The 53709-nt window shown below is 63.4% G+C and carries 52 protein-coding genes (1 of these 52 cut by a window edge); 24 read left to right on the top strand and 28 right to left on the bottom strand.

All coding sequences use genetic code 11. From position 1 onward, the window contains the following. From rsmD to CAF92_RS21425, 4 genes are all read left to right on the top strand, one after another. A partial coding sequence (gene rsmD / locus CAF92_RS21440; protein WP_085601877.1) for a 16S rRNA (guanine(966)-N(2))-methyltransferase RsmD occupies positions 1 to 588 on the top strand: 588 nt, incomplete at its 5' end. A gap of 94 nt (positions 589 to 682) precedes the next feature. Then, positions 683 to 1984 (top strand): pitrilysin family protein, encoded by a 1302-nt coding sequence (locus tag CAF92_RS21435; protein WP_085601876.1) that lies wholly within the window; start codon positions 683 to 685, stop codon positions 1982 to 1984. Beyond that, complete coding sequence (locus CAF92_RS21430) at positions 1977 to 3350, top strand: M16 family metallopeptidase (RefSeq protein WP_371916250.1); 1374 nt, start codon at positions 1977 to 1979, stop codon at positions 3348 to 3350. Before CAF92_RS21435 ends, CAF92_RS21430 begins: the two co-directional genes overlap by 8 nt. A gap of 60 nt (positions 3351 to 3410) precedes the next feature. Next, positions 3411 to 4403 (top strand): hydrolase, encoded by a 993-nt coding sequence (locus CAF92_RS21425; protein ID WP_085601875.1) that lies wholly within the window; start codon positions 3411 to 3413, stop codon positions 4401 to 4403. A gap of 45 nt (positions 4404 to 4448) precedes the next feature. Here CAF92_RS21425 and CAF92_RS21420 read toward each other — a convergent pair whose 3' ends face one another. Further along, on the bottom strand, positions 4449 to 5303 hold the full coding sequence (locus CAF92_RS21420; RefSeq protein ID WP_085601874.1) for a sulfurtransferase: 855 nt from the start codon (positions 5301 to 5303) through the stop codon (positions 4449 to 4451). A 47-nt stretch (positions 5304 to 5350) separates the two neighbouring features. Continuing rightward, positions 5351 to 6016, bottom strand: a complete 666-nt coding sequence (locus tag CAF92_RS21415) for a TetR/AcrR family transcriptional regulator (protein ID WP_085601873.1) — start codon at positions 6014 to 6016, stop codon at positions 5351 to 5353. 151 nt (positions 6017 to 6167) lie between these two features. Here CAF92_RS21415 and CAF92_RS21410 point away from each other — a divergent pair, with 151 nt between their 5' ends. The 5 genes from CAF92_RS21410 (at position 6168) to CAF92_RS21390 (ending at position 10665) form a co-directional block, all read left to right on the top strand. Continuing rightward, the gene (locus CAF92_RS21410) at positions 6168 to 7598 is read left to right on the top strand and encodes a coniferyl aldehyde dehydrogenase (RefSeq protein ID WP_085601872.1); all 1431 of its coding nucleotides are present in this window, start codon (positions 6168 to 6170) and stop codon (positions 7596 to 7598) included. 10 nt (positions 7599 to 7608) lie between these two features. Continuing rightward, positions 7609 to 8094: a twin-arginine translocation pathway signal protein gene (locus CAF92_RS21405; protein WP_085601871.1), complete on the top strand. Its 486-nt coding sequence runs from the start codon at positions 7609 to 7611 to the stop codon at positions 8092 to 8094. A 20-nt stretch (positions 8095 to 8114) separates the two neighbouring features. Continuing rightward, on the top strand, positions 8115 to 9713 hold the full coding sequence (locus tag CAF92_RS21400) for a GMC family oxidoreductase (RefSeq protein ID WP_085601870.1): 1599 nt from the start codon (positions 8115 to 8117) through the stop codon (positions 9711 to 9713). A gap of 112 nt (positions 9714 to 9825) precedes the next feature. Next, positions 9826 to 10305, top strand: coding sequence for a pantetheine-phosphate adenylyltransferase (gene coaD, locus CAF92_RS21395; protein ID WP_085601869.1), 480 nt, complete (start codon positions 9826 to 9828; stop codon positions 10303 to 10305). Between the two features lie 108 nt (positions 10306 to 10413). Continuing rightward, positions 10414 to 10665, top strand: coding sequence for a YfhL family 4Fe-4S dicluster ferredoxin (locus tag CAF92_RS21390; RefSeq protein ID WP_013974644.1), 252 nt, complete (start codon positions 10414 to 10416; stop codon positions 10663 to 10665). Positions 10666 to 10776: 111 nt separating this feature from the next. Here CAF92_RS21390 and mutM read toward each other — a convergent pair whose 3' ends face one another. Together mutM and CAF92_RS21380 are read right to left on the bottom strand one after the other, a co-directional pair. Then, positions 10777 to 11589: a bifunctional DNA-formamidopyrimidine glycosylase/DNA-(apurinic or apyrimidinic site) lyase gene (gene mutM / locus CAF92_RS21385; protein ID WP_085601868.1), complete on the bottom strand. Its 813-nt coding sequence runs from the start codon at positions 11587 to 11589 to the stop codon at positions 10777 to 10779. A gap of 3 nt (positions 11590 to 11592) precedes the next feature. Then, entirely contained in the window at positions 11593 to 12411 is an 819-nt protein-coding gene (locus CAF92_RS21380) for an HDOD domain-containing protein (protein WP_178081817.1), read from the bottom strand. Between the two features lie 191 nt (positions 12412 to 12602). Between CAF92_RS21380 and CAF92_RS21375 the strand changes: the two genes are divergently transcribed. The 4 genes from CAF92_RS21375 (at position 12603) to ilvD (ending at position 17892) form a co-directional block, all read left to right on the top strand. Further along, positions 12603 to 13142 carry a type 1 glutamine amidotransferase domain-containing protein gene (locus CAF92_RS21375; RefSeq protein WP_046613564.1) on the top strand — a complete coding sequence of 180 codons (540 nt, stop codon included), beginning with the start codon at positions 12603 to 12605 and terminating at the stop codon, positions 13140 to 13142. An 88-nt stretch (positions 13143 to 13230) separates the two neighbouring features. Continuing rightward, positions 13231 to 14427, top strand: coding sequence for a class I SAM-dependent rRNA methyltransferase (locus CAF92_RS21370; RefSeq protein WP_085601866.1), 1197 nt, complete (start codon positions 13231 to 13233; stop codon positions 14425 to 14427). A 236-nt stretch (positions 14428 to 14663) separates the two neighbouring features. Further along, the gene (locus tag CAF92_RS21365) at positions 14664 to 15728 is read left to right on the top strand and encodes a hypothetical protein (protein WP_085601865.1); all 1065 of its coding nucleotides are present in this window, start codon (positions 14664 to 14666) and stop codon (positions 15726 to 15728) included. Between the two features lie 322 nt (positions 15729 to 16050). Next, positions 16051 to 17892 carry a dihydroxy-acid dehydratase gene (gene ilvD, locus CAF92_RS21360; protein WP_085601864.1) on the top strand — a complete coding sequence of 614 codons (1842 nt, stop codon included), beginning with the start codon at positions 16051 to 16053 and terminating at the stop codon, positions 17890 to 17892. Positions 17893 to 18010: 118 nt separating this feature from the next. Here the strand turns inward: ilvD and CAF92_RS21355 are convergent, their stop codons facing one another. Next, entirely contained in the window at positions 18011 to 19066 is a 1056-nt protein-coding gene (locus CAF92_RS21355; RefSeq protein WP_085601863.1) for a phosphorylcholine phosphatase, read from the bottom strand. A gap of 244 nt (positions 19067 to 19310) precedes the next feature. Here CAF92_RS21355 and CAF92_RS21350 point away from each other — a divergent pair, with 244 nt between their 5' ends. After that, complete coding sequence (locus CAF92_RS21350; protein ID WP_085601862.1) at positions 19311 to 20702, top strand: L-cystine transporter; 1392 nt, start codon at positions 19311 to 19313, stop codon at positions 20700 to 20702. 35 nt (positions 20703 to 20737) lie between these two features. Here the strand turns inward: CAF92_RS21350 and CAF92_RS21345 are convergent, their stop codons facing one another. Further along, the gene (locus CAF92_RS21345; RefSeq protein WP_085601861.1) at positions 20738 to 21253 is read right to left on the bottom strand and encodes a dihydrofolate reductase; all 516 of its coding nucleotides are present in this window, start codon (positions 21251 to 21253) and stop codon (positions 20738 to 20740) included. Positions 21254 to 21307: 54 nt separating this feature from the next. Here CAF92_RS21345 and CAF92_RS21340 point away from each other — a divergent pair, with 54 nt between their 5' ends. Then, on the top strand, positions 21308 to 22699 hold the full coding sequence (locus CAF92_RS21340) for a DUF2868 domain-containing protein (RefSeq protein WP_085601860.1): 1392 nt from the start codon (positions 21308 to 21310) through the stop codon (positions 22697 to 22699). Beyond that, the gene (locus CAF92_RS21335; protein ID WP_085601859.1) at positions 22692 to 24056 is read left to right on the top strand and encodes a GTPase/DUF3482 domain-containing protein; all 1365 of its coding nucleotides are present in this window, start codon (positions 22692 to 22694) and stop codon (positions 24054 to 24056) included. Before CAF92_RS21340 ends, CAF92_RS21335 begins: the two co-directional genes overlap by 8 nt. A gap of 125 nt (positions 24057 to 24181) precedes the next feature. On the opposite strand, the gene CAF92_RS21330 is transcribed toward CAF92_RS21335, so the two are convergent. The 6 genes from CAF92_RS21330 to CAF92_RS21305 all read right to left on the bottom strand — a co-directional run bounded on the left by CAF92_RS21330 (position 24182) and on the right by CAF92_RS21305 (position 32016). After that, on the bottom strand, positions 24182 to 24730 hold the full coding sequence (locus CAF92_RS21330) for a phosphonate degradation HD-domain oxygenase (RefSeq protein WP_085601858.1): 549 nt from the start codon (positions 24728 to 24730) through the stop codon (positions 24182 to 24184). A 133-nt stretch (positions 24731 to 24863) separates the two neighbouring features. Then, complete coding sequence (locus CAF92_RS21325) at positions 24864 to 25889, bottom strand: putative 2-aminoethylphosphonate ABC transporter substrate-binding protein (protein ID WP_085601857.1); 1026 nt, start codon at positions 25887 to 25889, stop codon at positions 24864 to 24866. 17 nt (positions 25890 to 25906) lie between these two features. Beyond that, on the bottom strand, positions 25907 to 27631 hold the full coding sequence (locus CAF92_RS21320) for a putative 2-aminoethylphosphonate ABC transporter permease subunit (RefSeq protein WP_085601856.1): 1725 nt from the start codon (positions 27629 to 27631) through the stop codon (positions 25907 to 25909). Position 27632: 1 nt separating this feature from the next. After that, positions 27633 to 28691 (bottom strand): putative 2-aminoethylphosphonate ABC transporter ATP-binding protein, encoded by a 1059-nt coding sequence (locus tag CAF92_RS21315; protein WP_085601855.1) that lies wholly within the window; start codon positions 28689 to 28691, stop codon positions 27633 to 27635. A 229-nt stretch (positions 28692 to 28920) separates the two neighbouring features. Further along, complete coding sequence (locus tag CAF92_RS21310; protein WP_046613576.1) at positions 28921 to 29793, bottom strand: LysR family transcriptional regulator; 873 nt, start codon at positions 29791 to 29793, stop codon at positions 28921 to 28923. Between the two features lie 9 nt (positions 29794 to 29802). Then, positions 29803 to 32016, bottom strand: coding sequence for a heavy metal translocating P-type ATPase (locus tag CAF92_RS21305; RefSeq protein ID WP_085601854.1), 2214 nt, complete (start codon positions 32014 to 32016; stop codon positions 29803 to 29805). A gap of 84 nt (positions 32017 to 32100) precedes the next feature. Here CAF92_RS21305 and cadR point away from each other — a divergent pair, with 84 nt between their 5' ends. Then, the gene (gene cadR / locus CAF92_RS21300; protein WP_046613578.1) at positions 32101 to 32544 is read left to right on the top strand and encodes a cadmium resistance transcriptional regulator CadR; all 444 of its coding nucleotides are present in this window, start codon (positions 32101 to 32103) and stop codon (positions 32542 to 32544) included. Positions 32545 to 32674: 130 nt separating this feature from the next. Here the strand turns inward: cadR and CAF92_RS21295 are convergent, their stop codons facing one another. Genes CAF92_RS21295 through CAF92_RS21285 form a run of 3 tightly spaced genes read right to left on the bottom strand, consistent with a single transcriptional unit; the run spans position 32675 to position 35303 of the window. After that, entirely contained in the window at positions 32675 to 33646 is a 972-nt protein-coding gene (locus CAF92_RS21295) for a thymidylate synthase (RefSeq protein WP_013974664.1), read from the bottom strand. Positions 33647 to 33697: 51 nt separating this feature from the next. Beyond that, on the bottom strand, positions 33698 to 34504 hold the full coding sequence (gene lgt / locus CAF92_RS21290) for a prolipoprotein diacylglyceryl transferase (protein WP_013974665.1): 807 nt from the start codon (positions 34502 to 34504) through the stop codon (positions 33698 to 33700). A gap of 16 nt (positions 34505 to 34520) precedes the next feature. Then, on the bottom strand, positions 34521 to 35303 hold the full coding sequence (locus CAF92_RS21285; protein WP_046613580.1) for a sulfite exporter TauE/SafE family protein: 783 nt from the start codon (positions 35301 to 35303) through the stop codon (positions 34521 to 34523). Between the two features lie 129 nt (positions 35304 to 35432). On the opposite strand from CAF92_RS21285, the gene CAF92_RS21280 reads away from it, so the two are divergent. Further along, positions 35433 to 36179: an NRDE family protein gene (locus CAF92_RS21280; RefSeq protein ID WP_085601853.1), complete on the top strand. Its 747-nt coding sequence runs from the start codon at positions 35433 to 35435 to the stop codon at positions 36177 to 36179. 134 nt (positions 36180 to 36313) lie between these two features. Here the strand turns inward: CAF92_RS21280 and ptsP are convergent, their stop codons facing one another. Both ptsP and CAF92_RS21270 read right to left on the bottom strand, forming a co-directional pair. Beyond that, positions 36314 to 38593: a phosphoenolpyruvate--protein phosphotransferase gene (ptsP, locus tag CAF92_RS21275; RefSeq protein WP_023660917.1), complete on the bottom strand. Its 2280-nt coding sequence runs from the start codon at positions 38591 to 38593 to the stop codon at positions 36314 to 36316. Between the two features lie 22 nt (positions 38594 to 38615). Beyond that, a complete protein-coding gene (locus CAF92_RS21270; protein ID WP_003249017.1) occupies positions 38616 to 39095 on the bottom strand; it encodes an RNA pyrophosphohydrolase in 480 nt (159 codons plus the stop codon). Between the two features lie 141 nt (positions 39096 to 39236). Here CAF92_RS21270 and CAF92_RS21265 point away from each other — a divergent pair, with 141 nt between their 5' ends. Next, on the top strand, positions 39237 to 39893 hold the full coding sequence (locus tag CAF92_RS21265; RefSeq protein ID WP_085601879.1) for an HAD family phosphatase: 657 nt from the start codon (positions 39237 to 39239) through the stop codon (positions 39891 to 39893). Positions 39894 to 40023: 130 nt separating this feature from the next. Here CAF92_RS21265 and CAF92_RS21260 read toward each other — a convergent pair whose 3' ends face one another. Then, on the bottom strand, positions 40024 to 40449 hold the full coding sequence (locus CAF92_RS21260) for a DUF2269 domain-containing protein (protein ID WP_085601852.1): 426 nt from the start codon (positions 40447 to 40449) through the stop codon (positions 40024 to 40026). A gap of 126 nt (positions 40450 to 40575) precedes the next feature. Next, positions 40576 to 42090 carry a threonine ammonia-lyase, biosynthetic gene (gene ilvA, locus CAF92_RS21255; protein WP_046613583.1) on the bottom strand — a complete coding sequence of 505 codons (1515 nt, stop codon included), beginning with the start codon at positions 42088 to 42090 and terminating at the stop codon, positions 40576 to 40578. A 134-nt stretch (positions 42091 to 42224) separates the two neighbouring features. On the opposite strand from ilvA, the gene rpiA reads away from it, so the two are divergent. After that, positions 42225 to 42899 (top strand): ribose-5-phosphate isomerase RpiA, encoded by a 675-nt coding sequence (gene rpiA, locus CAF92_RS21250; protein ID WP_013974672.1) that lies wholly within the window; start codon positions 42225 to 42227, stop codon positions 42897 to 42899. An 88-nt stretch (positions 42900 to 42987) separates the two neighbouring features. Here rpiA and CAF92_RS21245 read toward each other — a convergent pair whose 3' ends face one another. From CAF92_RS21245 to CAF92_RS21230, 4 genes are all read right to left on the bottom strand, one after another. Continuing rightward, a complete protein-coding gene (locus CAF92_RS21245) occupies positions 42988 to 43890 on the bottom strand; it encodes an SdiA-regulated domain-containing protein (RefSeq protein ID WP_085601851.1) in 903 nt (300 codons plus the stop codon). Between the two features lie 90 nt (positions 43891 to 43980). Continuing rightward, positions 43981 to 44901 carry an SdiA-regulated domain-containing protein gene (locus CAF92_RS21240; RefSeq protein ID WP_085601850.1) on the bottom strand — a complete coding sequence of 307 codons (921 nt, stop codon included), beginning with the start codon at positions 44899 to 44901 and terminating at the stop codon, positions 43981 to 43983. A 120-nt stretch (positions 44902 to 45021) separates the two neighbouring features. Beyond that, the gene (locus CAF92_RS21235; RefSeq protein ID WP_085601849.1) at positions 45022 to 45687 is read right to left on the bottom strand and encodes a fumarylacetoacetate hydrolase family protein; all 666 of its coding nucleotides are present in this window, start codon (positions 45685 to 45687) and stop codon (positions 45022 to 45024) included. 25 nt (positions 45688 to 45712) lie between these two features. After that, a complete protein-coding gene (locus tag CAF92_RS21230; protein WP_085601848.1) occupies positions 45713 to 47110 on the bottom strand; it encodes an FAD-binding oxidoreductase in 1398 nt (465 codons plus the stop codon). Positions 47111 to 47280: 170 nt separating this feature from the next. On the opposite strand from CAF92_RS21230, the gene serA reads away from it, so the two are divergent. Continuing rightward, the gene (serA, locus tag CAF92_RS21225; RefSeq protein WP_046613587.1) at positions 47281 to 48510 is read left to right on the top strand and encodes a phosphoglycerate dehydrogenase; all 1230 of its coding nucleotides are present in this window, start codon (positions 47281 to 47283) and stop codon (positions 48508 to 48510) included. 105 nt (positions 48511 to 48615) lie between these two features. Here the strand turns inward: serA and CAF92_RS21220 are convergent, their stop codons facing one another. Further along, a complete protein-coding gene (locus CAF92_RS21220) occupies positions 48616 to 49092 on the bottom strand; it encodes a DUF4399 domain-containing protein (RefSeq protein ID WP_085601847.1) in 477 nt (158 codons plus the stop codon). Positions 49093 to 49315: 223 nt separating this feature from the next. On the opposite strand from CAF92_RS21220, the gene CAF92_RS21215 reads away from it, so the two are divergent. After that, positions 49316 to 49804: an ABC transporter substrate-binding protein gene (locus tag CAF92_RS21215; RefSeq protein WP_085601846.1), complete on the top strand. Its 489-nt coding sequence runs from the start codon at positions 49316 to 49318 to the stop codon at positions 49802 to 49804. A gap of 122 nt (positions 49805 to 49926) precedes the next feature. Here CAF92_RS21215 and CAF92_RS21210 read toward each other — a convergent pair whose 3' ends face one another. Next, positions 49927 to 50430: a DUF523 domain-containing protein gene (locus CAF92_RS21210; protein WP_085601845.1), complete on the bottom strand. Its 504-nt coding sequence runs from the start codon at positions 50428 to 50430 to the stop codon at positions 49927 to 49929. Continuing rightward, a complete protein-coding gene (locus CAF92_RS21205) occupies positions 50417 to 51049 on the bottom strand; it encodes a 2OG-Fe(II) oxygenase (protein WP_046613729.1) in 633 nt (210 codons plus the stop codon). The genes CAF92_RS21210 and CAF92_RS21205 overlap by 14 nt, the downstream gene beginning before the upstream one ends. Positions 51050 to 51162: 113 nt before the next feature. On the opposite strand from CAF92_RS21205, the gene CAF92_RS21200 reads away from it, so the two are divergent. After that, positions 51163 to 51915: a DUF2059 domain-containing protein gene (locus tag CAF92_RS21200; RefSeq protein WP_046613591.1), complete on the top strand. Its 753-nt coding sequence runs from the start codon at positions 51163 to 51165 to the stop codon at positions 51913 to 51915. On the opposite strand, the gene CAF92_RS21195 is transcribed toward CAF92_RS21200, so the two are convergent. Further along, entirely contained in the window at positions 51916 to 52842 is a 927-nt protein-coding gene (locus tag CAF92_RS21195) for an alpha/beta hydrolase (protein ID WP_085601844.1), read from the bottom strand. Positions 52843 to 53053: 211 nt separating this feature from the next. On the opposite strand from CAF92_RS21195, the gene CAF92_RS21190 reads away from it, so the two are divergent. Further along, the gene (locus CAF92_RS21190; RefSeq protein WP_085601843.1) at positions 53054 to 53623 is read left to right on the top strand and encodes a DUF6436 domain-containing protein; all 570 of its coding nucleotides are present in this window, start codon (positions 53054 to 53056) and stop codon (positions 53621 to 53623) included. Here CAF92_RS21190 and CAF92_RS21185 read toward each other — a convergent pair. Then, positions 53602 to 53709: the 3' end of a sugar O-acetyltransferase gene (locus CAF92_RS21185; RefSeq protein ID WP_046613594.1), read on the bottom strand. 459 nt of this gene lie beyond the right edge of the window; 108 of the gene's 567 nt are visible here — the last part of the coding sequence; its start codon lies beyond the right edge, outside the window — the gene reads right to left on this strand; it ends in the stop codon at positions 53602 to 53604. The two genes, CAF92_RS21190 and CAF92_RS21185, sit on opposite strands and share 22 nt — an antisense overlap.

Here is a 53709-nt window from a genome sequence, read left to right as displayed (position 1 = left end):
CCTCCCGCCCGCCCGCAACCGGGCCAAAGCAAGGGCCAGGGCCACCTGCGCATCATCGCCGGCGAATGGCGCAGCCGCCGTCTGGCGGTGCCGGACGGCGAAGGCCTGCGGCCAACGCCCGACCGCGTGCGCGAAACCCTGTTCAACTGGCTGGCGCCCTATATCGAGGGCGCCCGCGTGCTGGACGCCTTTACCGGTAGCGGCGCCCTGGTGCTCGAAGCCCTGTCCCGCGGGGCCGAGGACGCCGTCGCGCTGGACAGCAACCCGGCGGCCATCGCCAACCTGAAGAACAACCTCGAGATCCTGCGCTGCCCGCGCGGGCAAATCCTGCAGACCGACGCCCTGCGCTATCTGCAAGGCCCGGCCAAGCACCAGTTCGACGTGGTATTCCTCGACCCGCCGTTCCACCAGAACCTGCTGGCCGAAACCTGCAACCTGCTGGAACAGAACCAGTGGCTGCGCGAACAGGCGTGGATCTATACCGAAAGCGAGGCGGCACCATCGGCTTTGCAGTTGCCGGGCAACTGGCGCCTGCATCGCGAGAAGAAGACCGGCCAGGTGCATTACGCACTTTGGCAACGGGGTTGACCCTGTAACCCTGGGCTGCCGTATTTAGTTACCACAAACCTGCCACCTTCATGGCTGAAGCTGCTCCTCCGATTCCTGCAGGAGCACTTCAACCATGACCAACCACCACGCCCCACCCGCGCCGGCAGGCTCGGTACACACCTTTACCCTCGCCAACGGCCTGCGCGTCTACCTGCGTGAAGACAACCGCGCACCGCTGGTCAGCGTACAGCTTTGGTACCACGTAGGCTCCAGCTACGAGCCCGAAGGCCACACCGGGCTGTCCCATGCCCTGGAGCATCTGCTGTTCGAAGGCAGCAGCAAACTGGCTCCTGGCCAGTATTCCGCCCTCATGAGCCACTTGGGCGGTGACCCGAATGCCTATACCTACGCCGATGCAACGGTCTTTCCGCTGACATTGCCTCGCAACCGCCTGGAGATTGCACTGGAGGCCATGGCCGACGTCATGGCCAGTGCCACCCTGAGCGACGTGCCTTTTGCCCGTGAGTTGGCTGTCGTCATGGCCGAGCGACGCGAGGATATCGACAACAGCCCCTTGGCACTGGCACTTGAACATCACCAGTTGCTGGCCTATGGCGACAGCGGCTATGGCCCTCCAGTGACCGGGCACAAGGCCGACCTCGGCCATATGACCCCGGCGGCGGCGCGCACTTGGTACCAGACCTGGTACCACCCCAACAATGCCACGCTCGCCGTGGCCGGTGACATCGCGCTGGCCCAGCTACAAAAGCTGGTGACACGGCACTTTGCAGCGATCCCCGCCAACCGCCTGCCAACATGGCAAATACCAACAATGCCCTCAGGGCAGGTTCGGCGCAGCCAGACCCTGCGCTGGCATGGCCTATACACCGGCGTGGTCGTCAGCTTCAACCTTCCCAGCCAATGCACTGCGCGCTCGAGTTCACAAGCCTACGCGCTGCGCCTACTGCCGGAGATCCTTGCTGAAGGCCACGCCAGTACGCTACAGCGCCTGTTGGTGGTAGACGCTCCGCTACTGCAAGGCCTGAGAGCGACCTATGAGCCTTGGCAGCGCGGTGACAGCCTGCTGACCCTCTACGCGTTCTGCAGCCCACAAGTTACACCGGAGGCTGCCGCAGAAAGGTTGATGCTGGAAATCGAAGCGTTCCGCCAGTCGGCCCCCTCCAAGGAAGACCTTGAACGCGCCAAGGCTCGCCTGCTGGCCAGGCAGCTGTTCGAAAGGGACGACATCGGCAAACAGGCAGAGGCCATCGGCAAACAGGCCGCCTGCGGCCTGGACCCTGTTGCCCTGGACGATGAGCGGCAAGCCATCGAAGCCGTGACAGCCGAGCAGGTAGGTCTGGTTGCGTTGGAGTTCCTGACTGAAGCCCGTGCGGCCATCACCTTCATGCACCACAAGGAGAGCACCGATGAATGACATGATCGAGCGCACGCCGCAGCAGGCTGCTGCCAACGGAAACTACAGTGGCTTGGTCTCGGCCCGGGGTGTTGACCTGGACCAGCTCGAACCCCTTCGGACACAGGTGCAGACGTGGACCACGAAGGCAGGCACAGGCGTGAAGTTCGTCGAAACCCGCGGGTTGCCTATCGTCGATGTGGTTTTACGGTTCAAGGCCGGCACGACCCAGGACTTCTTGCAACCCGGCCTGGCAGCTTTGACGCTGTACATGCTTGACGAGGGCAGCCGGCGCTATACCGGTGCCCAGCAGGCGGAGCGCATGGAGCGCCTGGGCGCGATCATGGAAAAGCAGATACGCCTGGAGCACGCAACACTGAGCCTGCGCAGCTTGAGCACGAAAACGATACTCGAGCCGGCCTTGGAAGTGTTTACCGACCTCGTGGCACAGCCTGCTTTCCCCGCGCCGGCACTGGAGAAGATCAAGCGTCAGCTCGTGCAGCACAACGCTTCACGTGAACGGCGCCCCAGCCTCCGGGCGCGCAGCGAGGCGTTTCGACATTTGTTCAAAGGCCATCCCTATGGCAACCCGCTGGGCAGCACCATCCAAGGTGTGGACGCCGTCAGCCCTGGGGACTTGCGGGCATTCCACCAACGCGCCTACAGCGCCAGCAACCTGGAAATGGTGCTTGTCGGAGACCTGGCTCTGAGCGAGGCCCAAGCCATCGCGCAACAGATCAGCCAGACGTTGCCGCAAGGCTGGTCCGCCGTCGACCTGCCAGCCGTCCCGGCAGCGACACCCACAACCATCAACGTCGAACAGCCCGGGGCCAGCAGTGCTGTGCTGGTGGCACTGCCTATGAACGTCCCCGCCAATGACCCGGAATTCCAAGCCTTGGTCTTGGCCAGTGAAGTGCTGGGTTCAGGCCTCGAATCGCGTCTGATGGTGGAACTGCGCCAACGTCGCGGGCTGACCTACGGCATCTACAGCCATGCCTCGCCGTTGAGTTCCGGTGGGTTGTTCACCATCGAGTGGGAGGTCGCGCCACGCTACGTGCAAGCCACGCAAGAACTGGTAACAGCCGTGCTGCGCGATTTCATCGAGCACGGGCCAACCCAGGCCGAACTAAAGTTGGCACGCAAACAGCTGGCTGGGCAGTTGCTGCGTGGCATCGCGCAGAACAACAGCCTCGCAGCATTGCTTACGGAGATCACCCGGCAACACCAACCAGAGGACCATCTGAACGGCTACATCGAACGCATCGAAAGGCTGAGCCCGGCGGATATTCGTGCGGTAATGCAACGCCGGCTTGACCTGAACTACAAGGTGTTGGTCAGTGTCGGCCCACGTGTCGTCCAGCAGCAACTGCCAGCCACCGACCAATAGCGCAGGTACAGTGGCGCTGTTTCATGGCACTCTAGGCAGGCACATCACGAGTTGCCCAGCATGCCCAGCACCAGCGCCACATTCCGCCCGGCCATCGGCCTGTCCAACCCCCACCTGCAAACCCTGTGGGGGCCACTGTGGCGCAAGCTGCCTGAATTGCAGCGCAACCGCGAGCGGCTTTGGCTGGCCGATGGCGACTTCATCGACCTGGACTGGCTCGGCCCGCACCAACCCCACGCGCCATTGGTGATGGTGCTGCACGGCTTGACCGGCTCGTCCCACTCGCCCTACGTCAAAGGCTTGCAGCAAGCGCTGCAAGGCCGCGGCTGGGCCAGCGTGGCGGTGAACTGGCGCGGTTGCTCGGGCGAGCCCAACCTGCTGCCACGCAGCTACCATTCCGGCGCCAGCGAAGACCTGGCCGAAATCGTCAGCCACCTGCGCGCCCAGCGCCCGTTGGCGCCGTTGTATGCGGTGGGTTATTCGCTGGGGGGCAATGTGCTACTGAAATACCTGGGCGAAAGCGGTGTCGCCAGCCAGTTGCAGGCTGCGGTGGCGGTGTCGGTGCCGTTTCGCCTGGACCACTGCGCCGACCGCATCGGCCAAGGCTTTTCAAAGGTGTACCAGGCGCATTTCATGCGCGAGATGCTGGCTTATGTGCAGCTCAAACAGCGGCACTTCCATGACAAGGGCCAGCATGAACGGCTGGCGACGCTGCAACGGCTGGGGCCGCTGGGCGGCCTGCGCACGTTCTGGGATTTTGACGGCAAGGTCACCGCACCACTGAACGGTTTTCGTGATGCGCACGACTACTACCGCCGCTCATCGAGCCATTTCTTCCTCGGCCAGAACCGCACGCCGACGCTGATCATCCACTCCAGCGATGACCCTTTCGTCTCCGGCCACAGCCTGCCCGCGCCCCGCGAACTGGCACCGCAGACCCGCTTCGAACTGCACAGTCGCGGCGGCCATGTGGGCTTTGTCGATGGCAGCCTGCGCAACCCGGGGTATTACCTGGAGCGGCGGATTCCACAGTGGTTGGTGGAGGGCCAGTAGGAACTGCGGTTTTCATTGGCAGTACCGGCCTCATCGCCGGCATGCTTACTCGCCAGTAGCTATGCCATGCTGCGGATCGTTGATCCACTCGCTCCACGACCCGGCATACAGCTTGCCCAGCGGATACCCGGCCAACGCCAGGGCAAACAGGTTATGACACGCCGTCACCCCTGACCCACAATACGCCACCAACTGCTCCGGCGCCCGCCCGGCCAGCATTTCGGCAAAGCGCTGTTTTAGCTGGTCCGGCGGCAGAAAACGCCCATCAGCCCCCAGGTTGTCGGTGAACGCCGCGCACTGCGCCCCGGGAATATGCCCCGCCACCGGGTCGATCGGCTCCACTTCACCACGGAAACGCGGCAAGGCACGCGCATCGATCAAGGTCAGGTCTGCGTTTCCCAAGCGCTTGCCCAGGTGCTCGGCATCGATCAGCAGCTTGCCGTCCGGCTCACCGTTGAAGGTGCCTTCCCGCTTGAGCGGCGGGTCCAGGCTGAGCGGCAGGTGCGCCGCATGCCAGGCCTTCAGGCCACCGTCAAGGATCGCCACGCCGCTGCGCTTGCCCAGCCAGGCCAGCAGCCACCAGGCTCGGGCGGCAAAAGCGCCAGGGCCGTCGTCGTACAGCACCACCTCGCTGTCATCGTCCAGGCCCCACTCACGCAGGCGCTCGACCAACCGGCGCGCATCCGGCAATGGGTGACGCCCGGTGCGTCCCTTGCTCACAGGCCCGCTGAGGTCACGCTCCAGGTCGGCAAAATGCGCCCCGGCAATATGCCCCTGGGCATAGCTGCGTTGGCCATAGTCCACATCCTCGAGGGCAAAGCGGCAGTCGAGGATCACCAACTTGGGCGAGCCCAGACGCTCGGCCAACTGCTGCGGGGTGATCAATTGCGCAAGGGGCATGACAATCTCCTGATCGATAGCACTATCGATAGCACTGAGGCCCTGGGTTAGTGCTCCAGGGCCTGGTTGAACGGTACATGGAATTCCTGGCACAGGGCGTCCACGGCATTGCGGGCGTTTTCGGTGACGAAGCCGAGCTCCAGCACAAGTACCTGGTAGACGCCGCGCTTGAAGGCTTCTTCACCCAGGTGCGCGGAATGCTCACGCGTGGTGCTGAGAAAACGTACCCAGGACGTCAACACGATCCAGGCATTGATGGTCAGCGATTCGATCTGCGCCGGTGCCATGGCCAGGATGCCTGCCTCGACAAAGCCGCGGTAGATCGCCTGGCCCTGGCGCAGGCAGCGCTCGGAAAAACGCCGATAACGGGCGGCCAGCTCCGGGTCGCTGTCCAGCAGGTGCTCCAGGTCGCGGTGCAGAAAACGGTAGTTCCACATCGCCGCCAGCAGGGCCTTGAGGTAGAAGCGCTTGTCCTCCACGGTCGCCGCGCGGCCTTGCGGCGGGCGCAGGAAGCTGTCCACCAGTTCTTCGTACTGGCTGAACAGCAAAGCGATGATCGCCTGCTTGTTGGGGAAGTGGTAATACAGGTTGCCGGGCGAAATTTCCATGTGCGCGGCAATGTGATTGGTACTGACGCTGCGTTCGCCCTGCTGGTTGAACAGCTCGAGGCTGTTCTGCACGATGCGCTCTCGGGTCTTCATGCGCGGGGCCATGCTCAGCTCCCAGTCTGCGGGCCTTCATCAAAGGGTCATCTTACGGCGTATTGGCGGTGAAATGCACCGCTCGACAACGCGGAAAAATTCGCACCATCGTACAAATTAGAGTATAGGCTCTAGTGATTCCCTGCCCGGACTCGAAGCCGCCATGAACTCGCCCAGTGCCTTGCCCCCTGTGCAATCCGACCTCGACCTTGCGGCGACGTTCGCCACCCAGCGCCAGGCCTTTGCCGGCAACCCCTTGCCAGCGGCGGCGCAGCGGCGCCAATGGCTGAAAAGCCTGCGGGAAGCCTTGCTGGCCGGCCAAGCCGAACTGATCGAGGCAATCGGCCAGGACTTTGAGGGGCGCAGCGCCGACGAGACCCTGCTGGCCGAGGTGCTGCCCTCGGTGCAAGGCCTGCGCCACGCCGAAAAGCACCTGCAGCGCTGGATGCGCGCCAGCCGGCGCAAAGTCGGCCTGGCCTTCCAGCCGGCCAGCGCGCAGGTGCACTACCAACCCCTGGGGGTGGTCGGCATCATCGTGCCGTGGAACTACCCGCTGTTCCTTGCCATCGGCCCGCTGACCTGTGCCCTGGCCGCCGGCAACCGGGTCATGCTCAAGCTCAGCGAAGCCACGCCTGCCACTGGTCTGGCGCTCAAGCAACTGCTGGAGCAGGTGTTCCCCACCGATCTGGTCAGCGTGGTACTCGGCGAGGTCGAGGTAGGCCAGGCCTTTGCCCGCCTGCCGTTCGATCACCTGCTGTTCACCGGCGCCACCAGCGTGGGGCGCCAGGTAATGCTGGCTGCGGCGCATAACCTGACCCCCGTCACCCTGGAGCTGGGTGGCAAGTCGCCAGCCATCGTCTCGGCCGACGTACCGCTGGACAGCGCCGCCGAACGCATCGCCTTCGGCAAGACCCTCAACGCCGGCCAGACCTGCGTCGCCCCTGACTACGTGCTGGTGCCACGCGAGCGCCTGGAGTCCTTCAGCGACGCTTACCAGCGTGCCGTACGCCGGCTGTACCCGCGCATTACCGACAACCCCGACTACACCGCCATCATCAACCAGCGCCAGCTGCAGCGCTTGCAGCATCTACTGGACGATGCCCACGCCAAAGGTGCGCAGGTACTCGACCTGTACCCCGGTGAAACCCGCCAGGGTCGGCGCCTGCCACCCCACCTCCTACTGGGGGTGAACGACGGCATGCAGGTGATGCAAGAAGAAATCTTCGGCCCGCTACTGCCGCTGGTGCCCTACGACAGCCTCGAGCAGGCACTGGCATACATCAACCAGCGCCCGCGCCCGCTGGCTCTGTACTACTTCGGCTATGACCGCGCCGCCCAGGAGCAGGTGCTGCGCCACACCCACTCCGGCGGAGTGTGCCTGAACGACACCCTGCTGCACGTGGCCCAGGATGACTTGCCGTTCGGCGGCATCGGCCCCTCAGGCATGGGCCATTACCATGGTCATGACGGCTTCCTGACCTTCAGCAAGGCCAAGGCGGTGCTGGCCAAGCAACGCTTCAACGCTGCCCGCCTGATCTACCCACCTTATGGCAAAGCCTTGCAGCGCTTGCTCTTCAAGCTTTTCATCCGCTGAGGGCCGGCCCATGCACCGCCGCGAACTGCTGCGCTTCAGCCTTGGCGCCAGCGTCTTTCTGGCGGGTACCAGCCTGGTCGGCTGCAGCGCACAGACAGCCGCAACGGGTTACCAGGTACTGCGCGACGACGACCTGCCGCTGCTGCGCGCGCTGATCCCGGTGGTACTGGCCGGCACCCAGGCCGCCGAGACACTAGTGCTGTATAGCCTCGACCACAAGCTGGCGGCGCTGTCACCAGAAATGCTCAAACTCACCCGGCAGTTGTTAGACGTCCTCAACCTACCGCTCACCCGCGGCCCCTTGACCGGTGTCTGGGGCGCCTGGGAGCAAGCCAGCGCCGCGCAGATCACAGCCTTCCTGCAACGTTGGCAGGACAGCTCGCTGAACCTGCTGCGCATGGGCCACGCCTCGCTGCTGCAGTTGCTGCAGATGGCCTGGTACGAACGCCCCGAATCCTGGGCCGCCTGCGGCTACCCAGGGCCACCGAAAATCTGAAAACAACAAGAGCAGCGCCAATGCCTGTACCCGACCCGTTTCGCCAAGGCCTGGAAAGCGGCTGGATCACCCATGACGCCTCGCGCCTGGAGCACGACCTCACGCTGGAGACCGACGTTGCCGTGATCGGCAGCGGTGCCGGTGGCGCTACCAGCGCGCAAATGCTCAGCACTGCCGGCCTCAAGGTGCTGCTGATCGAAGAAGGCCCGCTGAAGACCAGCAGCGATTTCCACCTGCTGGAAAACGAAGCCTATGCCAGCCTGTACCAGGAAGGCCTGGGCCGCATGAGCAAGGACGGTGCCATCACCATCCTGCAGGGCCGCGCCGTGGGCGGCACCACGCTGGTCAACTGGACCTCCAGCTTTCGCACGCCGCCACAGACCCTGGCGCATTGGGCCGCAGTCCACAACGTGAGCGGGCTGGGCGAGGAGCAAATGCGCCCCTGGTTCGAGCGCATCGAGCAGGAACTGGGCATCACCCCCTGGGCCCTGCCACCGAACGCCAACAACGACGTGCTGCGCCGTGGCTGCGAACAGCTGGGTTACCGCTGGGCGGTGATCCCGCGCAACGTGCGCGGCTGCTGGAACCTGGGCTACTGCGGCATGGGTTGCCCGGTGAATGCCAAGCAGTCGATGCTGGTAACGCGTATTCCCGCCACCCTCGAACAGGGCGGCGAGCTGCTGTACCTGGCTCGGGCCGAGCGCTTCGAACACAACGGCGAGCGCGTCCAGGGCCTGTCATGCCAGGCCCTGGATAGCCAGGGCATACATGCCACAGGTCGGCAGGTCCGCGTTCGCGCGCGTCACTACATCCTTGCCGGTGGCGGCATCAACAGCCCGGCCCTGCTGCTGCGTTCCGACGCGCCCGACCCCCATGGCCGCCTGGGCAAGCGTACCTTCCTGCACCTGGTCAACTTCAGTGCAGCACGCTTCAACGACCGTATCGACCCCTACTATGGCGCCCCGCAGTCCATCTACAGCGACCATTTCCAATGGCAAGGCGGCAGCGACGGCCCGGTTGGCTACAAGCTGGAAGTACCACCGCTGCACCCGGCCCTGGCCAGCACCCTGCTGGGCGGGCACGGCCACGAGAATGCCCGGCGCATGGCCGAACTGCCACATACCCACGTGATGCTGGCGCTGCTGCGTGACGGCTTCCACCCACAAAGCCAGGGCGGGGCCGTGGAGCTGCGCGGCGATGGCTCACCGGTGCTCGATTACCCGGTCACCGACTACCTGCGCGACGGCCTGCGCCGCGCCTACCGCAGCATGGCGCAGATCCAGTTCGCCGCCGGCGCCACCCAGGTCACCCCCCTGCACAGCGATGCCAGCGCCGCGTCCAGCCTGGAGCAGGCCTTGGCCATGATCGACAAATTGCGCCTGGAGCCGTTCCGCACGCGCCTGGGCAGTGCTCACGTGATGGGTGGCTGCGCCCTCGGCGACGAGCCGAGCCAGGCGGTATGCGACAGCCTTGGCCGCCATCACCAGCTGGAAAACCTGTCGGTTCACGACGGTTCGCTGTTCCCCACCAGCATCGGCGCCAACCCGCAACTGTCGGTATATGCCATCAGCGCCAGGCTCACCGAAGCGCTGGTAGCCCGCCTGGCACACAGCGCATGACAAGGAACAGGCCCCCTGTCTATAGTGCCATCAGCCGGCCGCATGACTTGGCCGGAGCGCCGTCGCTGCGCTACCATCCGACTCCCCAACGCACTCCAGCCAGGATGACGCGATGAACCGAGTGTTGTACCCGGGTACTTTCGACCCCATTACCAAAGGCCATGGCGATCTGGTCGAGCGCGCCTCGCGGCTATTCGACCACGTTATCATCGCGGTGGCGGCCAGCCCCAAGAAAAACCCGCTGTTCCCGCTGGAACAACGGGTGGAGCTCGCCCGTGAGGTCACCAAGCACCTGCCCAATGTCCAAGTCATCGGCTTCTCCTCGCTGCTGGCGCATTTCGCCAAGGAACAGGGCGCCAACGTCTTCCTGCGTGGTCTGCGTGCGGTGTCCGACTTCGAGTACGAGTTCCAACTGGCGAACATGAACCGGCAACTGGCCCCCGATGTCGAGAGCCTGTTCCTCACGCCTTCGGAGCGCTATTCGTTCATTTCCTCGACCCTGGTCCGGGAAATTGCCGCGCTGGGCGGTGATATCAGCAAGTTCGTCCACCCGGTGGTGGCCGAGGCGCTGACCGAACGCTTCAAGAAATGACCTTTAACGGCTGATCATCGCGCCCGCGTGCACTGCGGGCGCGAATGCGGCACAATTGTGCCCACTGCGTTGAACATGCCCGGGCGCAGAGCCCCGGCCGGAGTCCCCATGTCCCTGATCATCACCGACGATTGCATCAACTGCGACGTCTGCGAACCCGAGTGCCCGAACGAGGCCATCTCTCAAGGCGAAGAGATCTACGTGATCGACCCTAACCTGTGCACCCAGTGCGTGGGCCATTACGACGAGCCGCAATGCCAGCAGGTCTGCCCGGTCGACTGCATCCCGCTGGATGAAGCGCACCCGGAAACCGAAGAAGAGCTTATGGCCAAGTACCGCCGGATTACTGGCAAAGCCTGATATCAGGCTAGCCCTCATCGCCGGCAAGCCAGCCTCCACAGAGAAATCATCGCCCTCGAGGGCTTTGCAGTACATGTGGGAGCTGGCTTGCCGGCGATCGGGCCCCAAGCCTCAGCGCTGGCAGCGCGGGCAATACACACTCGCCCTCTGCCCCAGCTTCACTTCGCGCAACTCCGTGCCGCACACCTTGCACGGCTGCCCGCCCCGCCCGTAAACGAACAATTCCTGCTGGAAGTACCCCGGCTGCCCGTCGCCACCGATGAAGTCGCGCAAGGTCGTGCCGCCCTGCTCGATGGCCGCCGCCAGCACGCGCTTGATCTCGATCGCCAGCTTCAGATAGCGCGTGCGGGAAATCCCGCCCGCTTCTCGACGAGGGTCGATGCCGGCGGCAAACAGCGCCTCGGTGGCGTAGATGTTGCCCACCCCCACCACGACCGCGTTGTCCATGATGAACGGCTTGACCGCCATCGACCGCCCACGGGACAGCTGGAACAGCCGCTCGCCGTCGAACAGGTCGGTCAGCGGTTCCGGCCCAAGGCGCAGCAGCAGTTCGTGGTTTAGCGGGTCCAGGCTCCACAACATCGCGCCAAAGCGGCGCGGGTCGGTGTAGCGCAGCATCAACCCCGACTCCAGCTCGATATCCACATGTTCATGTTTGGCCGCAGGCAAACCCAGCTGGACCAGGCGCAGGTTGCCCGACATGCCCAGGTGACTGATCAGGGTGCCGACCTCGGCATTGATCAACAGATACTTGGCACGCCGCTCGACACTGACGATGCGCTGCCCCGACAGTCGCACATCCAGGTCTTCCGGAATCGGCCAGCGCAGACGCCGATCACGCACCACCACCCGGCTGACGCGCTGGCCTTCCAGATGGGGCGCAATACCGCGCCGGGTGGTTTCTACTTCTGGCAATTCCGGCATGTGTCAGTGCCCACCCATCTCGCGAATGTTCTGCTTGAGGTTTTCGAAGTCGTATTCCGACAAGCCAATGTAATCGAGCACCAGCGGGCCGACCACATTCCATTCGTGGTCCACGACCTGGTTGCCCAGCACCCGGTGCGATGCGCAGATGTGCTCGGCCATCTTCAGCACCGCCAGCAGGTTTTTCAGCTGGTTCTGCGTATTGCGCGAACTCTCGTCGCGGAACACCGCCAGGGCGTTGTGGTGGTTGGCAATGGCCGCGCTGAGGTGCTCGGGCAAGCGCCAGGACTTGGCCGTGAAATAGCCGACCACAGAATGATTGGTGTTGAACGCGAGGTTTTCGGTGTCGACCACGCGGGTTTCCGCGTCGGCCTTGGCATAGGCCTCTTCCAGTACGTCCATGTAGTCCGGGAAGCGCTTGAGCATCAGCGGCACGCCACAGTCATGGAACAGGCCCAAGGTGTAGGCCTCGTCCGCCGCCTGGACGCCGGTGCGCTTGGCCAGGGTCAGGCAGGTCATCGCCACGTCCTGGGCGGTGTCCCAGAAGCGGTTGAGGGTAACGATGGTCTCGTCGGTCATCTCACCCTTGATCGACTGGGCGTTGATCAGGTTGATGATAGAACGGCTGCCCAGCAGGTTCACCGCGCGCTGAATCGAACCGATCTTGTTGGAAAGGCCGAAATGCGGGGAATTGACCAGCTTTAGCAAGGCGCCCGAGAGGCCCGGGTCCTGGGAAATCAGCTTGGCGATGGTTTCCAGGTCCGGGTCAGGCATGTACTGCTCGAACTGCAGGTCCACCATGATCTGCGGTTGCGGCGGGATGGTGATGCCTTGCAAGGCTTGCTGGATTTGTTCGGCGCTGAGTTCTTGGGACATACGTACACACTCGTTTAGGACCGACGATTCTAACCCTCCAGACCGGAAAGGGACCAACCACTGAATCGTTGGGCCGGAACTTTACTTTATCCATCCGGGCCTCTTGCTCATATTCATCAAAGAAAGGAGCAAGGCCCATGAGTGCAGAACTGAACGGCAAGCGAGTGGCTTTCCTGGTCACTGACGGCTTCGAGCAAGTGGAACTGACAGGCCCTCGAGAAGCCCTGGAACAGAGCGGCGCGGTGGTGGACATCCTCAGCGACAAGGAAGGCACCGTACGCGGCTGGAACCACGACCAGCCGGCCGACGCATTCGCCGTTGACGCCACCTTCGAAAGCGCCCACCTGGACCTCTACGATGCCCTGGTCCTGCCCGGCGGCGTGCAAAACTCTGACACGATTCGCTTGATCCCCGCCGCGCAGAAACTGGTGAAAAGCCACGATTCGGCTGGCAAGCCGCTGGCCGTGATCTGCCACGGTGGCTGGTTGCTGGTGTCGTGCGGGTTGGTCAAGGGCAAGAGGCTGACCAGCTACAAGACCCTGCAGGACGACATCCGCAACGCCGGTGGAGACTGGGTAGATGAAGAAGTGGTAGTCGATGGCAACCTGATTACCAGCCGCCAACCCGACGACATTCCGGCGTTCAACCGGCAACTGATCAAGGCATTGGCAGCCTGACTACCGCTCGACGGCATCACATGCTCCTGCGAGGGACGTATGGCCAGGCAGCAGGCTATAATCCCGCTCTTTTTTCCGGAGCGACGTCATGTCCCTGCCCAGCCTACGCCTCAAAGCCAATGCCGACCGCCGCCTGCGCGCCGGCCACCTGTGGGTCTACAGCAATGAAGTCGACGTCAGCGCGACCCCGCTGCAAGGCCTCCAGGCCGGCCAGCAGGCTGTTCTCGAGGCGGCCAACGGCAAGCCGCTGGGTATCGTCGCACTGAGCCCTAACAACCTGATCTGCGCCCGCCTGCTGTCGCGCGACGCCAAATTGCCGCTGGACAAATCGCTGCTGGTGCATCGCCTGAACGTCGCCCTGTCGCTGCGCCAGCGCCTGTTCGACCAACCGTGCTACCGCCTGGTCTATGGTGACTCCGACCTGTTGCCAGGCCTGGTGGTCGACCGCTTCTTCGACATCCTCGTGGTGCAATTGGCTTCGGCAACGATGGAAGCGCACAAGGACGACGTGATTGCAGCCCTGGTACAGGTGCTCAAGCCAAGCGGCATCCTGTTCAAGAACGACTCCTCCGCGCGTGATGCCGAAGGCCTGCAGCGCTATGTCGAGACCGTCTATGGCGAAGTACCGGACTGGGTGCCGCTGGAAGAAAACGGCGTCAAGTTCGAAGCCCCGGTACGCGAAGGCCAGAAGACCGGCTGGTTCTACGACCACCGCATGAACCGTGCACGCCTGGCGCCGTACGTGAAAGGCAAGCGTGTGCTCGACCTGTTCAGCTACATCGGTGGCTGGGGCGTGCAGGCCGGTGCCTTCGGCGCCAGCGAAGTATTCTGCGTCGACGCCTCAGGCTTTGCCCTGGACGGCGTGGAGCGTAACGCCGCGCTGAACGGCATCAGCGAGAAGCTGACCTGCATCGAAGGCGATGTGTTCGAGGCCCTGCGCGAACTGAAGGCCGCCGAAGAGCGCTTCGACGTTATCATTGCCGACCCACCCGCCTTCATCAAGCGCAAGAAAGACCTGAAGAACGGCGAAGCGGCCTACCGCCGCCTGAACGAGCAGGCCATGCGCATGCTTACCAAGGACGGCATCCTGGTCAGCGCCTCGTGCTCGATGCACCTGCCTGAGGACGACCTGCACAACATCCTGCTGACCAGCGCCCGTCACCTGGACCGCAACCTGCAGTTGCTCGAGCGCGGCGGCCAGGGCCCGGACCACCCGGTGCACCCGGCTATCGCCGAAACCCGCTACATCAAGAGCATCACCTGCCGGTTGCTGCCAAATAGCTGACCGATGACAGCCGGGGGCTTCATGCCCCCGCTTCACATCATATCTGCAATACCTGGGCGCAATCCCGAAATACACCAGCCCCCGCCGCATCGGCAATCCAAATGAAGCAACTCTCGCGGGGGCAAGCCTATCATTTTTGCCAGTAGCCACCTTTTAAAAATTCGAGTGTACTCCCGTCGCGCAATTGATGCTTATCACCGTTGATGTTTCCTATATCCATCGATAAAGGTGGCGACATGACTAGCAAGCCATACCCCCGAGCACTGCAAGCTGCGAAAATTGAAGGAGCGACCGCCGAGAACTTCGTTCCACTTGAAGCCCTGCGCAAAGGTATCGACATTGTCATCCCATGGAGTGATGACTTTAGAGCCGGAGGAACTATCAAATTACACCTGTCGGGTGGTGGCTCAGGCACCTTTCACGAATTGGATATTGATAAATTTCCCCCGGAGCAGGATCTGCGTGACTCTTTCCAACCCGAAGAAATAAGAGACCTCTGGGATAGCAAAGTCGAACTTTACTATTTCGATCAGAATTTGAACAGAAGCCCAATTTCCACTTACAGCTTCGCAGCAGAACTCTACCGCCCACGGGTCCCAGGCATCATCGATAACGAAGGATTACCGTGGTCCCAAGCGGCACAGGGTTTCACAATCAACATCCCTGCTTACGAAGGAGCGTCCGCCGGGGAGCTGATCCGCTTATTCCTGATAGGCCAGCACCCCAATTCAAGCTTCATCCTTGAAACCGAGGTTATCGAGACAGGTGAGCAGACAGTTTTCTTCATAAATGAAACAATATCCTCGGCACTAAGCGGAGGCATGGTGTATCTGCATTACCACGTCATCAACACCACCATAGAAAGAAGCAGTCGCCCACTCTCCTTCATGATGGGAAGCCTAGTAGCAGCCCCCATCGCAAAATACGTCTTGTGGGCCGGAGGCGATATGCCTTTCGTCTTAAACCCCATTGACGAACCGAAGGGAAAGTATCCTTTCATCACAAATTTCGGCCTCTCGCTGGAAAGAGATGATGAAGTCTTCTTCCTGGTACTGGACGACAGATCCTGGCAGAATGAAGTCATTGTGCAGAAAATTAGCACTCCCACGCTATCCGCAGACTTCCTGGCATCCAAACCTATTATTGATAACTTTAACAATTCGGTCTTCCTGATCGCGACCTTACTACGTCGCCATGGCAAAGTCCTCGCCTCAAACAGCAACTTGGTGAATTTTCCAGAAGATTCCACTAAACAGCGTCCGGCAGCTGGACCGCAAGCTGCAATTGCTCAACCGCGTTAGCCAGGGTCCAGCTCCCGCGAAGATTACCAAGGCTGACCGGGGCGGCCTGTGGGCGCTATAGGCCCGCAGGCCGATTAAGCCACCACCAGCTACCGCAAACCACCGTCCAGACACATCTCCATTCCCTCGCCGCGCCAGCGGTGTAGAATCGGCCTATTCATCGCCAGTCATCCCCGGCGGGTTTATGAGCTCTGCCCAAGCACGCGGCGATCCCGCGCGGTCTTCGGCCCCATCCGTGCCAGTGGCAACCGGCCTGCGGTACAAAGGACAAGAGAAGCTCACTCCCCTTTTTGTTACCTGATTAAGCCGCCAGGAGTGTTTCATGCCTGATTATCGTTCCAAGACTTCCACCCAAGGCCGCAACATGGCCGGCGCCCGTGCCCTTTGGCGCGCCACCGGGATGAAGGACGAAGATTTCAAGAAACCGATCATCGCCATCGCCAACTCGTTCACCCAGTTCGTCCCGGGCCACGTGCACCTGAAGGACCTGGGCCAGCTGGTCGCCCGCGAAATCGAACGCGCCGGTGGCGTGGCCAAGGAATTCAACACCATCGCGGTCGATGACGGCATCGCCATGGGCCACGACGGCATGCTGTACTCGCTGCCAAGCCGCGAGATCATCGCCGACGCCGTGGAGTACATGGTCAACGCCCACTGCGCCGACGCCATCGTGTGCATCTCCAACTGCGACAAGATCACCCCCGGCATGCTGATGGCCGCCCTGCGCCTGAACATCCCGGTAATCTTCGTCTCTGGTGGCCCGATGGAAGCCGGCAAGACCAAGCTGGCAAGCCACGGCTTGGACCTGGTCGATGCCATGGTCATTGCCGCAGACTCCTCGGCTTCCGACGAAAAAGTCGCCGAATACGAGCGCAGCGCCTGCCCGACCTGCGGTTCGTGCTCCGGCATGTTCACCGCCAACTCGATGAACTGCCTGACCGAAGCCCTGGGCCTGGCCCTGCCGGGCAACGGTTCGACCCTGGCCACCCACGCCGACCGCGAACAGCTGTTCCTCACCGCCGGCCGCACCATCGTCGATCTGTGCAAGCGTTACTACGGCGAGAACGATGAGTCGGTACTGCCGCGCAACATCGCCAACTTCAAGGCGTTCGAGAACGCCATGATGCTCGACATCGCCATGGGCGGCTCGACCAACACCATCCTGCACCTGCTGGCCGCCGCCCAGGAAGCCGAGGTGGCGTTCGACCTGCGCGATATCGACCGCCTGTCGCGCAAGGTGCCGCAGCTGTGCAAGGTTGCGCCGAACATCCAGAAATATCACATGGAAGACGTGCACCGTGCCGGCGGCATTTTCAGCATCCTCGGCTCGCTGGCCCGTGGCGGCCTGCTGCACACCGACCTGCCGACCGTGCACAGCCGCAGCATGGAAGAAGCCATCGCCAAATGGGACATCACCCAGACCGATGACGAAGCTGTGCACACCTTCTTCAAGGCCGGCCCTGCCGGCATCCCGACCCAGACCGCGTTCAGCCAGTCGACCCGCTGGCCGAGCCTGGACCTGGACCGTGCCGAAGGCTGCATCCGCAGTGTCGAGCACGCCTATTCGCAGGAAGGCGGCCTGGCCGTGCTGTACGGCAACATCGCGCTGGACGGCTGCGTGGTGAAAACCGCCGGTGTCGACGAGTCGATCCTGGTGTTCGAAGGCACCGCGAAGATCTTCGAGAGCCAGGACAGCGCCGTACGCGGCATCCTCGCCGACGAAGTGAAGGCCGGCGACATCGTGATCATCCGCTACGAAGGCCCGAAAGGTGGCCCGGGCATGCAGGAAATGCTGTACCCGACCTCGTACCTGAAGTCCAAGGGCCTGGGCAAGGCTTGCGCCCTGCTCACCGACGGCCGCTTCTCGGGCGGCACATCGGGCCTGTCGATCGGCCACGCCTCGCCGGAAGCCGCCGCTGGCGGCGCTATCGGCCTGGTGCGCGACGGCGACAAGGTGCTGATCGACATCCCGAATCGTTCGATCAACCTGCAGGTCAGCGATGAAGAACTGGCTGAGCGCCGTATCGAGCAGGACAAGAAGGGCTGGAAACCGGCTGAAGTACGCCCACGCAAGGTGACCACCGCGCTGAAGGCCTATGCTTTGCTGGCGACCAGTGCCGACAAGGGCGCGGTGCGTAACAAGGCGATGCTGGAAGGGCTGTAAGGCTCTGACGGTATGAATGAAGAACCGGCGCCCTGGGCGCCGGTTTTTTTATGCCTGTGATTAGTGTGCTGCTCGTACTGGCTTGCCGGCGATAGGACCAGTACAGGCGAAACACCAACTACTGAATCTGCTCCGGCGTCACGATCACCCAGTTCTTGTCCGCCGTCACCGGCAGCCCTTCCTTGGCCTGCGCCGCTGCATTCCTGGCAATCATCCCGTTCATCTGGTCCATGTACTTGGCCTTGCGGTTTATCCACAGGTGGATGCCACCTTTGCCCACATCCACCCCATGAAACTGCATGTAGCCGTCGCTGGTCGGCGTATCGCCCCCCACCAGCACCGGTTTCTTCCACTCATCGATATAGGTCAGGATCGCCGCCTGCTTGCCTGCCATCCAGGTGGCCGGGGTCCACAGGTACGGAGTCAGCTCCAGCCCCACGTTGGCCTTGGCATCATAGTGCCCGGCGCTGATCTGCTTGCGCGCCGTGGTCAACTGGCCGCTGGCGCGGTCCTTCAGCAGCAAGCTCACGCCAATCACATTCTGCGGCTTCACGTTGTAGCCGTACTTGGGGTCCGACGCGACCATGCGCACCAGCTCCTCGGAAGCAGCGGAAACCACATAGACCTCGATACCGTTCTCCATCAGCTTGTTGTACAGCTCGGCCTGGCCCTTGAAGACCTTGGGCGGCTGTACCTCGATGGCCTTGACCTGGTCCCCTTCGTAATAAGTGGCCGGGATCGGTTTTCCGGAGGCCATCAGCTCATCCACCTGCACCTTCAGCTCCTGCAGGGTAAAGCCGGAGAACACCTGGGCCACCCACGGGTAGCAGACCATGTCGTCCACTTCGCACAGCCGGTAGTAGTAGCTGAACAGGCTTTCCTTGTGCTCGGCGGTGTCCTTGAACGGCATCAGCTTCAACGAGGGGTCGAGCTTGTCGCGGCTCAGCAGGCCCTTGTTTTCCATGAACGGCAGCAAGGCCTCTTCAAGGTCGTAGCGGTAGCTGGTGTTGTCCATGTCGAAGACAGCGTAGTTACCCTTGTTGGCATTGGCGGCAATCATGCCGTCGAGCTGCCTGGCCGCCTCGGCGGGCCAGTGCTTGAGCTCGGTGGCGAAGGTTTCGATACTGAACAGCAGGGACAGGCCGATGGCGACGGCTCTCGGAGCGAACTTCATGTACGAATCTCCTGAAATGACCCAGAAACGCTAGTGCAACAATCCCCGCCGGCAGCCCTTGATAACGACCTCAACGCAGCTGCAAACGCCGTGTTCATTGCAATCCGCGACACGCCGTTATTCCATAAACGACTATGCACATTCCATTTGGGTATAAATTCGTTTGTTTTCAGCCTGTTAGCATTTCCGTTCGCAATCGCTCACAGAGGCGATGCCAATTCTGCTTTTTTCTGCTGGAGCTTCAATGAACCTGCCACTGTCCCTTAACCTGCTGGCGTTCCTGGCCCTGTTGCTGGGCCTGGCACAAACCCGCCGCACCGACTGGAGCCTGGCCAGAAAAGTATTGCTGGGCCTGGTGCTGGGCGTGGTGTTCGGCCTGATACTGCATACCATCTATGGTGCTGGCCACCCCGTGCTCAAGGCCACCATCGCCTGGCTCGACCTGGTCGGCAACGGCTACGTCGGCCTGTTGCAGATGATCGTCATGCCGCTGATCTTCGCCTCGATCCTCAGTGCCGTGGCGCGCCTGCAAAATGCCTCGTCGCTGGGCCGCATCAGCGTGCTGAGCATTGGTACCCTGCTGCTGACCACCGCCATCGCCGCGTTGATCGGCATCGTCCTGACCAACCTGTTCGGCCTGAGCGCCGAAGGCCTGGTGGCCGGCGCGCAGGAAAGCGCGCGCATGCAGGTTATCCACAGCGACTACGCCGGCAAGGTTGCCGACCTCAACATCCCGCAACTGCTGCTGTCGTTCATCCCCAGCAACCCGGTAGGTGACCTGGCACGGGCCAAGCCGACCTCGATCATCAGCGTGGTTATCTTTGCCGTCTTCCTCGGCCTGGCCGCGCTGCAGCTGATCAAGGACGATGCCGAGAAAGGCGAACGCGCGCTGTCGGCTATCGACACCCTGCAGGCCTGGGTGATGCGCCTGGTGCGGGTGGTGATGAAGCTGACCCCGTATGGCGTGCTTGCACTGATGACCAAGGTGGTGGCCAGCTCGAACATGGAAGACATCCTCAAGCTGGGCAGCTTCGTGGTGGTGTCGTACTTGGGCCTGGCGCTAATGTTCGTGGTGCACGGCGTTATCCTGGCCGCTACCGGCGTGAGCCCGCTGCGCTTCTTCCGCAAGGTGTGGCCGGTGCTGACCTTCGCCTTCACCAGCCGCTCCAGTGCCGCCAGCATTCCGCTTAACATCGAAGCGCAAACCCGCCGCCTGGGCGTACCGCCGTCGATTGCCAGCTTCAGCGCATCGTTCGGTACCACCATTGGCCAGAACGGCTGCGCCGGCCTCTATCCCGCCATGTTGGCGGTGATGGTGGCGCCGGCGGTGGGCATCGATACCTTCGACCCGCTGTGGATCGCCACCCTGGTGGCCATCGTCACCTTGAGTTCGGCAGGTGTTGCCGGCGTAGGTGGCGGTGCGACTTTCGCCGCGCTGATTGTGCTGCCGGCCATGGGCTTGCCGGTGGAGCTGGTGGCGTTGCTGATTTCGGTGGAGCCGCTGATCGACATGGGCCGTACGGCGCTGAATGTGAACGGTTCGATGACCGCAGGGGTGGTGACCAGCCAACTGCTGAAAGAGACCGACAAGGATGTGCTGGCTGGCGATGAACATGCCGAGCTGAGCCATTCCTGACGGATTGCCGGAGCTGCCTTGCAGCCCCGGCAATCTCAAACCTTGTCCCAGACCTCGAAATGATACCCAGGCTTGCCTTCCTCAGCCTGCGCCTCGCTCGACACCAGTTTCCACTGCCCCCGATCAAACTCAGGGAACCAGGCATCCCCCTCCGGCGACAACTCGACCCGCGTCAGGTACATGCGGCTGACCAGCCCTTTCTCCAGCGCCTGCCCATACAGCTGCGCCCCGCCAATCAGCATCAGCTCATCGACACCGGCCTCGCGCGCCCACTGCTCGGCCCGCACCAGCGCCTCTTCCAGCGAGCCAAACACCTCGGCCCCCGCCAGTTCCAGCCCTGCCTGCCGGCTGACGACGATATTCAACCGCCCGGGCAACGGCCTGCCCAGCGAGTCCCAGGTCTTGCGCCCCATGATGATCGGCTTGCCCAGGGTAGTGGCCTTGAAGTACTTGAAGTCCCCCGGCAAATGCCAGGGCATGGAGTTGTCGATGCCGATCACGTGGTTCTCGGCGTGAGCCGCGATCAGGCTGAGGGGGAGTGATGTATTCATGCCAGCGAGGATAGCACCGGGCGTGTGGGTTATGCTTCTGCCCTGACCTGTGCAATGGAAGACCTTGTGACCGCACCGACTTCACTGGACAAGCGCTGGCTCACCGAAGCGGTACGCCTGCGCGAGGAACATGCCGGCCCCCTGGAGGACCAGGAGGCCAACCGCCGCGCCCGCCAGGCAGGCGGTGACCTGGCGGCCCGCATCGAAACCCGTGCCCTGTTCCTGGCCGAACGCGACGGCATCACCACCGCCCTGGGCCGCTGGAAACAGGGCGCACGCCTGGCGCTGCTGGCCTTGCTGGTGCTGGCCTTGCTCAGCGGCGCGGGGTTGGGGCTGGCCGCCCTGGGCGATGGGCAGCGCCCGGTTAATGTGTTCTGGGCACTGGGCAGCCTGCTTGGGTTGAACCTGTTGATGCTGCTGGGCTGGGCCATCGGCTTTGCCCTGAGCGGTGAGCACGGCGCAGGGCTGGGCCGCCTTTGGCTGTGGCTGAGCGAACGCTTTGCCCGTGACGCCAAGGCCGCGCACCTGGCACCAGCGCTGCTGGTGCTGCTGCAACGCCAGCGCCTGAACCGCTGGCTGCTCGGCCTGCTGGTACATGGCCTGTGGCTGCTGGCGATGGTCACCGCGCTGGGCATGCTGCTGGCCTTGCTGGCGACCCGGCGCTATGGTTTTGTCTGGGAGACCACCCTGCTCGCTGCCGACCCGTTCATCCACCTGACCCAAGCCTTGGGCGCGCTGCCTTCATTGCTGGGCTTCATGGTACCCGACGAGGCCATGATTCGCGCCAGCGGCGACAGCCAGCCGGCCCTGGACCTGGCGCGCCAGGCCTGGGCCAGCTGGCTGCTTGGCGTGGTGCTGGTGTACGGCCTGCTGCCGCGCCTGCTGTTGGCCGGGCTGTGCCTGTGGCGCTGGCGTCAAGGCCGCCAACGCCTGGCGCTGGACCTCAGCCTGCCCGGCTACGCGCAGCTGCGTGAAGCGCTGATGCCACGCAGCGAACGCATAGGTGTCCAGGATGCCGCGCCCGAAGCCTTGCCGCAGTTTGCCGCTGGCCAGCTGGAAAGCGGCAGCAGCGGTGCCCTGCTGGTCGGCCTGGAGCTGGACGACCAGCACCCCTGGCCGCCCGCCCTACCGAAAAGCGTAACCAGTGCCGGCGTGCTCGACAGCCGCGAATCGCGCAACCACCTGCTCGAACAGCTCAGCCGCTTCCCGCCGGCACGCCTGGCCATCGCTTGCGACCCGCGCCGTTCGCCCGACCGCGGCAGCCTGGCGCTGCTCGCCGAGCTGGCACGCAATGCGGGTGCCACCCGTGTCTGGCTACTGCAGGCAGCACCGGGCGAGGCCCTGGACGCCCAGCGCCTGGGAGACTGGCACGAAGCCCTCGACCGCCTTGGCCTGGCGCATGCCGATACCTCGCCGCTGACCTGGCTGGAGCATGGCCATGACTGAGCCGCTTAAACTGGCCGTGGTCGGCCACACCAACGTCGGCAAGACCTCGCTGCTGCGCACCCTGACCCGTGACGTCGGCTTTGGCGAAGTGTCCCACCGCCCCAGCACCACCCGCCATGTGGAAGGTGCGCGGCTGTCGGTGGACGGCGAACCCTTGCTCGAGCTGTACGATACCCCGGGCCTGGAAGACGCCATCGCCCTGCTCGACTACCTCGAACGCCTGGAGCGCCCGGGCGAGCGGCTGGACGGCCCGGCCCGCCTCGAGCGCTTTCTGCAAGGCAGCGAGGCACGCCAGCGTTTCGAGCAGGAGGCCAAGGTGCTGCGCCAGCTGCTGGCCAGCAATGCCGGCTTGTATGTGATCGACGCCCGTGAACCGGTGCTGGCCAAATACCGCGACGAACTGGAAGTGCTGGCCAGCTGCGGCAAGCCGCTGCTACCGGTGCTCAACTTCGTCGCCAGCCATCAGCACCGCGAGCCGCAATGGCGTGAAGCCCTTGCCAGGCTTGGGCTTCACGCGTTGGTGCGGTTCGACAGCGTGGCCCCGCCAGAGGATGGCGAGCGCCGGTTGTACGAAAGCCTGGCCCTGCTACTTGAAGACGCCCGCCCGGCCCTGCAGCGGCTGATAGACGACCAGCAGGAACAGCGCCTGGCGCGTCGGCACAGCGGCAAGCGCCTGATTGCCGAGCTGCTGCTGGACTGCGCTGCCTGCCGGCGCAGCGTCGAGGCTGAACCGGCTGCCGAAGCCCGGGCCATCGAGGCATTGCGGCAAGAGGTGCGCCAGCGCGAGCAGCGCTGTGTCGAGGCACTGCTCAAGCTGTATGCCTTCCGCCGCGAGGACGCCCATGCCAGCGACCTGCCGTTGCTGGATGGCCGTTGGGGCGATGACCTGTTCAATCCCGAAACCTTGAAGCTGCTGGGCGTGCGCTTGGGCAGTGGTGTGGCCGCTGGTGCTGCGGCGGGTGCCGGGGTGGACCTGCTGGTCGGCGGCCTGACACTGGGGGCTGCCGCCCTGGCCGGAGCGATTGCCGGCGGCGCGCTGCAGACGGCCCGCAACTATGGGTCGCGGTTGATGGGCAAGCTCAAGGGCAAGCGCGAGCTGACGGTGGACGACACGGTGTTGCGCCTGCTGGCCTTGCGTCAGCAGCAGTTGATGGTAGCGCTGGAAAACCGCGGGCATGCGGCGCAGGACAGCATTCGGCTGGGGGAGCTGGATGAGAAGGCCTGGCGGGAGGGCAAGTTGCCGGAGGCGTTGAGCAAGGCACGGGCGCATCCGCAGTGGTCCACCCTGAACCCAGGGGCGAAGCTGAACCAGGCTGAGCGGCAGGAACAGCTGGAGGCTCTGGTTTCACAGTTTTGATTAAGCAGGTCTGGCCTCTTCGCGGGTAAACCCGCTCCCACAGGTATCTCACATTCCTTGAGATGTGCACTATTCCTGTGGGAGCGGGTTCACCCGCGAAGAGGCCCGCACAGGCAGCCCACATCTCAAAGTAATGCCAAAGCCTTCCGCTTCACCCCATCCAGGTTAATCACCGCCACTCCGACCACCTTGGCCCGCTCATCCCACTCCCTCATCCGCAAGCTCACCTCGAACAGCGGATCCCGCTCGAACACATCCGCCTCATCCTCGCTCATCACGCCCCCCTGATACTCCAGGGTCCGCCGGCTCGCCTCACTCAACCGCTGGTAATACCCAGGCTGGCGCAAAGTCAGGTAGCGCTTGGCCTCCACGTGATACTGCACCAGCCGCGCCATGCGTTCGCCGAAGCCACAGCGGCGTAAGTATTCTGCGCCGATGCGTTCATGGCTGACTACGCCATAGCCGCCCATACTGGCGTCACCGCCGCACAGGTGGCCGATGTCGTGGAAGAACGCCGCCAGCACCACTTCGTCGTCGAAGCCTTCGGCCATGGCCAGTTGCGCGGCCTGGGACATGTGTTCGAGCTGGGTGATGGCTTCGCCGATGTAGTCGTCACTGCCGTGGCGTTCGTACAGCGCGAAGGTGCTGTCGATGATCTGGGCTGGGGTGGGCATCACTGTTTATTCCTGGCTGGATTGCAGCAGTGGCTTCTTCGCGGGCATGCCCGCTCCCACAAGGATCGCACACAGCTGAAGGACTGCGCGGTACCTGTGGGAGCGGGCGCGCCCGCGAAGAGGCCGGTGCAGGTTACTGCTGAGCCACCTTCTCCGACTTGCCGTCATAGCGCTTGCGCCACTCGGCCAGGATCTGGTCACGGTTCTTCGAGGCCCAGGCAAAGTCGTTCTTGATCAGGCGCTGTTCATAGTCCGCCGGCAGTTCGGTCTGCGGCTTGGCAATGCCCGGGGCAGCCAGCACGGCGAAGTTCTCCTTGTACAGCTCCATGGCCGCCGGGCTTGCCGAGAAATCAGCCAGGCGCCTGGCCGCATCCGCTTTTGGCGAACCCTTGATCACCGCAGTCGCCTCGATCTCCCAGCCCAGGCCTTCCTTCGGCAGCACGATGTCCAGCGGCGCGCCCTGGCGCTTGAGCTGCACGGCCGGGTACTCGAACGAGATACCGATCGGGAATTCACCCGCTGCGGCAAGCTTGCACGGCTTGGAACCGGAATGAACGTACTGGCCGATGTTCTGGTGCAGCGCATCCATGTATGCCCAGCCCTGCGGCTCGCCAAAGGTCTGCAACCAGGCACTGACATCCAGGAAGCCGGTGCCGGACGAGGCCGGGTTCGGCATGACGATCTTGCCCTTGTACTCGGGCTTGGTCAGGTCCTGCCAGCTCACCGGCTTGCTCAGGCCCTGCTTCTCGGCCTCGATGGTATTGAAGCAGATGGTAGCGGCCCACACGTCCATACCGACCCAGGCTGGCGGGTTGGCATCATCGCGGTAATTGGCGGCAATCTTGCCCAGGTCCTTCGGTGCGTAGGCTTCGAGCATGCCGTTCTGGTCGAGAATGGCCAGGCTCGATGCGGCCAGGCCCCAAACTGCGTCGGCCTGCGGGCGCTCTTTCTCGGCCAGCAGCTTGGCGGTGATGATGCCGGTAGAGTCGCGTACCCACTTGATTTCGATGTCCGGGTTGGCCTTTTCGAAGGCCTGCTTGTAGCTCTTCAGCTGTTCGGCCTCCAGGGCGGTGTAGACCGTCAGCTGGGTGCCAGCGGCCGAAGCCTGCAGGCTGAACACGGCGGAAACGGCAGCGGCAAGTGCAAGGTGCTTGTACATGGTTAGTTCCTTACAGGTCAGACGGTCGCGGCGCGTTGGCGCCAGGCTTGGGAGCGGCGCAGCAGGCCGCGTGAGGCTGCGGCCAGCAGCAGTGAAGCACCGGCACTGGTCAGCAGGATCAGGGTGGACATGGCGGCGGCACCACCGACATTGCCGGCGTCGTCCATGTTCAGCACGGCGACGGCAGCAAGAATGGTGTCGGGGCTGTACAGGAAGATTGCCGCCGACACGGTGGTCATCGCCGATACGAACAGGTAGCGGATGATGTCCAGCAGCGCCGGCAGGCAGATCGGCACGGTCACCCGCAGGAAGTGCCTGTACAGCGGCGCCTTCAGCGACAGCGCGGCGGCCTCGAACTCGCCGTCGAGCTGACGCAGGGCAGTGGTCGCGGTCATCTGCGCGGTGGTCAGGTAGTGGGCGATGGTGCACACCACCAGCAGCCCCATGCCGCCGTAGAACACATGCAGCGGGTTGCCGTTCAGGTTGAAGAAGAATACATAGCCCAGGCCCAGCACCAGGCCCGGCACGGCCATGGGGATGAAGCTGAGCAGGCGCAGCGCCTGGTTGAGCAGGCGTTGGCCCTGGGTCTTTTCCATCAGGTAGGCGCCGGTGAAGATCACGATGCTGCCGATCAATGCGGTGCCGATGGCCATGGTCACACTGTTGCGGTAGGCCAGCCAGCCGCCACCGGCGGTGTCCTCGAACATGTAGTGACGCAGCGACAACGACAGGTTGTAGGGCCAGAAGGTGACCAGGGACGAGTACACCGCCATACCGATCACCAGCAGCAACGCCGAGCACACCAGCAGCACGATCCCCAGGAAGCAGGCGTCACGGCCCCGCGACGGCTTGGGCTCGAACACCTGTGCACGCCCGCTCATGGCCTCGCCCTGGCGCCGACGCAGCCAGGCATCGACGGTAAAGCTGAACAGCGCCGGCAACAGCAGCACCATGCCGATCAGCGCGCCGCGGCCGAACTGCTGCTGGCCGACCACCGCCTTGTAGGCTTCCAGCGCCAGCACCTGATAATCGCCGCCGACCACGACCGGTACACCGAAGTCGGTGATGGTCAAGGTGAACACCAGGCAGAACGCTGCGAATACTGCCTGGCGCGTGGCCGGCCAGGTGATGCTGGTGAACGCTCGCCAGGGGCCGGCACCCATGCTGGACGCTGCGTCGAACAGGCGTGCATCGGCCAGCGAAAGTGCCGACAGCAGGATCATCAGGGCATGCGGGAAGGTGTAGATGGCCTCGCCCAGCACAATGCCCCAGAAGCCATAGATGTTGTCGCTGAGCAACCCGCGCAGCAGCCCTTGGTTACCGAACAGGTAGACCAGGGCGATGGCCGGCAGCATTGACGGAGCCAGCAGCGGCAGCAGCGAAATCCCCCGCCACAGGCCTTTGCCCGGAATCAGCGTGCGCTGCAGGGCATAGGCGAACAGGTAGGCCAGCGGTACCACGATGGCTGCCACCGTGAAGGCCACCGACAGGCTGTTGCCTAGCAGCCAGTGGAAGTTTTCACTGGCGAACAGTTCGCGGGCCGCCAGCAGGCCGCCACCCTGGCCCGCATCTGCGCTGAAGCCGCGCCAGAAGATCGCCAGCAGCGGCATCAGCACCGCCAGTACCAGAAGGATCAGCAGCAGGCTCTTGCCGCCGACGACGAACAACCGGTCGCCCAGGGCAACGCCAGCACGCGGCGTGGCCTTGGCCTGGCTCAGCGGCAGGGACATTGGCGCGGCCATCTCAGGCAAACACCTGCAGGCTCTGCGGTGGCAGCGCCACCCAGATGTCCTGCGAGCCCAGCCGCGGCATTGCCTCGGGAGCCAGCTCCGCCAGCAGTGCATGGCCAGGCAGCGCCTTGAGTTCGAAGCTCATGCGGCAGCGGTTACCGAGGAAGGTGATTTCACGGACCATGGCCGGGAACAGGTTTTCTTCGTGCATCGCAGGGTTGACCGTGATCGCCTCCGGGCGGCAGAACAGCCGGCCACTGCTGGGGCGGGCCGAACCTGGTGCCAAACGCATGTTCATGCCACCGACCTGGGCATGGCTGTCACTGCTGCGCTGGAACGGCAACCAGTTGCCCTGGCCGACGAACTCGGCAACGAACGGCGTGGCCGGTTGGTCGTAGATTTCCTGCGGGGTGGCGTACTGCTCGACCTGGCCGTTGTTCATCACCGCAATGCGGTCGGCCATCAGCATGGCCTCGTCCTGGTTGTGGGTGACCATCAGTGTGGTGATACCCAGCTGGCGTTGCAGCTGGCGCAGTTCAGTGCACAGGTGCTCGCGCACCCGGGCATCCAACGCCGACATCGGCTCGTCCAGCAGCAGCAACGACGGCGACGGTGCCAGCGCGCGGGCCAGGGCCACACGCTGCTGCTGGCCCCCGGAAAGCTGACCGGGGTATTTCTTCTCGCTGCCGGCCAGGCCCACCAGTTCGAGCATTTCGGCCACTCGCTGGCGGGCCTGCTCGCGGCCACTGCCAGTCAGGCCATAGGCGATGTTGGCTTCGACGGTGAGGTTGGGGAACAGCGCGTAGGACTGGAACAGGATGCCGTAGTCACGGGCCTGAGGTGGCAGCTCGGAGATGTCGCGCTCGCCGATGTATAACGTACCGCGGTCCTGGCGCTCCAGGCCGGCGATGCAGCGCAGCAGCGTGGTCTTGCCGCAGCCAGACGGACCGAGCAGGCACACCAGTTCGCCGGCGGCGATGTCCAGCGAGACATCGTTCAGCGCCGTGAAGGCGCCGAAGCGCTTGTGGATGTTGCGCACTTTCATCTGTGCGCCGGGGGTGGTGTGGTTCATGGCAGGGCCTCATCGAAGAGATGGGGGCCATGCTAGGAAGGCTGTGCGAAGTTTCTGTGGCTTTAGAGCAAAAGCGGATGATAGTGGTATAGGCAGATTTTGTAGTGGCCTTCAAGGGCCCTATCGCCGGCAAGCCAGCTCCCACAGGTACTGCACAGGTCTGAACGACTGTGGGGATAACTGTGGGAGCTGGCTTGCCGGCGATAGGGCCGGTACAGCCACTACATGGCTATGAGAAGTGCGAACCGGCCACTTCCTGCGCCACCCCAAGGAATGCCGCCGGCAACCGCGCCTGGCGCCGCTCCTTCAGGCAATACAGGTACTCATGCATCACCGGCGCGTTCTCCAGCGCCAGCACTCGCAACTCAGGGTTGTGTGGCACCTCGTGCCGGGCAATCACGCTGATGCCGATATTGCGCAGTACCGCCTCACGGATCGACTCGCGGCTGCCAATCTCCAGCAAGGCTCCGGCCTTCACCCCGGCCTCCTGCATCATTTGCTCGGTCAGCTTGCGTGTGGTCGAGCCTTTCTCGCGCATCAGCAGGCAATGACCGGCGACCACGTCAATGGACACCGCCTGGCGGTGTGCCAACGGGTGGTTGCGATGCACCGCCACCACCAACGGGTCAGTCCCCAGCACCCGACGCACCAGCCGCGCGTCCTCCAGCAGTTGCGACGAAGCAGCGATATCCACCCGGTAGTCCTCGAGCATCTCCAGCACCTGCTGCGAGTTGCCGATTTCCACCGCCACTTCCACCTGCGGCAGGCGTTCGCGGTAGATCTTCACCAGGTCGAGAATGTAGTAAGGCGCCGTAGCAGCAATGCGCAAGCTGCCCTGGGCCTGGCCGCTGTTGCGTAGCTCGAACTCGATGTCGGCCTCCTGCTGCAGCAGTGCCTTGACCATCGGAAGCAGGCGCACGCCCTCCTCGCTCAGCACCAGGCGCCGCCCGCCGCGGTAGAACAGCTCCACCGCATACTGGCTCTCCAGGTTGCGAATCTGCGTGGTCACCGTGGGCTGGCTGAGCCCGAGCTTCTTCGCCGCCAGGGTGATGCTGCCCAGGCGGGCCACCATGTAGAAGGCTTTCAGCTCCGAACTCAGCATTCACATCCTCTATTTGCGCAACAGGCGCAAGCCGTTGAACACCACCAGCAGGCTCACGCCCATGTCGGCGAATACCGCCATCCACATGGTGGCCATGCCGGCAAAGGTGATCGCCAGGAATATCGCCTTGATACCCAACGCCAGAACGATGTTCTGCATGAGGATCGCCGCACTTTGGCGCGACAGCCTGACGAAGGCCGGGATTTTCCGCAAGTCGTCATCCATCAGCGCCACATCGGCGGTCTCGATGGCGGTGTCGGTACCGGCCGCCGCCATGGCAAAACCGATCTCGGCGCGGGCCAGCGCCGGGGCGTCGTTGATACCGTCACCGACCATGCCCACCCGATGGCCCTGAGCGTACAGGGTTTCGATGCTCTTGAGCTTGTCGGCAGGCAGCAGGTTGCCTTCGGCACGGTCGATACCCACCACGGTGGCGATGGCCTGGGCGGTATGCGGATTGTCACCGGTCAGCATGACAGTCTTGATGCCCAGCTCGTGCAGCTCGGCGATGGCCTGGCGACTGCTTTCCTTCACCGTGTCGGCCACCGCGAACAGCGCCAACGGGCCGGAGCGGTCGAGCAGCAGCACCACGGTCTTGCCCTGGCGTTCCAGCGCATCCAGCTGTGCCTCCAGCTCGGGCGAGCACAGCCCCAACTCCTCGACCAGACGGTGGTTACCCAAGTGGTAAACCTCACCCGCGATGGTACCGCGCACGCCACGCCCAGCCAGGGCGGCGAAGTCATCGACCTCGCTCAAGGCCAGGCCTTGCTCCTTGCCGAACTGGGCAATGGCGCGTGAAACCGGGTGGTCCGAACGCTCGCCCAGGCTGGCTGCCAGGGCTTGCGAGCGGCCTTCGAACAGCGGCTCCAGTACCTTGGCGTCGGTCTGCACCGGCTTGCCGTGGGTGATGGTGCCGGTCTTGTCCAGGGCCAGGAAGTCCAGCTGGCGCCCGCCTTCCAGGTACACGCCACCCTTGATCAGGATGCCCTTGCGCGCGGCAGCAGCCAGGCCGCTGACGATGGTCACCGGCGTCGAGATCACCAGGGCGCATGGGCAGGCCACCACCAGCAGCACCAGGGCGCGATAGACCCAGTCGAACCAGGCACCGGCCATGAACAGCGGCGGTATCACCGCAACGGCCAGGGCAATAGCGAACACCACCGGGGTGTAGATGCGCGAAAAGCGGTCAACGAATCGCTGGGTAGGCGCCCGCGCGCCTTGCGCTTGCTCGACGGCCTTGATGATCCGCGCCAGGGTCGATTGCCCGGCAGCAGCGGTAACACGGAACTCCAGTGCCCCTGCCTGGTTGATGGTGCCGGCGAACAGTTTGTCGCCCACAGCCTTTTCCACGGGCAGGCTTTCGCCGGTTATCGGTGCCTGATCGACACTGGATTGCCCGCTGGTCACTTCACCGTCCAGGCCAATGCGTTCGCCGGGGCGTACCCGCACCAAGGCCCCGATGGCTACCTCCCGCACCTCCACTTCCCGCCACTGGCCATCGGCCTGGCGCACGGTGGCCATGTCCGGGGTGAGCTGCATCAGGCCACCAATGGCATTGCGCGCCCGGTCCAGCGAGCGGGCTTCGATCAGTTCGGCGACGGTGAACAACACCATCACCATGGCCGCTTCCGGCCACTGGCCGATCAGCACCGCACCAGTCACGGCAATGCTCATCAGCGCGTTTATGTTGAGGTTACGGTTTTTCAGGGCGATCCAGCCCTTCTTGTAGGTCCCCAGGCCACAGCCGAGGATAGCTGCCAGCGCTAGCGCCGCCACCACCCACTCCGGGGCCAGCGCGGCAAAGTGCACGATTTCGGCGGCGACCGCGGCAATACCGGCCAACGCCAGCGGCCACCAGCGGGTCTTTGCCACTTGTGCTGCGCTGGCGGCGCCATCGTCTTCGGCGCCAAGCGGCTCGGCTTTCATGCCCAGGCTGCCGATGGCCTGCTCGATTTCAGCGGTGCCAGCCAGGGTATGGTGCACGCCAAGCACACGGTTGATCAGGTTGAATTCCAGCTGCTCGATACCGGCCAGCTTGCCCAGCTTGTCCTGGATCAGGGTCTGTTCGGTAGGGCAATCCATGGCCTCGATGCGGAAACGGCTGAACTGGGCATGGCTGCTGGCCTTTTCGCTCAGTTGGACCAGAGCTGGCGCAGCAGCGCTGCCACAGCAGCTATGAGCGTGGTGATCGTGCTTGTGTTCGTGGCTGACAGGCTGGTTCATGGGGTCATCCTTAATTTGAGCCTGTTGCCAAGTGAACACCCTGTAGCCACTATAGGGTCAAGCCACTTGCTGGAGAATTTCGTGATGAAGATCGGAGAACTGGCCAAAGCCACCGACTGCGCCGTGGAAACCATCCGCTACTACGAGCGTGAACACCTGCTGCCGGAGCCGGCGCGCAGCGACGGCAACTACCGGCTTTACACCCAGGCCCATGTCGAGCGGCTCACCTTCATCCGCAACTGCCGCACCCTGGACATGACCCTGGATGAGATTCGCAGCCTGCTACGCCTGCGTGACAGCCCCGATGATTCGTGCGGCAGCGTCAATGCGCTGATCGACGAGCATATCGAGCATGTGCAGGCACGGATCGATGGGCTGGTGGCGTTGCAGGAACAGCTGGTGGAGCTGCGGCGGCGCTGCAATGCGCAGGGGGCGGAGTGCGCGATCTTGCAGCAACTGGAGACGAACGGGGCGGTATCGGTGCCGGATACCGAGCATTCGCATGTGGGGCGAAGTCACGGGCATTGAAAGATCCAAGGGCCTAATCGCCGGCAAGCCGGCTCCCACAGGTTTTGCACAGCCCCCACTGGCAGCGCCGTCCTGTGGGAGCTGGCTTGCCGGCGAAAGGGCTGCAGAGCAGCCCCGGAAATCTGAAAGATCACACCGCCATCGGCGCCGTCATCGGCGCATGGTGCTCATACCCTTCCAGCCAGAAGTCGCTCGGCTCGATCTTCTCCAGCCACTCCGGCTCGTACTTGCCCGTCTCGGCAAACGCCGGCACGCGGTCGCTGATCACCAGCTTCGGCGCTTCCAGCGGCTCACGCTTGAGCTGCTCGTTGAGCATGTCCAGGTGGTTCTCATACACATGGGCATCGCCGATGAAGTAGGTGAACCAGCGAGGGGTGTAGCCGGTCAGGCGGCCGAACAGCGACAGCAGCGCTGCGCCTTCGGTGAGGTTGAACGGCGTACCCAGGCCCAGGTCGTTGGAGCGGATGTAGAGGGTCAGGGAAATTTCCCTGGTCTCCACATTCGGGTGGAACTGGTACAGCAGGTGGCACGGCGGCAGGGCCATCTCGTCAAGCTGCGCACAGTTCCAGCCGTGGAACAGGATACGGCGGCTGCCCGGGTCGTTGGCGATGGTGTCCAGGCACTGGCGCACCTGGTCGATGGCTTTGTACAGGATGACGAACGCGACGCCATCCTCCTCGTCCTGGGCGATGCGGCGGAACCCCGCCTTTTCGGCCATTTCGATGGCCGCCGGGTTGCTCAGCGGGATGCGCTTGTAGCCCGGCCACTGGCGCCATTGCACGCCGTAGATCTCGCCCAGGTCGTCATGCCCCTGGCGGAACGGGTTGGCCAGCCACTGGGCGTTCTCGTTGGCGTTCTGGTCCCAGACCTTGCAGCCCAGTTCGCGGAATTCACCGGCGTTCTTCACGCCACGCAGGAAACCAACCATTTCGCCGATCGCCGACTTGAACGCCAGTTTGCGCGTGGTAATGGCCGGGAAGCCCTTCTGCAAGTCGAAACGCAGCATGGCGCCCGGCAGGCTGATGGTGCGGATGCCGGTGCGGTTGCCCTGCAGCGTGCCGTTGTCGATGACGTCGCGGACCAGGTCCAGATACTGTTTCATGGCTTACCTGTAGCAAAAACGGCAGAGGGATCGCCCCTGCCGTGGGATTAATCAGGCGGGTTTCGCCGTAGGCTTGCGATTATAAGCCCACCAGATCAGGCCAAGGCCAGCCAGGATCATCGGTACGCACAGAATCTGACCCATGGTCAGCCAGCCCCAGGCCAGGTAGCCAAGCTGGGCATCCGGTACGCGGACGAATTCGACGATGAAACGGAAGATGCCGTAGAACAGCGCGAACATGCCGGATACTGCCATGGTCGGCCGCGGCTTGCGCGAGAACGCCCAGAGAATCAGGAACAGCGCCACACCTTCTAGTGCGAACTGGTACAGCTGCGATGGGTGACGCGGCAGCTGCGCCGGGTCGCTGAACGGCGGGAAGACCATCGCCCATGGCACGTCGGTGGCCTTGCCCCACAGCTCGGCGTTGATGAAGTTGCCGATGCGCCCGGCACCCAGGCCGATCGGCACCAGCGGAGCGACGAAGTCCATCAGCTCGAAAAACGACTTGTTGTTGCGCTTGCCGAACCACAAGGCCGCCAGCATCACACCGATGAAACCGCCGTGGAACGACATGCCACCCTTCCACACCTCGAAGATGAGCGTCGGATTGGCCAGGTAGGCGTGCAGGTCGTAGAACAGCACGTAGCCCAGGCGACCACCGACGATCACACCCATCGACAGCCAGAACACCAGGTCGGAGAGCTTTTCGCGCGTCCAGGTTGGGTCGAAGCGGTTCAGCCGGCGCGAGGCGAGCAGCCAGGCACCGCCGATACCGACCAGGTACATCAGGCCGTACCAATGGATTTTCAGCGGCCCGATGGCCACGGCCACGGGGTCTATCTGCGGGTAAGGCAGCATGGAACTTCCTCTCGATTCAAATCAAAAAGCTGAGGCCGACACAGAACAGCAGGGCTGCGAACAGGCGTTTCAACAAACGTGGCGACAGCTTGTGCGCCAAGCGCGCGCCGAAGCGGGCGAAAAACATGCTGGTCACGGCAATGCCGACCAACGCCGGCAAATACACGTACCCCAGGCTATGGGCCGGTAGGTGTTCCTCGTGCCAGCCCAGCAGCATGAAACTCAGGGCGCTGGCCAAGGCAATCGGCAGGCCGCAGGCCGAAGAGGTGGCCACTGCCTGCTGCATGGGCAGGCTGCGCCAGGTCAGGAACGGCACGGTCAGCGAACCGCCACCGATGCCGAAAATGGCCGAAGCCCAGCCGATCACCCCTCCTGCACCAACCAGCGCGGGCTTGCCGGGGATGCCACGACTGGCCTTGGGCTTGAGGTCCAGGGCCATCTGCGCGGCGATGACCAGAGCGAACACACCGATGATCTTTTGCAGCAGTGGCCCCTGGATCAGCGAGGCGGTCTTGGCGCCGACACCGGCCCCAAGGAGGATGCCGAGGGTCATCCAGGCGAAGATCGGCCATTGCACCGCGCCCTTGCGATGGTGCTCGAGCACCGCATTGATCGAAGTGAAGACGATGGTTGCCAGCGACGTACCGACAGCCAGGTGGGTGAGCACAGAGGCATCGAAACCCTGCAAGGTGAAGCTGAACACAAGCACCGGCACGATGATGATACCGCCGCCCACGCCGAACAGCCCGGCCAGCACACCGGCGCAGGCGCCCAACAGCAGATAGAGCACGAATTCCATTCGTCTTCCCCGAGAAAACAATGCGGCATGGTAACGGAAGCCGGGCTCGGGGCTCTAGTGAACAGTGTGTCAGGATGGATCCTCCCCGCCGCTGTGGGTACAGTGGCAAAAAACCCAGAGGCCCGACCGATGTGCCTGATCGTATTCGCCTGGCGGCCGGGGCATGCCCTGCCGCTGATCGTGGCGGCCAACCGCGATGAGTTCTATGCCCGCCCCACCCAAGCCCTGGCGGCCTGGGAGGATGCACCCGGGGTATATGCCGGGCGCGACCTGGAAGCCGGCGGCACCTGGCTGGGCGTCGGCCCGCAGGGGCGGTTCGCGGCGCTGACCAATATTCGCGACCCGGCGCAGGCGCTGGGCCCGCGTTCGCGGGGTGAACTGGTGGCAGCGTACCTGCAGGGTGAACTGGGTGTCGAGGCCTACCTGGACCAGGTAGCCAGCCACAGCAGGCACTATTCGGGGTTCAACCTGCTGGTGGGCGACGGGCGACAGCTGGGTTATCTGCACGCCCGGGCCGCGGCGCCGCGCTTGCTGGAGGCCGGGGTTTACGGGCTTTCCAACGCCGGGCTGGATACGCCGTGGCCGAAGCTGGTGAAGGCGCGTAGTGGGCTGGAAGGATTGCTGGAAACGCCGGAGCCGCAGCGTTTGCTGGCGTTGCTGGCCGATGCCGAGCCTGCGCCGGAGGGCGAGCTGCCAGAGACGGGCGTGGGGTTGGCAACCGAGAAGCTGCTATCGAGTGTGTTCATTGCCAGCCAGAACTACGGGACCCGGGCGAGTACGGTGCTGATTGTGGATGATCAGGGAAGAAGGCGGCTGGTTGAGCGCAGCTTCGGGCCATTTGGTGGGCATTTGGGGGAAGTTGAGTTGCTTGTCTGATAATTTGATGTTGCTTGCGCCGGCCTCTTCGCGGGTAAACCCGCTCCCACAGGTACTGCGCCGCATCTGAAGGCTGCGCTGTACCTGTGGGAGCGGGTTTACCCGCGAAGGAGCCGGAACAGGCCACCTGACATTCAGAGGGTCTTATTGGCCCCAGGCCCGATCATCCGCGCCAACCCAAGGTTTTTCAGGGCCAGTTGCAGCGAGCTGTGGATAACCTGCGGGTTGTCATGGCTCAGGGCCTCCGTCAGCAATTCCTTGGCCTTGCCCAGGTTGATCTGGCGCAGCATCCACTTCACCTTCGGCAGGTTGGTGGCGTTCATCGACAGGCTGTCGAAGCCCATGGCCATCAACAGGATCGCCGCTGCCGGATCACCGGCCATCTCACCACAGATACTCACCGGTTTGCCTTCGCCATGGGCGTCGCGCACCACTGTGTTCAGCGCCTGCAACACCGCCGGGTGCAGGTAGTCGTAAAGATCGGCGACCCGCGGGTTGTTACGGTCCACCGCCAGCAGGTACTGGGTCAGGTCGTTGGAACCGACCGACAGGAAGTCCACCTGCCGCGCCAGCTCCTTGGTCTGGTACACCGCCGCAGGAATTTCCACCATCACGCCAACCGGCGGCATCGGCACATCGGTGCCTTCGTCACGCACCTCGCCCCAGGCGCGGTGGATCAGGTGCAGCGCCTCTTCCAGCTCATGGATGCCGGAAATCATCGGCAGCAGGATACGCAGATTGTTCAGCCCCTCGCTGGCCTTGAGCATGGCGCGGGTCTGCACCAGGAAGATTTCCGGGTGGTCGAGGGTGACACGGATGCCGCGCCAGCCGAGGAACGGGTTTTCTTCCTTGATCGGGAAGTACGACAGCGACTTGTCGCCACCGATGTCGAGGGTACGCATGGTCACCGGCAGCGGGTGGAAGGCCGCCAGCTGCTCACGGTAGATGGCCAACTGCTCTTTCTCGCTGGGGAAGCGCTGGTTGATCATGAACGGCACTTCGGTGCGGTACAGCCCTACCCCTTCGGCGCCGCGCTGCTGGGCACGGGCAACATCGGCGAGCAGGCCGGTGTTGACCCACAGCGGCATGCGGTGGCCGTCCGGTGTAACGCACGGCAGTTCGCGCAGGGCATCCAGGCCCTGGGCCAGTTGGCGCTCCTCCTCGACCACGTCGCTGTACTGCTTGCGCAGCACTTCGCTGGGGTTGGTGAACACCTCGCCCTTGTAGCCGTCGACGATCATCTCGATGCCGTCGACCTTGGAATACGGCAGATCGACCAGGCCCATCACCGTCGGGATGCCCATGGCGCGGGCCAGGATGGCGACATGGGAGTTGCCCGAGCCCAGTACCGAGACCAGGCCGACCAGCTTGCCTTCCGGCACTTCGCCGAGCATCGCAGGGGTCAGCTCTTCACTGACCAGGATGGTGTTGTCGGCATACACCAGCGACTGCGCCCGGGCTTCCTGCAAGTAGGCCAGCAGGCGCCGGCCCAAGTCCTTGACGTCGGAGGCGCGCTCGCGCAGGTAGTCATCGTCCATCAACTCGAAGCGGTTGACGTGCTCGCCCACCACCTGGCGCAGGGCGCCCTGGGCCCACTGGCCGGTCTTGATGACCTCGGTCACCTCACCGCCCAACGCAGCGTCTTCAAGCATCATCAGGTACACATCGAACAGCGCACGCTCCTCCGGGCGTAGCTGGGTGGCCAGCTTGGCCGACAGCTTGCGCATATCGTCGCGCACGCCTTCGAGGGCGTTCTGGAACAGCTTCAGTTCGGCGTCGATATCATCGACGGTCTTGTCCGGTACCACTTCCAGATCGGCTGGCGGCAGCATAACCACTGCTCGACCCACGGCGGCGCCAGGCGAGCCCGGTACGCCGACGAAGCGCGCCTCCTGGATGCCCTTGCCCTGGCGGCCCAGGCCACGGATCGAGCCGGTGGCCTCGGCGTGGGCGATAACTCCAGCGAGCTGGGCGCTCATGGTGACCAGGAAGGCTTCTTCGCCCTCGTCGAACTGGCGGCGCTCCTTTTGCTGGATGACCAATACCCCGACGACACGGCGGTGGTGGATGATCGGCGCACCGAGGAAGGAGGCGAATTTTTCTTCGCCGGTTTCGGCAAAGTAGCGATAACGCGGGTGGTCGGCAGCGTTTTCCAGGTTCAGCGGCTCTTCCCGGGTACCGACCAGGCCGACCAGGCCTTCGTTGGGGGCCATGCTGACCTTGCCGATGGAGCGCTTGTTCAGGCCTTCGGTGGCCATCAGCACGAAGCGGTTGGTTTCCGGGTCGAGCAGGTAGACGGAGCAGACTTGGCTGCCCATGGCCTCCTTGACACGCAAGACAATGATCCCCAACGCCGACTTGAGATCTTTGGCGGAGTTTACTTCCTGGACGATCTTGCGCAGCGTATTGAGCATGGCTCGGGGTCGAACTCCGTCGTCAGTCGCGCGTCAGCAGACGCGGTGCTAGCTCTTTCAGGGCGCGTCGGTAGACCTCGCGCTTGAATGTCACAACCTGGCCCAGCGGGTACCAATAGCTGACCCAGCGCCAGCCGTCGAACTCCGGCTTGCCGGTCAGGTCCATTCGCACCCGTTGTTCGTTGCTGACCAGACGCAGCAGGAACCATTTCTGCTTCTGGCCGATGCACAGCGGCTGGCTATGCGTACGCACCAGTCGCTGGGGTAAACGATAACGCAACCAGCCACGGGTGCAGGCAAGAATTTCCACATCATCGCGTTCAAGGCCAACTTCTTCGTTCAGCTCGCGGTACAGGGCATCTTCCGGCGTCTCGTCAGGGTTGATGCCACCCTGGGGAAACTGCCAGGCATCCTGGTTGATCCGTCGAGCCCATAGCACCTGCCCGGCATCATTCGTGAGAATGATCCCGACATTGGGGCGAAAACCATCCGGGTCGATCACGGCAGCAACCTCGCAAACGCATGTCACCGCATTGTTCCACAAAGCTTGCGAGCGCAGCAACGCGCCCGCCAAGCTTATGTGCAGCAGCGTGAAAACTCCGTATTCTGCGGGCCTACCCTGTGGCTGATGCGAGTGACCGCGATGCGCCTGGCTTTATTCGACCTGGACAATACCCTCCTCGGTGGCGACAGCGACCATGCCTGGGGCGACTACCTTTGCCAGCGCGGCATCCTCGACCCGGTTGCCTACAAGCAACGCAACGATGGCTTCTATCAGGAATACCTGAACGGCACACTGGACCTGCAGGCCTACCTGGCCTTTTCCATGGAAATCCTTGCGGCAACACCGGTACTCCAGCTCGACGAATGGCACCGCGATTTCATGCGCGACTGCATCGAGCCGATCATCCTGCCCAAGGCGCTGAGCTTGCTGCAGCAACATCGCGAGGCTGGCGACCAGTTGGTGATCATCACCGCCACCAATCGCTTCGTCACCGCACCGATTGCCCGGCGCCTGGGGGTTCGCGTGTTGCTGGCGACCGAATGCGAGATGCGTGATGGCCGCTATACCGGGCGTAGTACCGATATACCGTGTTTCCGTGAAGGCAAGGTGACGCGGCTGGAGCGCTGGATGCTGGAGAACGGTTTCGACCTTGAGGACAGCTATTTCTATAGCGACTCGATGAACGATTTGCCGCTGTTGCAGCGGGTGGCGCATGCGATGGCGGTGGACCCCGACCCGAAGTTGCGGGCGGAGGCCGAGAAACGTGGGTGGCCGGTGGTTTCGCTGCGGGATTGAGGTTTTCCTGTGCCGGCCTCTTCGCGGGCATGCCCGCTCCCACAGGGATCACCACAAGCCTGGAGGGCTGCGCCGTACCTGTGGGAGCGGGCGCGCCCGCGAAGAGGCCGGCACATACAGCACAAGCCTGTCAGACCGGCTTGGCGCCCATCAGCCCGGCGATGGACAGGAAGCAAACCCCACTGAACACCGCCAGTGCCAGAGTAAAGCGCAACCCCACCACCTCGGCCTTGCGCAGCCGGTTCAACCGCACCAGCAGCCACCACACGGCAAACGCGCCCAGCGTATAGATGACGCTGGACGCCAGCACCCAGGTCTGCCCCAGCGGCCAGCCCACAAGGTGCACGAGCCACCAGCCGGTGAACGGCATGCTCACCAGGCACAGGCCCATTACCAGCCAGACGAACACCAGCGGCCGACGCAGCAGCTTGGCGTAGGCCTCGGCATCGCCCTGGCGGCGGGCGCACACGGTCCAGAGCGCCAGGCCCAGAGCGCCCAGCAGCAGGAGCGCAGTGGCGATGATGTGCAGGGTCTTGAGGGTGGTCAGGTGTTCCATGTCCGAATTGTCCTTTGTCAGGCCATTTTTGCAGCAGCTCCTAACCCTTGTAGGAGCGGCCTTGCGGCCCATCGCGACACAAGGCCGCTCCTACAAAAAGCGAGATATCTGGCTTAGCTTAGCCGCTCAGCCCAGGAACAGCTTGTAAGCCGGGTTGTCAGTCTCGTCCCAGTACGGGTAGCCGATCTTCGCCAGCGCCGACGGCACCAGGTGGCGCTCGTCCTCCGGCACCTGCAACCCCGCCACCACGCGCCCGTCAGCGGCGCCATGGTTGCGGTAATGGAACATCGAGATGTTCCAGCGCCCGCCCAGCTTGTTGAGGAAGTTGAACAGCGCCCCCGGCCGCTCGGGGAACTCGAAGCGCAGCACCATCTCGTCACTGGCACCGGCCGAATGGCCACCGACCATGTGGCGAATATGCAACTTGGCCAACTCGTTGTCGGTCAGGTCTGTAACCGGGAAGCCCTGCTCGGTCAGTTGCTGTACCAGCGCCGCACGCGGGTCGTTTTCCGGGTGGGTCTGCACGCCGACGAAGATATGCGCCTCGTCGGAGGTGTGCTTGCGGTAGTTGAACTCGGTGATCTGGCGCTTGCCGATAGCCTCGCAGAAGGCCTTGAAGCTGCCCGGGCGTTCGGGGATGGTCACGGCGATGATCGCTTCGCGCTTTTCACCCAGCTCGGCACGCTCGGCCACATGGCGCAGGCGGTCGAAGTTGACGTTGGCACCGGAGTCGATGGCCACCAGGGTCTGCCCGGTCACGCCGTACAACTCGACGTACTTCTTGATGCCTGCCACGCCCAAGGCGCCGGCAGGCTCGGTGATCGAGCGGGTATCGTCGTAGATATCCTTGATAGCCGCACAGATCTCGTCGGTACTGACGGTGACCACTTCATCCACATGATGGCGGCAGATATCGAAGGTGTGCTGGCCGATCTGCGCCACCGCCACGCCGTCGGCGAACAGCCCGACCTGCGGCAGCACCACGCGCTCGCCGGCCGCCATGGCCGCCTGCAGGCAGTTGGAGTCGTCCGGCTCGACGCCAATCACCTTGATTTCCGGGCGCAGGTACTTCACGTAGGCAGCAATGCCAGCGATCAGGCCACCGCCACCCACCGGCACGAAGATCGCGTCCAGCTGGCCTGGGTGCTGGCGCAGGATTTCCATGGCCACGGTGCCCTGCCCGGCGATGGTGTGCGGATCGTCGTAGGGGTGCACGTAGACGAAGCCCTTTTCATCGACCAGTTTCAGCGAATAGGCCAGCGCCTCGGGGAACGAGTCGCCATGCAGCACCACCTTGCCGCCCCGCGAACGCACGCCTTCGACCTTGATCTCCGGGGTGGTCTTGGGCATCACGATAGTGGCCTTGATGCCCATCTCGCGCGCGGCCAGGGCCAGGCCCTGGGCGTGGTTGCCTGCCGAGGCGGTGACCACGCCACGGGCCAGCTCTTCCGGGGTCAGCTGGGCCAGTTTGTTGTAGGCCCCGCGAATCTTGAACGAGAACACCGGCTGCAGGTCTTCACGCTTGAGCAGAATCTGGTTGCCCAGCCGCTTGCTCAGCTGCCCGGCGCTCTGCAGCGGGGTTTCTACCGCAACGTCGTAGACGCGCGAGGTGAGGATCTTCTTGACGTACTGTTCGAGCATCGGGAAAGCATCACTGGGCCGCGGGACAAGGGCTGGGAGTCTACCCCAGCGCTACGTCGGGCGACCACAGCAAAGCCGCCCGAGCCGTTATACTAGGCTCTTTTCGAAACCGCCCTGCCCCTCTCGGAGCCCGCATGACCCAGGACCAACTCAAACAGGCCGTCGCCCAGGCCGCTGTCGACTTCATTCTGCCCAAGCTGGATGAAAAGAGCGTCGTCGGCGTCGGCACCGGTTCGACCGCCAACTTCTTCATCGACGCCCTGGCTCAGCACAAGACCGCCTTCGACGGCGCGGTCGCCAGCTCCGAAGCCACCGCCCAGCGTCTGAAGGGCCATGGCATCCCGGTCTACGAGCTGAACAGCGTCAGCGAGCTGGAGTTCTACGTGGACGGCGCCGACGAGAGCGACGCGCACCTGAACCTGATCAAGGGCGGCGGCGCAGCCCTGACCCGCGAGAAGATCGTCGCCGCCGTGGCCAAGACCTTCATCTGCATCGCCGACGCCAGCAAGCTGGTACCGGTGCTGGGCGCCTTCCCGCTGCCGGTCGAAGTGATCCCCATGGCCCGCAGCCACGTGGCGCGTCAGCTGGTCAAGCTGGGTGGTGACCCGGTGTACCGTGAAGGCGTGGTTACCGACAACGGCAACGTGATCCTCGATGTGCACAACCTGCAGATCACCAACCCGGTGGAGCTGGAAGCGCAGATCAACGCCATCGTTGGCGTGGTGACCAACGGCCTGTTCGCGGCGCGTCCGGCAGATTTGCTGCTGCTGGGTACCTCTGAGGGCGTGAAAAGCCTGAAGGCCGAGTAACCTGCGGCGAGGGCTTCGCCCTCGATTCGCAACACAAGGCTGCTCCTACAAGGGTACGCGACTTCCTGTAGGGGCAGCCTTGTGCTGCTCACTCCGCTGGCTGTTTGAACACATAGAACAGGTTCGGCTCACTGACCAGATAGATGGTCCCCGCCTCATCCATCGCAATCCCCTCCGCCTGCGGCACCGTCGCCTGCAACCCCTGGAACCCCTTGCGCAACGACAAGGTACTCAGCGGCCGGCCCTCCACATCCAGCTCCAGTACCAGCCGCGACTCGTCCGACAGAGCCAGCAGGTGCCCACTGCGCTCATCGAACTGCAAGCTCGACAGGTCCCGCACGAACAGCCGCGAATCGCGCTTGCGGTCCTGCACCACATGCACTGCATAGGGCTGCTCAGGGTTGTCGTGCGGGAAGCCATGCACTTCGTAGATCAGCATCGGGTCACGCTCCTTGGCCACGAACAGGCGCTTGCCCGCAGAATCGTAGGCCAGCCCCTCGAAACCCTTGTTGCCGTTCAGGCCGATGCCCAGGGTCAGCTGCTCGGCATCGCCGGCATCGAGGAACATCGTGTCGTCCTCCAGGCGCACGCGAATCAGCCGCTGTTGACGCTCGTCGGTGATCACATAGCTGTTGGGCCCGACGTACTCCACGGCTTCCGGGTCGCCGAAGCCGGTCAGCGGTACCCGGCGCAGGATCCGGCCGTCCAGCGACAGCTCGATCAGCTCCGAGCGGGCATTGGTGACGGTAAACAGGGTCTTGCGATCGGGATCGTAGGTCAGCGCCGATAGGTCGTCATCCAGCCCTTCGACCGGCTGCGCCTCCACCACCACCCGGTAACGGTCCAGGCCAATGCTCTGCTCGGCAGGCTGCCACCAGACCTTGAGGTTGAACCAGCCCCGCTCGAACAGGCGGAACTGCTGCCCGGCCAGGCCGAGCAGGAGCAGGCCGACGGCGGCCAGGACAAGGAACGGGCGAACAAAACGGCGCATGAGTTCAGACTCGACATAGGGGTGGCGAATCTAACCATGAACAACTGAAGTAAAGCTTAATGCCAGCATCCGAAAAGTCGGATGTTGGGCTCAGTTCTTTCTGAAGCGATAGAACAGGGCCGGTTCGCTGACCATATACAGGTTGCCCTTGTCGTCCATGGCCACCCCTTCGGCACGCGGAATGGTGTCCCGCAAGCCGTTGAAACCGCCGAGCAAGGTCATGAAGCTGACTTGCTGGCCCTGCTCATCCAGCTCCAGCAGCATGTTGGAATCCGCGGAAAGCGCCAGCAGGTGGCCGGTACGCGGGTCGACGCTCAGCGCCGAGAGGTTGCGCAGGTCCAGTTCATCGTTGGGCAACGGCTGCTTTTCACCCGTGAGCGGGCTGCGACCATCGGTGTTCCAGGTGTAAAGCCTGGGCGGGCGCTCTTCTCCGATGATCAGGCGCTGGCGCAGCGGGTCCCAGGCCACCGCCTCGAAACCCTTGTTGCTCTTCACCGACTGGCCCAGGTCGTGGCTCTGGAAATCATCATGGTTCAACGAGGCGGTCTGTGCATCCACCTTGACCACAGTCAGGTCGTGCAGGCGCTCATCGGTGATTGCCAGGTAGCCGTCTTCCAGCACGGCGACACCTTCCGGGTTGTTCCAGCCGTTGAGCGGGATCTTGCGCAGTACATCGCCGTCCAGGCTCAGTTCGACCAGGATCGGGTTCTTGCCCATGACTGCGAACAGGGTGCGGGTACGCGGGTTGTAGGCCACATCCGAGGCCTCATCGTCGTCCATGCCTGGCAGCGGTTTGGCATCGATGTCGACCTGGTAGTCCGGCAGCCATACGCTTTCGCTGCGCTCGGCGGTGCTTTCGAAGCCTTCCTTGACCCACAGCGCGCCGCGATCATCCCAATGCATGGCCACGGCAACGCCATAGCCGATTACCGCCGCCGCGGCCAGGCCGAAGGGCCAGCGCAGGAAGAAACGACGCTTGGGGGTTGCCGGAGCGCTGGTGGGAGATGGCATGCGGGGGTCCTGGGCAAATGGGCGTAGATTCGCGCATTATCCGGATCAGGTGTGAAAAATCGGTAAACAGGACCGGCCTCTTCGCGGGTAAACCCGCAAAGAAGGCGACGCGGTTTCGAATCAGAGTACCCGGCTTTCGAAGCGGCTTACACCCGGCAGCTCAAGTACCAGTTCGTCACCGACATTGAACGGCCCCACACCCGCCGGGGTGCCAGTAAGGATCACGTCCCCCGCCTGCAGCGAGAAATGGGCGGCCATGTGCTGGATCATCGGCACGATCGGGTTCAGCATCATCGCGCTGTTACCGTCCTGGCGAACTTCACCGTTTACGGTCAGGCGCACCGGGATGTCGGTCACATCCTCGAAGCTGGCGGCCGACACGAACGGCGGCAGTACACAGGCGCCGTCGAAGCACTTGGCCAGCTCCCATGGCAGGCCCTTTTCCTTCAGTTTGGCCTGCACATCGCGCAGGGTAAGGTCCAACGCTGGGGCGTAACCGGAAATGGCGTCCAGCACCTCTTCCTCGCTCGGATGAGTCGACAGCGGTTTGCCCAGCAACACGGCAATTTCCGCTTCATAGTGCACCGAGCCGCGCTCCTCTGGAATCTTGAAGCCGCCCTCGGCCGGCACCACACAGCTGCCCGGCTTGATGAACAGCAGCGGTTCGGTGGGGATCGGGTTGTCCAGCTCCTTGGCATGCTCGGCATAGTTACGGCCGATGCACACCACCTTGCCCAGCGGGAAGTGAATGCGTGTGCCGTCTACGTACTGGTGCTGGTAACTCATGGCCGACTCCTCTGGATACTGCTTTCTATTCAGGTGCGAAGATCTTACCCGGATTCATGATGCCGTTAGGGTCGAACACGGCCTTTATTGCCTTCATGCAGGCGATTTCTTCGGGCGAGCGGCTGTAGCCCAGATAGTCGCGCTTGGTCATGCCCACACCATGCTCGGCGGAAATCGAGCCGTTGTAGCGCTCGACGATCTCGAACACCCACTTGTTGACCTTGGCGCACGAGGCGAAGAAGTCATCCTTGCTCATGTGCTCGGGCTTAAGGATGTTCAGGTGCAGGTTGCCGTCGCCGATGTGGCCGTACCACACCACTTCGTAATCCGGGTAATGTTCGGCCACGATGGCATCTATGTCGCGCAGGAACGCTGGCACATTCGATACCGTGACCGAAATGTCGTTCTTGTACGGGGTCCAGTGCGAGATGGTTTCCGACAGGTACTCGCGCAGTTTCCACAAGTTTTTCAGCTGGGTCTCGCTCTGGCTCATCACCCCGTCCAGCACCCAGCCTTGCTCGACGCAGTGCTCGAAGGTGGCCAGGGCTTCGTTGGCCACCTCCTCGGTGCTGGCCTCGAACTCCAGCAGCGCGTAGAACGGGCAGTCGGTATCGAACGGCGCCGGCACATCGCCACGCGCCAGGATCTTGGCCAGGCCCTTGTCGGAAAAGAACTCGAAGGCGGTCAGGTCCAGCTTGCCCTGGAAGGCATGCAGCACCGGCATGATCGAGTCGAAATCCGGGGTTCCCAGCACCATCGCGGTGAGGTTGCGCGGCGCACGGTCCAGACGCATGGTGGCCTCGACCACGAAGCCCAGGGTGCCTTCGGCACCGATGAACAACTGGCGCAGGTCGTAGCCGGTGGCGTTCTTGATCAGCCCCTTGTTCAGCTCCAGCAGCTCACCCTTGCCGGTGACCACCTTGAGCCCGGCCACCCAATTGCGGGTCATGCCGTAGCGAATCACCTTGATCCCGCCGGCATTGGTGCCGATATTGCCGCCAATCTGGCTGGAGCCGCTGGAGGCGAAGTCCACCGGGTAATACAGGCCCTGCTCCTCGGCATAGGCCTGCAACTGGCGGGTAATTACCCCTGGCTGGCAGACCACCGTGCGGTCGAAGGCATTGAAATCGAGGATCTGGTTCATGTAGTCGAAGGCGACCACCACTTCGCCATTGGCCGCCACGGCGCCTGCGGAAAGCCCGGTACGCCCGCCCGACGGCACCAGCGCCACCTTGTGCGTATTGGCCCAGCGTACGATCGCCTGCACCTGCTCCACCGTCTTGGGGAAGACGATGGCGCTGGGAGCCGGTGGATAGTGCTTGGTCCAGTCCTTGCCATAGGCTTCCAGGGAAGCTGCGTCGGTCAGGACCTTGCCAGGGTCGACAAGGGTCATCAGTTCATCAATAACAGCGGGGTGGGTCATCGCTGGAACTCTCGACTTATTCATAGTCACCCTGAGCACTCTTCACCTGTCGGGATAAGCTCAGATTGTGTCGCGTATGCTAGCATAGCCCTCCCGCTGTTCATGCTAAGGCTGCCTTTGCGCCTGGCATCACCCTCGCCATTTTTTCTCCGGGATACAGGTTTACGCAGATGAGCAAGACTTCTCTCGACAAGAGCAAGATCCGGTTCCTTCTTCTTGAAGGTGTGCACCAGAACGCGGTCGATACCCTCAAGGCCGCCGGCTACACCAACATCGAATACCTCACTGGTTCGCTGCCGGAAGCCGAGCTGAAGGAAAAGATCGCTGATGCCCACTTCATCGGCATCCGTTCACGCACTCAGCTGACCGAAGAGATCTTCGACTGCGCCAAGAAACTGGTCGCCGTTGGCTGCTTCTGCATCGGCACCAACCAGGTCGATCTGGAAGCTGCCCGCGAGCGCGGTATCGCCGTGTTCAACGCGCCATACTCCAACACCCGTTCGGTAGCCGAACTGGTACTGGCCGAAGCCATCCTGCTGCTGCGCGGTATCCCCGAGAAGAATGCTTCCTGCCACCGTGGCGGCTGGATCAAGAGCGCGGCCAACTCCTTCGAAATCCGCGGCAAGAAGCTGGGTATCGTCGGTTACGGCTCGATCGGCACCCAGCTGTCGGTCCTGGCCGAGAACATGGGCATGCAGGTGTATTTCTACGACCCGCTGACCAAGCTGCCACTGGGCAACGCCGTGCAGGTCACCAGCCTGCACGAGCTGCTGGGCCTGGCCGACATCGTTTCGCTGCACGTGCCTGAGCTGCCGTCCACCCAGTGGATGATCGGCGAGAAGGAAATCCGCTCGATGAAGAAGGGCGCGATTCTGATCAACGCTGCCCGTGGCACTGTGGTCGAGCTGGACCACCTGGCCGCCGCCATCAAGGACCAGCACCTGATCGGCGCCGCCATCGACGTGTTCCCGGTCGAGCCGCGCTCCAACGACGAGCAGTTCGAAAGCCCGCTGCGTGGCCTGGACAACGTGATCCTGACCCCGCACATCGGTGGTTCCACCGCTGAAGCACAAGCCAACATCGGCCTGGAAGTGGCCGAGAAGCTGGTCAAGTACAGCGACAACGGTACGTCGGTATCCTCGGTCAACTTCCCGGAAGTGGCCCTGCCGGCGCACCCAGGCAAGCACCGCCTGCTGCACATCCACGAAAACATCCCGGGCGTGCTCAGCGAGATCAACAAGGTATTCGCCGAAAACGGCATCAACATCTCCGGTCAGTTCCTGCAGACCAACGAGAAAGTTGGTTATGTGGTGATCGACGTTGACGCCGAGTACTCCGACCTGGCGCAAGAGAAGCTGCAACAGGTCAAGGGCACCATCCGTTCCCGCGTCCTGTTCTAAGTTCGCTGGCGGCATGAAAAAGGGAGGCCCTGGTGGCCTCCCTTTCTTTTGCCTGTGACGTTGGTGTCGCCTGCTTCGCGGGTTTACCCGCGAAGAACCCAACACCTATTTAACGTCGACGGTGATCTTCTGCGACACGACGCTCGGCTTGAACGGCACGTGATACTGGTCACCGAGCACCAGCTGCAGGGTGTGCTTGCCAGGGGTCAGGGTAATGCTGGCTTCGGTCTGCGCCTTGCCGAAGTGCAGCACTTGCGGGCCATCCGGCAGTGCAGTGCCGGCCTGTGGCATCAGGCTAGATGGCAGCGGCATGTCGGCCACCGGCTCTTTATCCACGTCCACCAGCAGGTGGTGGTGCCCGGTGTGCGGGGTGCTGTCGCCCGCAGGCTTGAGCGCCATGCCCTCGATGCCGAACTTGACGGTGAAGGTCCTGTCGACCGTGGCGCCATCGGCGGGGGAAACGATGAAGACCTTGGCATCCTTGGGCGGCTCCTGGCTTTTCAGGGCATCTGCGGCACTGGCGAACATTGACGCTCCCATCAACAGACCAGCAACGGCAGCACGCGAAAATAGGCTGTTCATTCACTTCTCCTGTGATTCACTTATTGACCGCCGCCAGTATTCCAGTGGCGGCGGTGGTTCACCTTAGTTGATATGTGCGCCCAGATGTTCACATCCTGAGGCAGAAATATTTCAATCAGGGTTAAACAAGGCCGAGGCTTCAAGGTCATAGGCTGCGCTCGACCACGGCGAGGAAAAAAGCCGTGGCGAAGGTTATTCAAATGCCAAAGAGAAAGGGGCTTTCATGCGTTCGACCATAGGAGTAATGCTGGCGGTACTGATCACGCCATTGGCTCAGGCCGAGCTGATAGACGAAATTGCCGACCGGGGCGAACTGCGCATTGCCGTACAGGTCGACAACTCGCCGTACGCATTCAAGGAAAACGACCACCTGAACGGCTTCGAGATCGACTTCGGCCAGGCGCTGGCCAAGGAACTGGACCTGCGCGCCGAATTTATCGAAGCGCCCGCGGCAGAGGTGCTGCCGGGTGTCGAGACCGGCAAGTACGACATTGCACTGACCCCGTCGAGCGAATCGCCCAAGAATGACGGCCCGCTCGATGTGAGCCTGCCGTTTGGCGAGAAGCAGCTGGTGATCCCGTTCCAGAAGGACAACCCGGCGTTCGAGAGTGCGGTGAACAATGCACTGCAACGGCTCAAGGACAGCGGGCGGACTGCCGAACTTGAGCAGAAGTGGTTCAAGGGTGTACCTGAGACTGCGGACGGGCAGTAAGTTCTTTATTGCCTGTACTGGCCTCTCCGCGGGCACGCCCGCTCCCACAGGTTAATCACAGGCCCGGGAGCGGGTGCTATCCCTGTGGGAGCGGGCGAGCCCGCGAAGAGGCCAGTACAGGTTCAAGCAGAAAACTCAATCAGAGCCTGCTGTGCCTCGTCCAGCTCCAGCTCGCTGAACACCAGCACCCCCGCCCGCCGCAGCAATGCCGTGGTCACCCCTTCCCCGGCCACCTTCACACCACTGAACGTGCCGTCATAGGTCAACCGGTTGCCGCACGAAGGGCTCCCAGCCTTCAGCACGGCCACACGAATGCCATGCCGGCGCACCAGCTCCAGCGCCCGCTGCGCCCCGGCCAGGAACTCGGTGCTGACATCCTCGCCCGCAACCGTCAGTACCTGCGCGCCACCGTCGAGCACCTCCCCACCCTGCCCGCCCGGTATCTCTGCCGGCGGCCGTGGGGTCGGCAAGCCACCCGCCACTTCCGGGCACAACGGCACCACGCGCCCTTCGGCCTGCCAGCGCTGCAACAGGTCGGGGTGCCCGCTGGCGCGGCCGTCATAGCGCACCGGCTGCCCCAGCAGGCAGGCGCTGACCAGCACCTTGGGCAGGTCAGAACAGGTCATTGCCACGGCGCCGGAACCAGCCGGTCAACGAAAGCCGCTCACGCCCTGCCGGCAGCACCTCGTGGGGCACCTCGCCCGACAGGAACACTACCAGGCAGCCCGCCACCGGCTCGACATCATGCTCGACACCGTCCACCAGAAACATGCGCAACTGGCCACCATCCTGCGGCTGCCAGTCTTCATTCAAGTACAGTACTGCCGACACCATGCGCCGGTCATCGTCGCGGAAACGGTCCAGGTGCCGGCGATAGAACGCCCCCGGCGGGTACAGGGCAAAATGGCACTCGAAGTCTTCCAGGCCCAGGAACAGGCCCTGGTTGATGGCCTGGCGCAACTGGTCCATAGCGGCCAGGTATTGGTCGCAGGCCTCGGCCTGGCCGGGATCGATCCACTGGATCTGGTCGCCGCGAATTGCCTCGCGCACCTCCTGCGCAGCACCGCGCCCAACCCCCGCGGGGTTGAGCTCGCCTTCGGCATCACGGCGCCGGCACTCGGCCGCCAGCGCGCGCACCAGGTCAGCAGGCAGAAAAAGCGCCTGCTGGGACCAGCCATGGGTGGCCAGATCGTCGACGACGGCCGCAAGTATCGGGTGTTCAGGGGAGATGTGCATGGCGCGCATCATATCCATTAGCCCTGCCGGCGCACAGCGCCACTTGGCCGAGAAGCACGCGGATATCTCGACAAACCGGCGCCCGGCCACGGACAATAGCCACCTGCCGACAGGAGTCCTGAATGCGCCGTCTGTTTTCCCTGATTCTGCTGATGATCTGCACCGTGCCTGTCTGGGCAGACAACCTGGATCAACTGTACAAGGCCGCCGGCTGGCCCGACCAGCGCGCCCATTTCAATGATGCCCTGACCGCCGCCCAGGAACGCTACCGCAACAGTTTGCCACCCGCCGTGTACCAGGCGCTGGTCAACAACAGCAACCAGCGTTTCCAGGCCCAGGCGGTGGACCGTCGCGCCCAGGCGCAACTGCGCGCAACCTTGGCCAACCCGGCACCGGCGCTGGCCTTCTTCCAGTCGCCGCTGGGGCGCAAGGTGGTAGCTGCGGAGCTCAAGGCCACACGCAAGGACGAATTGGCCAGGAATGCCAAGGGTTTGCCAAAGATCCAGGCCAGCGATGATCGCCTGCTGATAATCGGCCACCTGGCCCAAGCCCTGCCGGCGCGCGAAGCCGGCGCCGAAGTGAGCCTGGCCATCGCCGGCGTGGCGGCCGACAGCCTCAGCTCGATGATCCCCGGCCTGTTCGGCGGCGGCCAGGCCCAAGGCCTGCTCGACGGCCAGCGCCAGCGTCTGATGAGCCAGATTGGCGAAGACCTCAACAACACCCTGCTGTATGTCTACCGCGACCTGACTGACGCCGAACTGGAAGAGTTCGCTACCTTTGCCGAGTCGCCAGACGGCAAGGCTTACTACCAGGCCGCCCTGGCCGCCGTTCGCGCAGGCCTGGCGGTTGGCCAGAGCAGCAGCGACCTGAAGTGATCAGCCCAGGCGCTGGTCGATGAAGTCGAAGTAGCGCTGGCGAATGCCCGGTAACTCGTTGGCCAGGTGGTGACGGGCCTCGGGCAGCATCAAGATCTGCGGCTCTGCAAACTTGGCCTTGAGCACTTCGAGGTTGTAGGGCCAATCCACTGTGCCATCCGCCTCTCCTTGCACGATCAACGGCCGCCGCGTGCTGCGCGGCGCGGCCTCGATGCGTTTGACCCAGTCGATCAAGGCGCCCACCCAGGCCGTTGGCAGGCGGCGCGGTTGCAGCGGGTCGGCTTCGAGGAACGGCAGGAAGCTCGGGTCATTGGTGTTCTCGCTGAAGCGCCGCTCGATGCCATTCACGAAGTGACGCAACACACGATAGCTCAGCTTTGACCAGCGCCAGGCACAAGGCCGCACCAGCGGCGCCAACAGGATGACCTGACCATCGATGGGGCTGCGCGCGCCTTGGTACAGCAGGTGGTCCACGGCGATGGCGCCACCGGTGCTTTGCCCGCAAAGGTGCCAGGGGCGCGGCAGCTGCAGCGTGAGCGCCTGCTCGAACAAAGCTTCCAACACCTGCTGATACACCGCGAAATCACTGATGCTGGCCCGCTCGCCGCTGGACAGGCCATGTCCGGGCAGGTCGCAACTGATCACGGCGAAACCCTGTTTGAGCGCCCAATCGATCACATGCCGGTAGAGGCCCATATGGTCGTAATAGCCGTGCAACAGGAACAGCGTCGCGGTTGGTTGCTCGGGTAGCCAGACCTGCCCGACCAGGTCGAACCCGGCAGCCTGAAAGCCACCCAGCCAGCTATGTGCCGGCAGGTTCAGGCGATAGAAGCGCTGGTAGTCCTGCGCCTGCGCCGACAACGGCTGGCGAGAGGTCAGCGGCGCCAGGCTGGTGCGCAAGAGGTCAGGGTGAAAGGCAGCGGGCATCGGGTACATCCAAAGCGAAGCAAGTATTGATCTGGGATATTCAGCTCTGGCTGGCGTCGTGGCAAGCTTGCTCGATTTCAGGCCGATAGCGGTATCCCCGGTAGGAGCAGCCTTGTGCTGCGAAGAGGCCGCTTCTGCCACAACAACTCCATCAGTCATGCCGGCCCTTTCGCAGCACAAGGCTGCTCCTACAGAGGAGCGCGGAAACTTCATGAAGACTCGGATCATCAAACAGCTGTTCACGGCAATCGCCCTCCTGGTCGGCGTGGCCATCCTCTGGCAGGCCTACACCTCCTTCCAGGCCCGCTACCTGCGCCCGTTCGACAACCAGGCCACGCTGTTTGACGGCAGCCAACTGCAACTCCCCCCCGAACTGGCCGGCCCCGGCCCGATCCGGGTAGTGCATTTCTGGGACCCAGCCTGCCCGTGCAACGTCGGCAACCAGCAGCACCTGGGCGACCTGGTCAGCCAGTTCGCCGGCCAGGGCGTGGCCTTCCATGTGCTGCAAAAGCCCGACAGCGACGGCCAGTTGCCCGCCAACCTCACCGGCCTCAAGCCACTCGCCAGCGTGCCCGGCAGCGAACACCTGCCCGCCTCCCCGGCCGTGGCCATCTGGGACCGGCAAGGTAACCTGGCCTACTTCGGCCCCTACAGTGAAGGCGCGGTGTGCAACGCCAGCAACAGCTTTATCGAGCCGATCCTCAAGGCGCTACTCGACGACCGCCAGGTGAGTGCCTCCAATACCCTGGCGGTGGGCTGCTACTGCCCTTGGGCCGGCTGACGCACCCGCGCAGGGTTGCCCACCACCACCGCACCAGCCGGCACGTCACGGGTAACGACACTACCGGCACCCACCACGGCGTTGTC

The organism is Pseudomonas sp. B10(2017), from assembly GCF_002113295.1.
Taxonomy (GTDB): Bacteria; Pseudomonadota; Gammaproteobacteria; order Pseudomonadales; family Pseudomonadaceae; genus Aquipseudomonas; species Aquipseudomonas pudica.
This window is presented reverse-complemented; position numbering and strand designations above follow the sequence as displayed.

Coding starts and splice junctions, on each gene's coding strand:
- ilvA (WP_046613583.1), bottom strand. CDS start 42,090: ATGCTCGAACAGTACGTCAAGAAGATCCTCACCTCGCGCGTCTACGAC.
- CAF92_RS21355 (WP_085601863.1), bottom strand. CDS start 19,066: ATGAAGTTCGCTCCGAGAGCCGTCGCCATCGGCCTGTCCCTGCTGTTC.
- CAF92_RS21240 (WP_085601850.1), bottom strand. CDS start 44,901: ATGCCATCTCCCACCAGCGCTCCGGCAACCCCCAAGCGTCGTTTCTTC.
- CAF92_RS21195 (WP_085601844.1), bottom strand. CDS start 52,842: ATGCCCGCTGCCTTTCACCCTGACCTCTTGCGCACCAGCCTGGCGCCG.
- CAF92_RS21315 (WP_085601855.1), bottom strand. CDS start 28,691: ATGAACCACACCACCCCCGGCGCACAGATGAAAGTGCGCAACATCCAC.
- CAF92_RS21430 (WP_371916250.1), top strand. CDS start 1,977: ATGAATGACATGATCGAGCGCACGCCGCAGCAGGCTGCTGCCAACGGA.
- CAF92_RS21200 (WP_046613591.1), top strand. CDS start 51,163: ATGCGCCGTCTGTTTTCCCTGATTCTGCTGATGATCTGCACCGTGCCT.
- CAF92_RS21390 (WP_013974644.1), top strand. CDS start 10,414: ATGTCCCTGATCATCACCGACGATTGCATCAACTGCGACGTCTGCGAA.
- mutM (WP_085601868.1), bottom strand. CDS start 11,589: ATGCCGGAATTGCCAGAAGTAGAAACCACCCGGCGCGGTATTGCGCCC.
- CAF92_RS21370 (WP_085601866.1), top strand. CDS start 13,231: ATGTCCCTGCCCAGCCTACGCCTCAAAGCCAATGCCGACCGCCGCCTG.
- serA (WP_046613587.1), top strand. CDS start 47,281: ATGAGCAAGACTTCTCTCGACAAGAGCAAGATCCGGTTCCTTCTTCTT.
- CAF92_RS21420 (WP_085601874.1), bottom strand. CDS start 5,303: ATGCCCCTTGCGCAATTGATCACCCCGCAGCAGTTGGCCGAGCGTCTG.
- ptsP (WP_023660917.1), bottom strand. CDS start 38,593: ATGCTCAATACGCTGCGCAAGATCGTCCAGGAAGTAAACTCCGCCAAA.
- CAF92_RS21365 (WP_085601865.1), top strand. CDS start 14,664: ATGACTAGCAAGCCATACCCCCGAGCACTGCAAGCTGCGAAAATTGAA.
- CAF92_RS21350 (WP_085601862.1), top strand. CDS start 19,311: ATGAACCTGCCACTGTCCCTTAACCTGCTGGCGTTCCTGGCCCTGTTG.
- cadR (WP_046613578.1), top strand. CDS start 32,101: ATGAAGATCGGAGAACTGGCCAAAGCCACCGACTGCGCCGTGGAAACC.
- CAF92_RS21245 (WP_085601851.1), bottom strand. CDS start 43,890: ATGCGCCGTTTTGTTCGCCCGTTCCTTGTCCTGGCCGCCGTCGGCCTG.
- CAF92_RS21330 (WP_085601858.1), bottom strand. CDS start 24,730: ATGCCCACCCCAGCCCAGATCATCGACAGCACCTTCGCGCTGTACGAA.
- CAF92_RS21415 (WP_085601873.1), bottom strand. CDS start 6,016: ATGGCCCCGCGCATGAAGACCCGAGAGCGCATCGTGCAGAACAGCCTC.
- CAF92_RS21425 (WP_085601875.1), top strand. CDS start 3,411: ATGCCCAGCACCAGCGCCACATTCCGCCCGGCCATCGGCCTGTCCAAC.
- CAF92_RS21220 (WP_085601847.1), bottom strand. CDS start 49,092: ATGAACAGCCTATTTTCGCGTGCTGCCGTTGCTGGTCTGTTGATGGGA.
- CAF92_RS21435 (WP_085601876.1), top strand. CDS start 683: ATGACCAACCACCACGCCCCACCCGCGCCGGCAGGCTCGGTACACACC.
- CAF92_RS21325 (WP_085601857.1), bottom strand. CDS start 25,889: ATGTACAAGCACCTTGCACTTGCCGCTGCCGTTTCCGCCGTGTTCAGC.
- CAF92_RS21190 (WP_085601843.1), top strand. CDS start 53,054: ATGAAGACTCGGATCATCAAACAGCTGTTCACGGCAATCGCCCTCCTG.
- CAF92_RS21345 (WP_085601861.1), bottom strand. CDS start 21,253: ATGAATACATCACTCCCCCTCAGCCTGATCGCGGCTCACGCCGAGAAC.
- CAF92_RS21235 (WP_085601849.1), bottom strand. CDS start 45,687: ATGAGTTACCAGCACCAGTACGTAGACGGCACACGCATTCACTTCCCG.
- CAF92_RS21335 (WP_085601859.1), top strand. CDS start 22,692: ATGACTGAGCCGCTTAAACTGGCCGTGGTCGGCCACACCAACGTCGGC.
- CAF92_RS21320 (WP_085601856.1), bottom strand. CDS start 27,631: ATGGCCGCGCCAATGTCCCTGCCGCTGAGCCAGGCCAAGGCCACGCCG.
- CAF92_RS21410 (WP_085601872.1), top strand. CDS start 6,168: ATGAACTCGCCCAGTGCCTTGCCCCCTGTGCAATCCGACCTCGACCTT.
- CAF92_RS21280 (WP_085601853.1), top strand. CDS start 35,433: ATGTGCCTGATCGTATTCGCCTGGCGGCCGGGGCATGCCCTGCCGCTG.
- CAF92_RS21340 (WP_085601860.1), top strand. CDS start 21,308: ATGGAAGACCTTGTGACCGCACCGACTTCACTGGACAAGCGCTGGCTC.
- ilvD (WP_085601864.1), top strand. CDS start 16,051: ATGCCTGATTATCGTTCCAAGACTTCCACCCAAGGCCGCAACATGGCC.
- CAF92_RS21375 (WP_046613564.1), top strand. CDS start 12,603: ATGAGTGCAGAACTGAACGGCAAGCGAGTGGCTTTCCTGGTCACTGAC.
- CAF92_RS21405 (WP_085601871.1), top strand. CDS start 7,609: ATGCACCGCCGCGAACTGCTGCGCTTCAGCCTTGGCGCCAGCGTCTTT.
- CAF92_RS21210 (WP_085601845.1), bottom strand. CDS start 50,430: ATGACCTGTTCTGACCTGCCCAAGGTGCTGGTCAGCGCCTGCCTGCTG.
- CAF92_RS21400 (WP_085601870.1), top strand. CDS start 8,115: ATGCCTGTACCCGACCCGTTTCGCCAAGGCCTGGAAAGCGGCTGGATC.
- CAF92_RS21310 (WP_046613576.1), bottom strand. CDS start 29,793: ATGCTGAGTTCGGAGCTGAAAGCCTTCTACATGGTGGCCCGCCTGGGC.
- CAF92_RS21260 (WP_085601852.1), bottom strand. CDS start 40,449: ATGGAACACCTGACCACCCTCAAGACCCTGCACATCATCGCCACTGCG.
- CAF92_RS21305 (WP_085601854.1), bottom strand. CDS start 32,016: ATGAACCAGCCTGTCAGCCACGAACACAAGCACGATCACCACGCTCAT.
- CAF92_RS21230 (WP_085601848.1), bottom strand. CDS start 47,110: ATGACCCACCCCGCTGTTATTGATGAACTGATGACCCTTGTCGACCCT.
- CAF92_RS21285 (WP_046613580.1), bottom strand. CDS start 35,303: ATGGAATTCGTGCTCTATCTGCTGTTGGGCGCCTGCGCCGGTGTGCTG.
- lgt (WP_013974665.1), bottom strand. CDS start 34,504: ATGCTGCCTTACCCGCAGATAGACCCCGTGGCCGTGGCCATCGGGCCG.
- coaD (WP_085601869.1), top strand. CDS start 9,826: ATGAACCGAGTGTTGTACCCGGGTACTTTCGACCCCATTACCAAAGGC.
- CAF92_RS21295 (WP_013974664.1), bottom strand. CDS start 33,646: ATGAAACAGTATCTGGACCTGGTCCGCGACGTCATCGACAACGGCACG.
- CAF92_RS21205 (WP_046613729.1), bottom strand. CDS start 51,049: ATGCGCGCCATGCACATCTCCCCTGAACACCCGATACTTGCGGCCGTC.
- CAF92_RS21265 (WP_085601879.1), top strand. CDS start 39,237: ATGCGCCTGGCTTTATTCGACCTGGACAATACCCTCCTCGGTGGCGAC.
- CAF92_RS21215 (WP_085601846.1), top strand. CDS start 49,316: ATGCGTTCGACCATAGGAGTAATGCTGGCGGTACTGATCACGCCATTG.
- rpiA (WP_013974672.1), top strand. CDS start 42,225: ATGACCCAGGACCAACTCAAACAGGCCGTCGCCCAGGCCGCTGTCGAC.